Here is a 56,969-nt window from a genome sequence, read left to right as displayed (position 1 = left end):
GGCGGGAAGCTGCGGGAGGCGCTGGGCTTGTGGCGCGGGCCGGTTCTGGCGGACGTGGACCCTGACGCGAGGCGCTGGGCCGAGACCGGGCGGCTGCGCGAGGAGCTCGAAGAGCTTCGCCTGCTCGCCCTGGAGCGCCGGATCGAGCTCGATTTGGACGCGGGCCGGCACCGCGAGCTGCTGTCCGAGGTGCGGAGGCTGGTCGCGCAGCACCCGCTCTGGCAGGGTTTCCGCGGCCAGTTCATGCTGGCGCTCTATCGCAGCGGGCGGCGCGTGGAGGCGCTGGCCGCGTACACGGCGCTGCGCGACGAGCTCGACGGTGGGCACGCCATCGAGCCCGACCCCGAGCTGCAGCTGCTCTATCACCGCATGCTGCACGACGACGTCATGCTGCACGTCTCCGCGGGCCCGCCGGTGCTGTTGCCGCGGGACGTCACCCACTTCACCGGCCGCGCCGACCTGCTCGACCAGGTGTTCTCCGGCTTGGTCGTCGTGCACGGCCCGGCCGGGGTGGGCAAGTCGGCGCTCGCCGTACGCGCCGCCTGGCGGCACAGGGAGCGCTTCCCCGACGGGATCCTGTACGCGGACCTGCGCGAGTCCACCCGGCCCGGCGCGATCCTGGAGGATTTCCTGCGCTGGCTCGGCTGCCCGGCCCAAGCGGTACCGGCATCGGAGGGCCAGCGACAGCGGCTGCTGCGCACTTACACCGCCAACCGCCGCATGCTCGTCGTGCTGGACGACGTCGCCGACGAGTCCCAGGTACGGCCGCTGCTCACCTCGTGCCCCACCGTGATCACCAGCCGGTCGGCGCTCGGCGGGCTGACCGGCGCCGTACGGCTGCCGCTGGGCGTCCTGGACGACGACGAGGCCCGTGACCTGCTCGTCAAGCTCATCGGCGAGGAACGGGCGGACGACGGCGGGGTGCGGGAGCTGATGCGGTTCTGCGGCGGGCTGCCCATCGCGCTGCGCATCGCCGGGTCCCGCCTGGCCACCAGACCAGGTTGGACCCCTGGCTATCTCGCGGGCCTGCTGGAGGACGAGTTCGGGCGTCTGGACCGCCTTCACTCGGGCGACCAGACGGTCCGCAGCGTGTACGCGGTCGGCTACGAAGGCCTGCCCACGCCGGCGCGCCGCATGGTGCGCCTGCTGGGCGCGCTGTCGGCCCCCGACGTCGCCGACTGGGCCGCCCAGATCTTCGGCGACCAGGCCGACACGCTCGTGGACGCCGGCCTGCTGGAAGCGCACACCGTGGACGTGGCGGGCCAGGTCCGCTACCGAATGCACGACCTGACCCGGCTCTACGCCCGCGAGCGACTGGTGGAGGAGGAGGGCGTACATGCGGTACGGGGCGCGCTCGCGCGGCTCCAGGCCGTCGTGATCGCCCGGGTGCAGGCATCCCGGTTCCCGCTGGTCTCTGGTGAGCCGACCATGCGCAGCTTCGTGACCAGGGACATCAAGGAGTCGGTCGAGTGGCTCGTCGCCGAGCGCGCGTTCCTCGCCGCCCTGGTCGGCGACCTGTACGGGGCCGGGCTCGACGAGGGCGCGTGGCGGCTCGCGCATCTGCTGGGCCCGTTCCTGGAACGGCGGCGCTTCCTGGACGACTGGCGGCCGGTCGCCGAGACCGGCCTCGCGGCGGCGCGACGCACGGGTGACGCTCGTGCCGAGGCCCTGCTCCTGCGCGACCAGGGCGACCTGTGCCGGGCCGAGGGCCGGTGGGCGGAGGCGCTGGATCTGCTCACCCGGGCGCTTGGGGCGTTCACCAGCCCCGGTACGTCCAGCGGCAAGGAGGCCGCGCAGGTCCGGCGCAGGATCGGCCAGGTGTATCTGGAACAGGGCCGTCTGGACGAAGCAGAACGCCAGCTGACCTCCTCTCTGCACGCCTTCAGCGGCGGGAGGGCCGACGCCGAGGCGCAGCAGGCGCTTGGCGCGGTGTTGCGGCGGGCCGACCGTCCCGACGAGGCGGCCGACCGGCTCGCCGCCGCCGCAGGCTTCTTCGATGCTCTGGGCGACCGGCACCGGCACGCCGACACCCTGCTGGAGCTGGCCGCGACACGGCTGGCGCAGCGGCGGGTGCCCGACGCCAGGGACTGCGCGCAGCGGGCCAGGTCCATCGCGGTACGGCTCGGCGACCGGCTGCTGGACGCGCACGCGCTGCTGGCGCTGGCCCAGGTCAACCGGGCTGAGGGCGACCGCGACTCGGCGCGCAAGCTGGCCGAGGACGCTTTCAAGATCTTCGACGCCATCGCCGACAAACCCGGCAGGACGACCGCGCTGGACCTACTCGCCGCCCTGGTGTGACGACCTGGTGTGACGCCGTCGCCCGCCCCGTACGGGCCCGGCCCGATGATCGTCGCGGTCTCGTCCGATGGCGTGGTGGTGGCGAATCCCGGCAGCGGGTCGTACCGAGGCTACTTCTCGCGCGGGGAGCTGCGCTGGACGGGCCGGGAAACGTACCGCCAGGACGCGGACGCCGTCTGCGCGGCGGGCTGCCCTGACGCCGTGCTGTCCGCGCCCGCGGGCGACGTGCCAACCTGGCGTCACGGCTCGGCGGGGCGGTGGCCGCCGCGTTCGCGGGGAAGGGCGAGCTCGTCACATTGGACGCAGGAGCACGGCCTGGACGTCTCACACTTGGTTGAGCGGATCAGTACCGTATGGGGCATGGTTGCCCCTCTGGCCCCTGAGGATCCTCCGCGTCTGGGTGAGTTCGAGCTGCTGGGCCGGCTCGGTGAGGGCGGCCAGGGGATCGTCTACCTGGCCCGCGATCCAGTTGGGCAGCGGGTGGCGGTGAAGGTGCTGATCAGAGCCGACGCCGAGGCCCGTGCCCGTCTGGCCCGCGAGCTGGCCGCGGTGGAGAGCGTGGCGCCCTTCTGCACCGCCCGTGTGCTCACGGCCGTGCCGGACGGACCGCGTCCGTACGTGGTGAGCGAGTTCGTGGACGGGCCGACGCTGGCGGAACGGGTGCACGAGCATGGCCCCCTGCACGGCGGCGAGCTGGAACGGCTGGCCGTCGGCACCACGACGGCCCTGGCCGCCATCCACGCGGCCGGCGTCGTGCACCGCGACTTCAAACCGAGCAACGTGCTGCTCGGCCCGGACGGTCCCCGGGTGGTCGACTTCGGCATCGCCCGCGCGGACGGTGTCACGACCATGACCAGCGGACTCATCGGCACCCCTGCCTACCTGGCGCCCGAACAGCTGAGCGGCGCCCCCGCCTCACCCGCCTCGGACGTCTTCGCCTGGGCGGGCACCATGGTCTTCGCCGCCACCGGCACCTCCCCGTTCGCCGCCGCGGGCATCGCGGACGTGCTGACCCGCATCGTCACCCACGAACCGGATCTGTCAGCGGTCCCACCACCGCTGCGCGACTCGATCGCCGCCGCCTTGGAGAAGGACCCTTCGCACCGGCCGGCGGCGGGCGAGCTGCTGTCCCGCCTGATCGACCCAGTGTCCGGTGGCCACGGCCGGTCGATCGTGGAGCTCACCAGCCTGGGCAGCCGCCTCGCCGCCGAACCGGCCGACGATCGGGGAACGTCGGACGCGGCCGGCGGTCGGGATCTTGCCGGGGCGGCCGGTCGTGGGGACACCGCGGAACCCATCGGTCGTGGGGGCACAGCGGGACCGGCCGGGGAGCCGACGACCCCGCCCTCCTCGCGGGCCCCGGCGCTCATGGGGTGGACCGCTGGGCGGAGCCGCCGTGCCGCGCTCGCCGTGGCGGCGGCGCTGGTCGCGGTCGTGGTGGGGGCGCTCGCCTGGTTGCGGCCGTTCGGCGGGACGGGGTCCCATGCGTCTTCAGGTACCGGTGAGCCGGACTCCTCGGCCGCCTCACGTCCCGACTCTTCCGCCCCCACCTCCGCCGAGCCCCCATCGGGCTCACCGTCGGGCTCACGGGAGGTCTCGCCCAGCGGGTCGGCGAGTCCGGGTGAGTCGGCGGTCCCGGGAGGGGGGCTGCGGGTGTCCGACACGTTCGGGCGCACGGTCAGCACCGGATTCGGTACGACGGACGACGGGGAGCATCACTGGTCGGTCGGCGTTCCGGCGAGCGGCTACTCGGTGGACGGCAAGAAGGGCCGGATCACGATGCCCCCCGGAGCCGGCTCCAGCGCGTACCTGGACGGGGTGAAGGAGACCAGAACCGACCTCGGCTTCACCTTCGTCAGCGACAAGCCCCCCACCGGCAGCGGCATCTACGTGTCCGCCGTCGGACGCAGGGCCCCGACGGTGGGGGGTTACCGGGCGCACGTGAGCCTGCGGCCCAACGGCAAGGTCCTGTTCCAGCTGATCCGCTCCGAGGCGGGCCGCAGCGAGATCGACCTCGCGCAGCCACTGCGGGTCCCCGGGCTGACCGCGGGCGCGGGCATCGCGCTGCGGGTACGCGTCCAGGTCACCGGCACGTCGCCGACCACGATCCGCGGCAAGGTCTGGGCCATCGGCGCGCCCGAGCCGGACTGGCTGCTCTCCGTCACGGACGCGACCTCCGGACTCCAGGTCCCGGGTGGGGCCGGCGTCCTGACCTTCTTGTCCCGTACGGCCACCGACACCCCCGTCACGGTGACCGTGGACGACCTCGCCCTGACCGCAACCCCGGGGTGAAGTGCCTGGTGACCTCGTGGAACGTGACCGACTCACCGCAAGCCGACAATCCGTTCGGCCCAGAGCAGGCGATCCCGGCGATGCCGAGCCCCCGCGCCAGATGGTGGAGCACCTATCGCTCGCGGGCGGTGAGCAGGTCGAACTCCGAGGTGACCGGTTTGGGGCTGAGGGCGGATGACGAAGCCGGGCCGATGCCGGTGCACCGCTGCTACCGCGAGAGCTGATGTTCCTCGATCGCGGCGGCCAGCTGTCGTACGACAGCCTTGATGTGGGCGGGCTGCAGATGGGTGTAGCCGAGAATGATCGCATTGTCCGGTGTGCCGGTCATTCCGTATCCGAGCACTTGAGGATTGGCGGCTGGGTCATGGCTTTGCGTCCTGGACGGGTGGGGATGTAGCACTGATGCTGTTGGACAGTACTGTCATGATCATCGGCCGACTGGGAGAGCCGTATGAAGACCCGTACCTGGACTCGCCGTGCCGCCGCTTTGGCCGCCAGCCTGGCCGCCGTGCTGGCGCTGGGCATCACTCCTGTGCATGCGGATACCGTGATCCGCAAGCCGCAACAACCATCACCGCAAGGGTCCATGGCGCGGTAAGGCGCGGCGGTACATTGTCCCCCCGTCCGGCAGGACGGGGGGATGCTCCGCCTTCATGGTCACTCGTCCGGCGGCAATTTGACCTGCCGGTATGGCTGCCGCGTCTTGCGGTACTGACCGATGGTCCGCCGCTCGATGTCCACGAGGGTGGTCAGATACTTGTTCGCAACCTGGGCGAAGGTGAGGACTTCAGTCGGCTGGGCCAGTACGGGGCCGCCCTACGACGCCGCGAGTAAACGCCGTCTGCGTCAGGCGGAAGAGATCCTCTAGCTCTCCCCTGAGCTGTTCTGAGTCTCTCGAAGCTTTGCCACAGCCTTTGCGGCAGCGACCCTCGTGAGACCGGATTTGAACTGGCCATAGAAGTTATCGTGCTCCAGCAAAACCATGGTGTTCTTGTCCCGGATGACCACGATGTCGATCGCCATCGTCGGGCCTATGCTCGCGGACGGATCCGTAGAGCGGAGCTTCGATCAGGGGTCGCGGCCCCGGCGCGACTGGAAGCAACCTCTGAGGCTTCGCGCGATGCGTCCACACACACACGAAAACCGCCCCAGCCTGCCGATATTTCGGCAGGCCAGAGGCGGTCTGGTGGAACAGTGGAGGTGGCGGGAATCGAACCCGCGTCCTTCAACGATGACCGACCCGAGCCAGCCTGGCGAGCCGATCTGCCCGTACAGGGCGGGTGTCACCGCCGGTAAGCCGCTTTGTTGCCGACGAACGCCTCGAAGTCTCCGCGGTCGGCCATCGTGGCCACCCCCTCCGGATACGGCACGGTGCACCATGACGGCTCGAAAGGGAGCAGGTCAGCCCCTGCGGATCCAGAAGGCCTCAATGCGGTCGTTCATGAACGAGCCAACCCAGCCTTGGAGGAGGCAGCTGCAAACGCTGTAATTCGACCAGGTCTGCTCATCGCCGCTCCAGTCGACGGTCGATGGCCAGTTGAAGCCGGTGACGACGTTGCAGTGGCTGTAGGAGTTGAAGCCGGAGATGTTGTTCGCCCAGTCGTCCTTGACGATGATGCGGTAGCCGGCGGAGTCGCAGTCTCCGTAGTCGCCATGGATGTGGGTCAGGTTCGGGGGCGAGTTGTTGGCGTTCCAGAACCACTCCATGAGCAGCACAGTCGCAGTCGCGCCGGCCTCGCGCTGGGCTGTGGCGTAGTCGGCGGAGCACGCGGAGGAGCGGATGGGGGACGGCTGGCCTGGAGGTGCCTTGCCGACGACGATCACGCAGTGCTTGGCGGGTGCCGCCGCTTTGAGCGACGAGATCGCCTGGGTCGGCGTGGCGAGGGCGGTCAGTAAGAGGGCCGCAGTGGCGAGCATGGTGAGCAAGCGGCGGGTTCTGGTCATGCTGACTCCGTTCGGGGATCCGAGAATGGCGGAGTCGCGGCTTGTCGGTCGCGACACCCGTTCCAGGGCGGAACAGCCGCTGATCGTCAGAGCTGACTGCCCTCGCGGGCGATCGGGTGGCTCCATCTGAGTGGTGGATCGCCGTGGTCGCATGCCGGCCTCCGACGCCCTGATCGCATGCCTTTCAAGGCTTCTACAGCCCAGGAGGTTCAGGCCAGGCCATCAGCCGGGCATTTGCCGGACATATCGAGACATGGAAGCTCCGTGGCCCCGTCCGACCGAGGTGAGCGTGCGCCGGTTCGTTCCTACGGCTGAGGCTCAGGCCGCCTTCGCTACCGGCCCGGCCATCGGCTGGGGCGAGGTACGGGCTGATCTGGGTGCGATGATCGATGACGAGCTATGCGATCCATTCGACGGGATCGGCTTGTGATCGGGCATGAGCGAGGCGGTCTCGGTCTCCCCTCACCTCACGGTTCGCTGAGACGAGCCCGCCATCGCACCAGGTGAACCACGGAGGCCTCTGTTGATCGCGACGATCTTCGGTTCGGTCAGCTGGTCGATGACGGACTCGATGCCTTCGCGACCGATGCCGGATCGCTTGAAGCCGCCGAAAGGCATGGCGTCGATCCGGAAGTCCGAGCTGGAGTTGATCAGCACGGCGCCGACGGTGAGCGCGTCCGCGATGGCCAAGGCCCGGTCCATGTCGTGGGTGAACACCCCGGCTTGCAGACCGGTGTCGACGGCGTTCGCCGAGACGATGGCCTCTCGCAGATCGGAGAACGGGTCGAGCAGCACCGCCGGGCCGAATACCTCGTCGACGCGGATCCGTGCGTCGTCCGGCACGTCGGTGAGCACCGCGGGTGTCACGAAGCTCCCCTTGCGGGCGCCGCCGGTGTGGAGGGTCGCACCGGCGGCGACGGCCTCGTCGATCCAGGCGGCGACGCGCTGGGCTTCGGCCTCGGTGACCAGCGGGCCGACGTCGGTGGCCGGGTCATGCTTGGTGCCGACGACGAGGGCGGCGGTGGCGCGTACGACCCTCTCCAGCACTTCGGGGTAGAGCTCCGCTTCGACGAAGACGCGCTGCACCGAAAGGCAGTTCTGGCCCGCGACCCCGAACGCGCCGTCGACGACCGCGGCGGCGACGGCGGCCGGGTCGGCGTCGGCGCAGGCGATCAGGGCGTTGTTGCCGCCGAGTTCCATGATGAGTTTGCGGGCCGGCCCCCCTTGTGCGATGCGGTCGGCGGTGCGCGGGCCGCCTGTGAAGGAGACCACGTCCACCCGCGGGTCGGCCACCAGCGCCTGCCCGGCGCGGACACCGGGTACGGCGGCCAGGTATTCGCCGGGTACGCCGTTGTCCAGGAACAGTTCGACGAGTGCCAGCGCGGTCAGCGGTGTCGCCGGGGCGGGCTTGAGCACCACGGCGTTGCCGGCGAGAAGCGCCGGTCCGAGCTTGTGCGCGACCAGGTTGAGCGGGTCGTTGAACGGGGTGATCGTGGCGACGACGCCGACCGGTTCACGGGTGTACCAGCCGGTCCATCCCAGGCCGCGTGGGGTGTTGTCGAACGGGACGGTGCGACCGGTGAGCGCAGTCGCGGCCTGGGCGGTGAGCCGCAGTGTTTCGATCGCGCGCCCGACTTCGGCGCGGGCTTCGGTGATGGTCTTGCAGCCCTCGGTGGCGATGATCGTGGCGAACCGGTCCGCCGACGCGGCGAGGGCGGCCGCCGTACCTTCGACGGCGGCACGTCGTTCCCATAGCGGCCAGGTCAGACGGCGCTGTCCCTGGGACACGTAGGCGACGGCGCGCCGGACCTCGGCATCCGTGGCGTCCATCACGGTCCCCACGTACGCCCCGTCTTCCGGGTCGTGCACGGACATCCGCTGGTCACCGTCGCGCCAGGCGCCTTCCCAGAAGCCGCCGGCCGGTGGCTGCCACACCTGTCTGCTGTGCGAAAGGCTGCCGTGCGAAAGGGTGCTGTGCGAAACGCTGTCGTGCGAAACGCTGCTGTGCGAAACCTGCGGGCTCATCGGTTGGGGGACTCCTCGCTCGCCAGTGTCGTTCGCGCTGTTTCCCAGCGGTGGCACCGCACCTGGTGTCCCGGGGCGATCTCCCGCAGTTCTGGTGCCGCCGACCGGCATTCGGGTGTCGCCAGGGGGCATCGAGGGTGGAAGCGGCATCCGCTGGGCGGGTGGATGGGTGAGGGCGGCTCGCCGGTGACGGTGGCCGGGGGCTGCTTTCCGGTGGTCGTCGCGGCTCCGGCGGCGAGCAGCGCGAGGGTGTAGGGGTGGCACGATCGCTCGTAGATGTCGTCGCGATCGGCGATCTCCACGATCTGCCCCAGGTACATCACCGCGACACGGTCGCCGAGGTAACGCACCACCCGTAGGTCGTGCGAGATCACGATCATGGCGAGCCCGTGTTCGCCCTGGAGCCTGCGCAGCAGGTTGAGGATCCGCGCCTGTACGGAGGCGTCGAGCGCGGAGGTCGGTTCGTCGCAGATCAGCAGTTTCGGTCTGAGCAGCAGCGCGCGGGCGATGACCACCCGTTGCAGCTGTCCGCCGGAGCATTCGCCCGGATAGCGGTGAAGGTAGCTGTCGTCGAGCCCGACCTCCGCGAGCGCGTCGGAGACCGCTTGCGCGCGTTCTTTCTTGCCGCCGATGCGATGCTGCGCGAGTACGGCCGTCAGGCTGACACCCAGGGTCATGCGGGGGTCCATCGCGGCATGCGGATCCTGGAAGATCAGTTGGGCGGTGCGGGCGAGCTGCTTGCGTGGCGGTCGCGGGCCGAGGCCGTCGATCGACACCTGCCCGGAGGTCGTGGGGGTCAGGCCGAGGATGACCCTGGCCAGGGTGCTCTTGCCGGAGCCCGACTCGCCCACCAGCCCGAACACCTCGCCGGAGTCGATGCGGAGGTTGATCCCGTCGAGGGAGTGCACGTGCTCGCGGCGGCGCAGGCCCTGGCGGGGGAGGGGGAAGTGTTTGACCGCGTCGTCGACGACCAGCAGCTGGCTGCTCATGCGGGCTCCTTGACCTGGGTGGGCATGCCGATCCAGCACCTCGTGGCGTGACTCTGTGTCGCCAGGGCCGGCTCGGCGGCGGCGCACTGGTGCTCGATGTGGGCGTCGTGGGTGGCGGTGCAGCGGGGGCGGAACCGGCAGCCGGAGGTGATCCGCAGGGCCGAGTCGGCATGACCGGGGATGGAGCACAGCTCACCCGAGGGGCCGGGCCGCAGCAGGGAACACTCGATCAGCGCGCGGGTGTAGGGGTGCCGCGGTGCGGTGAGAACCTCGCCGGCCGGTCCCTGCTCGACGATCCGGCCGGCGTACATGACCGCGATCCGGTCGGCGATCGAGGAGACGACCCCGAGGTCGTGCGAGATGAACAGGATCGACATGCCGAGTTCGGCCTTCTTGGCGGCGAGCAGCCGCAGGATCTGTGCCTCCACGGTGACGTCAAGCGCGGTGGTCGGCTCGTCGGCGATGAGCAGGCGGGGCTGCCCGGCCAGAGCGGCGGCGATCATCACCCGCTGTGCGAGGCCACCGGAGAGCTGGTGGGCGTAGGAGCGGGCGCGCCGCTCCGGCTCGGGGACACCGACGTCCCGCAGCAGTTCGACGGTCGCCTGGCGGGCCGCGGCCCGGTTCATGCCACGGAATCGGCGCAGCGGTTCGGCGACCTGGGCGCCCACCGTCGAGGTCGGGTCGAGCATGTGCTTGGGCTGCTGGAACAGCATGCCGATGTGCCCGCCGCGGATCTGGTCCATCCTCCGATCGGTCGCGCCCAGGAGGTCGACGCCGTCGAGGGTCATCAGGTCGGCGCCGGCGGTGAGCGGCCGGGGCAGCAGGCGTACCAGTGACATCGCGGTCAGGCTCTTGCCGGAGCCCGATTCGCCGACGAGGGCGAGGACCTCGCCTTCGCCCATGGACAGTGATACGCCATCGACGATCGTCTCCGCCGGACGGGAGCCGGCGTGGACGGCGAGGTTCTCGACGGTGAGCAGTTCCGCCACGAGGTTCTCCTTCGCGTGGTGGGGTCAGACCGGGGGAACCGGGCTGTTGTCGCGATGGTCCCGCAGCGTGATCATCGCGTCGCCGAAATGCCGGTTGAGCGCGTCGAACAGGGCGGCGTGGTCGCCGGAGGTGAGCAGCTTGAGCAACTGCTCGTGCTCCTCGACGAGATCCGTGCGGCCCTTGTAGGTGGCCACGAGCAGGTTGAGCCCGAGCCGGGTCTGGTCGGCCAGTGAGGCGTACATCGCCGACAGCCGCTCACTCCGGGCGGCGTCCACGATGGCCTGGTGGAAGCCGAGGTCGGCCGCGGAGACCCGCTGCCAGTCCTGGCGCGCCACGGCCAGCGCCAGCAGCCGCACCGCCTGTTCGAGGGTGGCGATCAGCGCCGCCGGCGTGCCCCGGGCGGTCAGCCGCTCCATCGCCGCGCGTTCGATGGCGGCCCGCGCGAAGTAGAGGTCCTCCAGGTCGTCGTCGGTCAGGACCCGGACCGTGATGCCCTTGTGCGGCGAGGCGACCAGCAATCCCTCCTGCGCCAGTCGTTGCAGCGCCTCGCGGACCGGGCCACGGCTGGTGGCGAACCCCGCGGCGATCTCCACTTCGTTCATCTGACTGCCGGGAGGGTACCCGCCGCTGATGATCCGTTCCCTGATCTGGGACGTCACCACGGCGGAGAGGGTGCGCTTGGGAACGTGCGGTTCGGCCCTGCGCCTGGGTTCGCTCACGATCCCCCCTTCCGTGGCGCCGCGAGCGCAACGCTGTCGTGCCTGTCGGTTGGCTGGCTCACGATTGCTCCTTCGCGATCTTTGGTGTACCGGCCTGTTCACCCACGCTGGTTCCTCCTGGCGTTGAGGCCTTGGCCGATGAGTGTGACGCTCAATGCCGTCACGAAGATGGCCAGGCCAGGGTAAATGATCAAGCCAGGCGTTTTCGTGAGGTACGGCTGCGCGTTCGCGAGCATGGATCCCCAGTCCGCGTCCGGTGGCTGAATGCCGAGACCGAGGTAGGACAGGGCGCCCACGGTGATCAGTTTGTGCCCGAACCGGACCGCGGCGTGCGCCAGCAGCGGGCTCAGCGCGTTCGGCAGGATGTGCCGGAACATGATGAACGACGAGGAGCAGCCCAGCGCCCGCGCGGCCTCGATGTAGTCGTGGGAGCCGATCTCGAGGGCGACGCTGCGGGCCAGCCGGGCGAACGGGGTCCAGCCGCCGATGACCAGGGCCAGGATCAGGGTGCCGTAGTTCGTGCCCAGGACGGCCACGAGGAACAGCGCGACGATGATCTCGGGAAAGGCCAGCAGCACATCGGTGAGCCGCATGACGAACTCGTCGAACTTACCGCCCCGCCGCGCGCAGACGATGCCGACCAGGGTGCCGCTCACCGCGCAGATCAGCAGAGTGATGGCGGCGATCGACACCGAGAACCGGCCACCGTCCATCAGCCGGCTCAGCACGTCCCTTCCGAGGTGGTCGCTGCCGAGCAGGTGCGTGGCGCCGCTCGGCGCCAGCCGGTCGGCCAGGTTCTGGGCCGCCGGGTCGTGCGGCATGATCCACGGCGTCAGGATGAGCGTGATCAGGATGAGCCCGAAGAGCGCGGCTCCGACAAGGAGACTGGGTGGCCAGGCCCGCAGGCCGGTCCGGCCACGCCCGCGCTCCGCACCGGTCGCCGGGGCGTCGTTCGGCGCCTCGCTGGTGAGATGATCGTCAAGCAGAGACATGCGCGGCCCTCACCGTGGGATTGATGAGTGTGTACCCCAGATCGGTCAGCGTCGTGATGAGGACGGCCAACCCGACCAGGCTGATGACTCCGGCCTGGATGGTGGGGACATCGTTGTTGATGACCGACTCATAGAGCAGGCGGCCCATGCCGGGGATCGAGAAGATCACCTCGACCACCACCGAGCCGCCGAGCAGGCCGGCCAGCCACACCGAGAACAAGGTGATCACCGGCAGCAGCGCGTTGCGTACGCCATGCCGGATCATCGTCGCGCCGAACGTCAGTCCGCGCGCTCGCGCGGCGGTGATGTGGGGCGATTCCAACACGTCGATCATCGAGGCCCTGGTCACCTGAGTGAAGTAGCTCATCGGGCGCAGCGCGAGAGTGAGGCAGGGCAGGACCATCGACGCAGGACCCCGCCACCCCGCCGACGGCAGCGCGCCGAGCTGGAGCGCGAAGATCAGGATCAGCACCGGCGCCAGCCAGTACTCCGGGATCGCGACGAACCCCTGGGTGATCGAGGTGATGGCGGTGTCGGTGGGTCTGCCACGCTTGACCGCGGCCAGCGAGCCGAACAACAGCGCGGCCACCAGCGCGATCAGGAGTGAGGTGATGGCGAGAGCGGTCGTCACCGCCAGCGCGCTGCCGATCATCTCGGTGACCGGGGAACGGCTGGTGTAGGACAGGCCGAGATCTCCACGCAGCGCCTTGACGAGCCAGTCCCAGAACTGCGTCAGCAGCGGCCGGTCGAGGCCGTACGAGCGACGCAGGTTCGCCAGCGTGACCGGGTCGACGTTGAGGTCGCGCACCCGGCCGCGCAGGATCTTCCGTACGGGATCGCCCGGCGTGAGATAGGGGATCAGGAAGACCACGAACGACGCGATCACCAGCGTGCCGACGAGTACGGCCAGCCGTCTGATCAAGAAGAACATCGTATGCCTGCCCTTTCCATAGCCGTCCCCGATGGAGGTTGGTCAGCGGACGAGGTCGAGGAACTTGTAGTAGGCGCCGACCGGCGGCAGGAACCACGGCGGGCCGAAGTGCCCGGGAACGGCGCGGAACGGGAGGTCCTGCCACGGGTTGGCGGCCGGTTCCCCGCCCAGCACCTGGGCCAGCACTTTGCCCATGTGCGTGGCCATCTGCACGCCGTGGCCGCTGTAGCCGACGGAGTAGAACAGGCCGTCACGTTCCCCGGCGTGCACCATCTGGTCCAGCGACATGTCCACGAGGCCGCCCCAGCAGTAGTCGACCCGCGCGCCGGCCAGTTGCGGGAAGACGGTCGTCATCGCACGTCGCAGGATTCGCCCGCTCTTGATGTCGGAAGCGGGAGCCGACAGCGCGAACCGGGCGCGACCGCCGAAGAGCAGCCGGTTGTCGGGAGTGATCCGGAAATAGTAGAGCAGGTTCTTGCTGTCGGAGGCGACGCGCCGGTGCGGCAGCAGTTCGTCCACGACGCTCTGGTCGAGCGGTTCGGTGACGATGATGAAGCTGCCGATCGGCACGATCCGCCGGCGTAGCCACGGGGTCAGGCCGCTGGTGTAGCCGCTGGTGGCGATCACCACCTGGTCGCCGCGTACGGTGCCGAGTTCGGTGTGCACGTCGTGCTGGTGGCCGGAGCGCCGGGTCAGTCCGGTGACCTGGCACTCCTCGTGGATGGACACGCCGTTCGTCGACACGGCCGCCGCCAGTCCGGCCGTCAGCCGTCCCACGTGGACGCCCGCGCCGAGGGGATCGACCATCGCGCCGTGGTAGTGGTCGCTGCCGATCTCCTCACGGATGCGCGCGGGCGGTACGAGCCGCACATCCTGCCCGGCCAGCTCGCGCATCAGCGCGGCCGAGGCCTGGAAGCTCTGGTAGTGCGCGGGTTTGCTGGCCAGTGTCAGCCGCCCGGTCCGGCTGAAGGAGCAGTCGATCCCCTCACTTGTCACGACGTCTTCGAGGGTGTCGATCGCGTCGTTGTAGCTGCGGAACATCGCGGTGGCGCGGGCCGTTCCGTACCGTTTCACCCCGGCGCCGAAGGAGATCGCCAGTCCCGGGGTGGCCATTCCGCCGTTGCGGCCGGAGGCGCCCCAGCCGACGGTGTGCGCCTCCAGCAGCGCGACCTGCGCGCCCTGGCGGGACAGGTGCAAGGCGGTCGACAGGCCGGTGAGACCTGCGCCCACGATGACGACGTCCGCGCGTGCCGGTAGTTCGGTGCGGCGGAAGTCGCCGGCCGGCTTGGCGGTGTCCAGCCAGTAGGAAACGAGCTTCACGTGTCCTCCCAGTCGTTGGACTACAGGCCGAGCAGCGGCGGGACGCCGGTGAGATCGGAGGTCTCGGCGTATTCGTAGAAGGGGACGGACGGGTCGTAGCCGCGATTGACGTAGACCTTGTGCTTGATCCGCAGCTCGTGCGCCGGGATGAGGTCGTACCAGATGTGTGAGGACACGTGCAGGATCTCCTGCGGCTCCACGTCCAGTTGGTCGAGCATGTAGTCGAAAGCCGCGAACCGCGGTTTGTACGCGCGGGCCTGCTCGGCGGTGAACACCCGGTGGAACGGCGCGCCGAGCTGCCTGACGTTGTTCTCCAGCATGCCGTCGGTGGCGTTGGACAGGATGACCAGCGGGTAGGCCGACGCGAGCTTGGCCAGTGCTTCCGGCACATCGGGGTGCGGCCCCCACGAGCCGGCTGCGGCGATGATCGTGTCCGCGTCCGACTGCCGGAACTGGATGCGCCACCGGTTGCAGGCCCGCTGCCAGGAGTCCCGCAGGACCTCGGGGTAGAGCTTGAACGGCCCGAGCACCTCGTCCATCCGGTAGGCGCGGAAGTCCTTCAGGAAGGTGGGGACATCTTCAGGTGCGACGCGGTCCTCGATCAGCGGCAGCACGGTCGGCGTCATCTGGAAGTGGGTCAGCGTTCCGTAGCAGTCGAAAGTGATGTATTTCGGGGTAAAGCCCAGCAAGTCCATGTAATTCCCTCCGTTACTGCTTGGCGACGGTCACAGCGGTGGTGATCGCGTATCGAGCGAGTGGGTCGTCGGTGAAACCCTTCACATCGGAGCGGTACGCGGCATGTGTCTGCTCGTGCACCTGGAAGACGGTGACCGCGTTCTCTTCGAGGTAGCGCGCGACCTCGGCGTAGACGGCGTTGCGCTCGGTGGCGTCGGCCATGGCGTTCGCCGAGGCGATCTTCTTGTCGATGGCCGGGTCGCAGAAGCGGCTGATGTTGAAGCCGCCGTCGCAGGTGTAGTCCGAGGACAGGAAGCCATTGGGGTCGGCGATGTCGACCAGATGGTTGCGCGACAGCAACGTGAGGTCGTAGTCGCCGGACATGAGCTGGGGCTCGATCCCGGCGTAGTCGCTGCTCTTCACCTTGACCTCGATGCCGATCGCCTTGAGGTTGGCCTGGATCACGGTGGCGAGGTCGGCGAACTCGGGCCGTTCGGTGTAGGCCAGCAGCGTCAGCTTGAGTTTGCCGGGGGCGTACCCGGCCTCGGCGAGCAGGGCCTTGGCCTGGTCGAGGTTCTGCGCCACGGGCTGCACGCCCTTGGGCGCCCACGGCTCGGTGGGCGAGAACGGGCCGATCGCGGGCTCCGCGCCGTTGTTGTAGACGCTCTTGGCGATGGCGTTGAGATCGAGGGCGGCCTGTACGGCCTTGCGCAGCGCGGCCTTGTTGAACGGGGCACGTGAGTTGTTGAAGTACAGCCCGGTCGTGCGCGGCGTGAACGTCTCGCTGACCACGAGATCCTTGTCGTTCTTCAGCGCGGCCACGCTGGTGGCCGGGATGCCCAGCGCGATCTGGGATTCTCCGGTCTGGACCTGGGTCGCCCGGGTCGCGCCTTCGGCGATGAACCTGGCCTCGACCTTGGCCAGCGGGACCTGCCCACCCCAGTAGGTCGTGTTGCGCTCCATCGAGATCGACTGACCGGTGGCCTCGGAAATCGGCTTGTAGGGCCCCGTGCAGTGCCCGATCGGCTTGATGCCCGAGGCGGTGTAGGCGGCCGGCGCCAGAATGCCGGTGTTGGCGCTGGCCAGCCGGAACGGCAGCAGGGCGCTCGGTTTGGGGGTGGTGATCCGGACGGTCGAGGCATTGAGCGCGGTGACCGACGAGACGACCGTCTTGTTGAACGCCCGCGGCGGCGCCTCGACCGTGAGCACATGCTGCAGCCCCTTGACGACGGCATCGGCCGTCAGAGCGGTGCCGTCCTGGAACTTGACGTTCTCGCGCAGGGTGAAGTCCCACGTGGTGGGGTTGCTCTGCGTCCACTTGGTGGCCAGCAGCGGCTTGAGCTCGCCGGCCTTGTTGTCATAGGTGAGCAGGGTTTCCAGGCAACCGATCTGGCTGAGCACCAGGGCGTCGTCGGTTTCGAGGGCGTAGTTGGCGCGTGGGGAGAACTGGAGGCTGATCACCACGTTCTGGTCCGCGCCGGCCGGGGAGTCGTTGTTCGCGAAAGTGCCGCACGCGGTCAGCGTGAGCAGGGCCGAGCAGATCAGGGCGGGGGGGCGAAGGGGGAGTGATCTTTTCATGGCATCCGCCTGGAGAAGGTAAGGGCGGGTAACGAGTTCGGAGCCGCAATGCTCCGGTGGGGCTGTACGAGCCTGAACGATGCCGCACATCATGTGCCTGCCCTTCCAGCGTTGTCAACAACCCCCCCTTTCGCATTGATTGTTGACAACGCACTCGGCAGGTGATCTGGTTCTAGCAATGAATCCCCAGGTCCCTGCTGGGAGAAGCTCGATGCGTGACAGCGGTAGACACCTCCCGACACATTCACGAGCCATCGTTAACAATGTTTTTACGTGCCATCCCCAGCCCTCAGCAGACCGTTGACGAGAGGAGGGGCGCATCGTAATGTTTCACGTGAAATATCACGAGGACGACGGGAAAGCTTGATCACGATGAGCGACGAACATTCGGCCCCGGAAAACGATCACGAGGAACAGCGGCATCACGGGCATGGCCATGGACACGGACATGGGCATGGACACGGACACGGACACGATGACGGGCACCGCGGCGGAGGCCTGCTGGCCAAGCTGAAGCACTTCGTGGTGCCTCATTCTCACGACGCCAACGAAGCCATCCAGTCGGCCGAAGAGACGAGCGGTGAGGGCATTCGCACCGCGTGGATCGGCCTGGCCGGGATGATGGCCACCGCGATCCTGCAGATGGCCATCGTGGCGATCTCCGGCTCGATCGCCCTCCTGGCCGACACGCTGCACAACCTCGGGCATGCGGTCACCACGATTCCGCTGGTCATCGCCTTCCGGATCGGGCGCCGAGTCGCGACCAGCCGCTACAGCTACGGCTACCGGCGCGCCGAGGACCTGGCCGGGGTGCTGATCTCCCTGGTGATCGCCGCCTCGGTGGCGTTGATCATCTGGGAGTCGATCGACGCGCTGATCAACCCGCATCCCTTGACCAACCTGGGCTGGGTGTTCGCCGCCGGAATCGTCGGGGCGGCCGGCAACGAGATCGTGGCCGTCTATCGAATCCGCACCGGTCGCAAGATCGGGTCCGCCGCCCTGATCGCCGAGGGGCAGCATGCTCGGGCGGACGGGCTCACCTCGATCGCCGTGGTGGTCGGCGTGGTCGGCGTGTGGTTCGGCCTCGAACGGGCGGACGCGATCGTCGGACTGATCATCGGAGTGGTGATCATGGGAATTCTGATCAGCTCGATGCGAACGGTGTTCCGCCGGCTGATGGACGGCATCGAACCCGGCGTCATCGAGGCGATGACCACGACCGCCGCCTCGGTCGAGGGCGTCGTGGCGGTGGACCGGATCCGGGCCCGCTGGAGCGGGCACCGCATGGAAGCCGACGCCGACATCGCCGTCGCGGTCACCCTCACCGTCGTCGAAGGACACCGCGTCGCCGACCAGGTCGAGCACGCCCTGCTGCACGCCCATCCACACCTGGAATCGGTCGTGGTGCACCTCCACCCGGTCGTCGACGGCAAGAGACCGGAGGACCTGCACGAGCTCTCCGGCCACCACGCCAGCGCCGAAGCGCGCGCGGCCTACCGGGCGAAGCAGGCCGCGAGTCTGTAGTGCTTCGCCGGCTCACTCTCCCACCGCCAGAACCGGAGCCCCGCCATGGCCGATGCCGGATTCCACGTCCGGGAGCTGACCGCAGAGGACATCCCCAGCGCGCGCACCCTCATGCTGCGCATCGTCGCCGAGGACTTCGGCGATCCCTACGACCCCACTGTCCATGCCGACATCGATGACATGACGGCCTGGTATCTCGCACCGGACGGGCCGTTCATGCTGGTCGCGCGGGATGCGGAGACTGGTGTCCTGCTCGGGACCGCCGGCATCCGCGGGGGCGAGCTCAAGGAAGGTCTCAGCCCGCCGCACCTCGTCGAAAGGTACCGAGACGGCCGGACCGGCCAACTCGTCCGCGTCTACGTCCCACGGGAGCACCGCCGCCGCGGTGTCGCACGTGTGCTGATCCATCAGGTGCTCGACCGGGCGCGGTGCGAAGGGCATTACCAGACCATCGCGCTGCACACCTTCCCGCACTCGCCCGGCGCGCTGCCGTTCTGGCTGTCCATGGGCGCGGTGGTGGTCGAGGACGACACGGCCGGCGTGTCCCGAGCACTGTTCATGGAGATTCCCCTGACCACCTACGACATCGAACCCACGCGTACTGAGAGGAACACGCGATCATGACCAAGCGACGCGACGTCTTCATCTTCGTTTCGGAGCCGGGAAAGACCGAGCAGGCACAGGACTACCTCGGCGAGTTCCTGCGCTCCCTGGACGGCCACCCCGGTTATCTGGGCGGGTCGGTGCTCAAGGAGTGCGCCGGTGAGCTGCTGCCGGGCACGTTGGTGCTGCTGCTCGACTTCGAATCCACCGAGGCCGCCCGCGCCCTGTGGCCCAAGATCGAGAACACCGTCAACCCGCTGTACCCCGATGACAAGACCGACAAGTCGCCGGATCAAGGGGCGGCCTTCTTCAACGGCACCGGCGGTGCTTCGCCGTTGACGTTCTCTCGCGGTAACGGGATGCTCGCCCGGATGCTGCACGTCCACGCGGCCGCTGTGGACGAGTTCGCCACCGTCTGAGGAGCCGAGGATGAGTACACGTAGCCCGCTGTGGCATCCGCAGACCCACATGCCCACTGCCGGCCGCGAACGTCTGGTGATCGCCTCCGGCGACGGCGCCTGGGTGACCACCGAGGACGGACAGCGGCTGCTCGACCTGCCGGCCGGGCTCTGGCACGCCAACATCGGACACGGGCGCACCCGGATCGCCGATGCGGCCGCGGCGCAGATCCGTACCCTGGAGACCTACCATCTGTTCGGCGCGCACGCCAACCGCCCTGCCCTGGACCTGGCGGAACGGCTGGCGGGCCTGCTGCCCATCGAGGATCCCAGGATCTTTCTCACCTCCGGGGGCTCGGACTCCATCGACACCGCCTGCAAACTGGCCCGGCGCTACTGGCAGGTGGCCGGGAGGCCGGACAAGAAGGTGATCCTCAGCCGTGACGGGGCCTATCACGGACTGCACGGATTCGGGACCTCGATCGCCGGACTGGATTTCAACCGCGACGGCTACGGCACCGAGTCGCTCATCCCGGAGACGGCCCGCGTACCACGGAGCGATCTGGCGGAGACGGCCGCCGTGATCGAGCGGATCGGCGCCGGCGCCATCGCCGCGATCGTCGCCGAACCGGTCATCGGCACCGGCGGGGTGTACGCGCCGCCGGACGGTTACCTGTCCGGACTGCGCGAACTGGCCCGCCAGAACGACATCCTCTTCATCGCCGACGAAGTGATCACCGGTTTCGGCCGTACCGGCGAGTGGTTCGCGTGTCAGCGCTGGGACATCGAACCCGACATGATCGTCATGGCCAAGGGAATCACCTCCGGCTACCTCCCGCTCGGCGCCGTCGGCATCGCGCCGCACGTGGCCGAACCGTTCTTCACCGGTGCCGAGGCCCCGATCTTCCGGCACGGGCTCACCTACTCGGGCCACGCCACCGCCTGCGCCGTTGCCCTCGAGAACCTGGACATCCTTGACGAGGAGCAGCTCGTGGCCAGGGCCGCCAAGCTGGAACCCGTGCTGGTTCAAGCCCTGGCGCCGCTCATGGACTCGCCCTTCGTCCAAGAGGTACGCACGGCCGGGCTGATGGCCGGTGTCCAGCTGAAGCCCGAGGTGGACGCCACCAAGGTCGTGCTCGGCGCTCGGGAGAACGGGGTGCTGACCCGCCTGATCTCCGGCAACACCCTGCACATCTGCCCGCCGTTCGTGATCACCGCCGAGGAGATCGAGTACGCGGCCGGCGTGCTCGCCGGGCAACTCCGAGTCTCCGCGACGGTGAGCGCGTGAGCGGCTACGACGCCGACGTGGCGGTGGTCGGCCTGGGCGCCATCGGGGCGATGGCCGCCTGGCGGCTGGCCGAGCGCGGACATTCGGTCACCGGTTACGAACGGTTCGGCATCGGCCACGACCGCGGGGCCTCCTCAGGGCAGACGCGGCGGTTCTCGGTGCAGAGCCAGCGCGAACCGCGCATGACCCCGCTCGCCCTGGAAGCACTCGGCCTCTGGCGAGCTCTGGAGCGGGCGACCGGCCGCCATCTCCTGCACAGCGTCGGCGGCGTCATCCTCGGCCCGTCGGACACACCCGCGCTCCTGGCCGCACACAAGTCGGCGCTGTCGGCCGGACTCGACCACGAATGGCTGGACAGCGCGGAACTCAGCACCCGATATCCGCAGCACCGCGTGTGCCCAGCCGACGCCGGCATCACCGACCCGCACGCGGGATTCCTCCGACCGGAGCTGTCGGTGGTCACGGCGACACGACAAGCCAGGACACTCGGCGCGACCCTGTTCGACCACACGCGCGTCCTGGCCATCGAACCGGACGGCGACGGCGTTTCCGTGCGTACGGAGCACGGGACGCGGCGCTACGGGCACGTCGTCCTCGCCCCGGGGGCACGAGCCCGCGACCTGGTCCCCTTGGCGGGAGCGACCGTGCTTCCGCGGCGGGTGGTGCAGGCCTGGTACGTGCCCGCGGACATCGACCAGTATCGGCCGGAGGTCTGCGGCGTCTTCGAACGTGTCGGAGACGTCAACGCCTACGGATTTCCGACTGTCGACGGCGCCACTGTGAAGATCGGCGTCTACACCGCCGGCCACCCCATCGTGTACGACACCGAGAACACACCGCTGACCGTCGGCCCCGCGCTGCTCCGCCGCCTCCGAGACACCGTCGCCGAGTTCTTCCCCGGCCTGCATCCCGACCCGGTGACCACCACGGTCGGCCTGGAGGGTTACACCACGGACGGCCACCCCCTGCTCGGGCCCGCACCCGACTCGTCCAGGATCATCCTGGCCTGCGGATTCTCCGGCTCCGGCTTCAAGTTCGCCCCGGTGTTCGGAGACATCATCGCGGACCTGGTGATGGAAGGGCGGACCGAGCGTGATGTCGGTTTCCTCGCACCGAGCCGCTCGCTGGCAGCATGGCCACCGGACGCTCTGACCCCGGCATGATCGGTGCCGGTTGGTGATGTATCCCTGGACGTATCATCGTCATGTGGCAGGCACGACAACGGCTAAGGCGCGCAGCGCGACCGACAATGCGTACGAGCATGTCAAAGACCTCATCCTCACCGGCCGGCTCGCGCCGGGCGCCGACCTGCACGAGGCCGCCCTCAGCGAGAGCACCGGTTTCGGCCGCTCGCCGGTGCGCGAGGCGCTGCGCCGGCTCGTACAGCAAGGATTCGTCGAGGTACTTCCACGACAGGGCTACCGCGTCGCGGTCGTGACGCTGGCCAGCGTCCAGGATCTGTTCGAAATGCGGCTGCTGCTGGAACCGGCCGCGGTCGAACTGGCCGCCGTGCGCGCCCCGCAGGCGGAACTCGAAGCCCTGCACGAACTCGCGCACGAGACCTACACACACGACGACACCCGCAGCTACCAGCAGTTTCTTCAGGACAACCGGGAGTTTCACGTACGCATCGCCCGCGCCAGCGGTAATGAACGGCTGGCCAACACCCTGCAGGTGTTGCTGGAGGAAATGCAGCGCCTGTTCTTCATCAGCCTCGGCGACCGCGACCACGCCTCGGAGATGATGCACGAGCACCACGATCTCCACGACGCCCTCCTGGCGCGTGACGCGTCGCGCGCCCGCCAGATCGTGGTCGATCAGATCGAGGCGAGCCGCAAGCGGGTGCTGGAGGGCCTCATGGCCGCCGGCGGCCGGTCGACCCGGGCGGCGAGCGGCGTTGTCCTGGCCGACGCCTCCTCACGCACCTCTCGCTGACATCCTCCTGCCCGGCGAATCTTTCTGCGAGGTCGTCTAAGGCACCTGCGGTCTCACGGATGCCGCGTTCGGTTCGAGGTCGAGAATCGCGCTCGCGCCGCGAAGAAGTTCGGCACGCAGGTCGTCCACCGGTACGTCCGCGAGGTGGCTGACGGGGTCGGTGGCCGCGGCGAACGCCTGGGCCGCGCGTACGCGCCGGCGCCAGTCGGGATCGGGGCCGGCGAGCAGCTCGATGGCCCGGTTCACCACGGTCACCATCCTCGACATGACCTCGGTCGTCTCGTCGCCGTAGACCGAGGCGTCGCGCAGGAGCAGGGTCATCGTTTCGCGATGGGCGAGTATGACGTCGAGGCAGCCGCCGAGTACGTGCTGCCTGATCTCCGACTGAGACGAGCGGGAAGCCGCGTCGGCGATCGTCGCCTCGAGCTGGTCGATCGGCGGGCTCACCAGGCTCGCCAGGATCTCGCTCTTGCTCCGGAAATGGTGATAAAGCGAGGGCTTGGTGATGCCGACCCGTTCTGCGATGTCGCGCATGGAGGCCGCGCGGTAGGTCTGCGTGGTGAACAGCTCCCGAGCCGTCTCGATGATGCGACTTCGGGTGTCGCCCGACTCGATACGAGGCAACTGTGGTCCTCCGGGTTCGGTGATTCGATCCGTGACAACCTATCAGCCTACCTATCGGTCGGTTGACAAATCAGGCTCGGCCACGGCGGTCACCAGCGGCGATTTCCCGCCTACGCCTACGGAAGGGCGCCGTACACTGCCGCCGCCAGCCGTCTGGCGTTGGCGTCGGCGCCTTCGATGTAGCCGGACATGCGGTTGGGCACGTACGCGAAAGCCAGGTCGTGGGCGGGATCGGCGAAGGCGAGGGCGCCGCTGGTGCCACCGTGCCCGAACTGGGTGGCGGTCTCGCCCGGCCACAGCGGCCCACCTGGCAACATGAACCCCAGCCCGAACCGGGTGTCCATGAGCATGACCCGGTCGTGGCCTTGGGACTCGGTCTGCACGGCGGCCCTGAGCAGGCCGGGATCGATCAGCCGGTGTCCATCGACCTCGCCGATCAGGGACGCGTACAGCCAGGCCAGGGCGGAGGCGCTCGCCACGCCGCTCATCGACGGTTCGCCGAGGGCCAGGAAGGCGGGGTCGTTGAACTGGTCGGGCCGCGACATGGCCAGCGTGTTGAGCGATCTGGCCAGCAAGGTCCTGGAGGCGAAGACCGCCTTGCCGAACTCGGCGAACTCCGGTTCCTTGGGCCGTGCCCGCATCAGCTCCATGATCGGGAAGATCAGCGGCGCCAGCCGTCCGGTCTCGCGTTCGGGCAGCCCGATGAACACGTTCTTGCCCATCACGGTCGCGACCCGGCTGGACAGGACGTCGCCGACGGTGCGCCCGCTGACGCGGCGTACCACCTCGTCGAGGATCCAGGCGCCGGTGCTCGGGTGGTATCCGTGCGCGGTGCCTGGCGGCCACGCCGGAGCCTGCGCGGCGAGCGCCGCGGCCGGCCCGTCTCCCGCGATCATGGCGCGCGAGGAGATCGGCCGGTCGAGAGCGGGAACCCCGGCCCGGTGTGACAGCAGCCATCGCAGGGTGATGCCCTGCTTGCCGTCGACGGCGAATTCGGGCCAGCAGTCGGCCACGGGGGTGTCCAGCTCGAGCGTGCCGTCCTGGACCAGGAGCAGCACCGCGACCGTCAGCAGCCCCTTGGTGGCGCCGGTGATCGGGGTGATCGTGTCGGCGCCCCACGGCCGGCGCGTTCTGACATCGGCGGTGCCCGCCCAGATGTCCACGACGGGGGTGCCGCGGTGGTAGACGCACAGCGCCGCGCCACGGTCAGCGCCCTTGCCGATGATCTGCCCGAACGTCTCGGCGACGGCGGCGAAACGCGGTTCCAGCATGGTCAGGGCCTTCCTTCGTACAGCGCCTCGATCAGGCCGCGGACCCGGAAATCGCCGCCTTCCAGCAGCTCGGAGCCGCGGTTGGGGACGTAGGCGAAGGCCAGGCCACGCTCGGGGTCGGCGAAGGCGAACGAGCCGCTGGCGCCGCTGTGCCCGAACAGCCCGGCGATCTTCTCCGGCACGGGCCACATCGGGCCGCCGGGCAGCGCGAACCCGAGCCCCCACGACGTCCGCACCCGCAGGATCTCGTCGATGCCGTCGCCGTAGGAGTGCCGGACCTGGTCCACAAGCTGGGGGCTGAGGAGCCGGACACCGTCCACCTCGCCGATCAACGCGGCGTAGTAGCGCGCCAGCGATGGGGCGGAGGCGACACCGTCCATGGACGGGCTCTCCACCTGGTAGGTGCTCGGGTCGTTCGTGGCGTCCCATCCGATGGCGACGCTGCCGAACATCGAGCGGTACGTCAGCGTGGTGGGGTCGTTCAGAGCGTGGACCATGTCGGCCAGCTCAGGCATCTCCATGCCCAGCATGACCTGTTCGGTGTCGGGGACCACCATGGTGGCCATCCGGGGTAGCTCACTGTCGGGCACGCGGATGTAGCAGTCGAGGCCGCCGAGCGGTGCGCCGATCTCGCGGGCGAAGAACTCGCTCAACCTCATCCCGGACACCCGCCGGACGATCTCACCGGTCAGGTGGCCGAAGGTCACACCGTGATAGCCGTGCGCGGTGCCGGGCGGCCATTCGGGTGCGGCGGCGGCCAGGGTGTCCGTGATCGGCGTCCAGTCCCGAAGGTCTTCCCAGCTGACCGGTCTGGCCTCCATCGAGGTCAGTCCCGCGCGGTGGCTGAGCAGCACGCGAACGGTGATCTCGCCCTTGCCGTTCTGGGCGAACTCCGGCCAGTACGCTGCCACTGGAGCGTCCAGGTCCACCTGGCCGCGCTCGACCAGGAGCAGTAAGGCTCCCGCTGCGAAGGTCTTGGTGGTCGAGGCCAGGGCCGCGATCGTGTCGCGCTCCCATGGCCGCCGGGTGTCGAGGTCGGCTGAGCCGCCCCACAGGTCCACGACCCGCGCTCCGTGGTGGTAGACGGTCAGCCCGGCACCCACCTCGGCGCCTTGGGCGAAATTGCGGTGAAAGGCGGCTCTCACCGGCTCGAAGCCGTTGGCGACTGTCCCGTGAACCTCGGTGACGTCCATGATGCTCCTCCTCATCCCACTCGACCGACCGGTAGGTCGGTTCACGAGGCGGCAGCCTATCTACCGGTCGGTCGGGTGGCAACCGGAACGCCGAACGCACATGACGAGGCGTTGGGCGGCCTTCGCGTCGGCGACGACCGGCGGGGCTTCGCTACGCGGTCGCGACGGGAGAGGTCTGGCGGTTGAGGTCCGCGGTACGGGCCACCTCGGCGTCGATGACGGCGGGTCGCGGCCAGGTTCGTACGGCGACAGCCATCAGGGCCAGGCCACAGACGCCCCACGCTAACCCCGCGCCCACGGTGGGCGCGGGGGGACTTGCGGCTTCTCGGCCGCGGGTCAGACCCGGAACGGCACGTCGGCCACGTCTACGCCGAGCGTCACCGCGATGACGATCACGATCATGATCACGACATGTCTGCCCCATTCACCAGGGACCTGCACGGACAGGGAGAAGTTGCTCACCAGCGCCTCCACAATTCGATCGAATGGATGACGCCGGAGCCTGGGGGTACGCTGGAACCTGAGGAAACAGGTATCTAGTGATGGGCCCAGGCCCGGCTAGGCATCGAGGGCCCGGCCCCCTTCGCGAGAGGGGGCCGGGCCCTTTTTTCATGCCCACTCTTAACGTTAGTAGCTCGTTCCGTTCGCTCACCCTGGATGGCAAAGAATTGACCAAGAGCTGGCGTCGCAGAGGGCAGCAGGGCAACAAAACTGCAGGTCAAAGCGTTGTTTCCCGTTTAAAAAATTTGACCATAACTTTACCTGAGGCTTAAATGGATGAAAGCCCGCTATATACGATTTTCAGAGCCTGGCGGTGATGATCGGCGCCAGGCGATCGGCGATAACCGTATGACCGCTGTCGTTCGGGTGGACATTGTCGGACATATTCGCGCTGGTCAACCAGCCCTCGGTGGGGACGTAGTAGACATTCGCGTCGCCCGCGGAATTGCGAGTGGCGACCGCGGTCCGCGTCTGCGCGGCGTACCGCCTGGTGAAGGTCTCCAGCGCGAAGATCGCCGCCGCGGGGTACGCCGCCCGCACCTCCTGCAGCAGATGGGTGTAGGACGCCTGGAAGGTGGTGGTGCTCACGCCGTGCCCCACGTCGTTGGTGCCCAGGTTGATCACGACCGCGTTGGCCTGGTAGCGGGAGAAGTCCCAGTTGGGGGTGCCGGCGTTGGGGTTGAGCTTGGGAAAGCTCGCCTCCAGGCCGACGCAGCCGTCCGCGGTCGCCACCAGGCAGGCGCCGCCTTGGGCGATCTGCGTGTGCCTGACCCCGAGCCGCTCGCCGATGAGCCAGCCATAGGCGGTCAAGGCGTTCTTGGAGGTGGTCGTGCCGACGGTGATGGAATCCCCGACGAACTCGATCAGCTTGGGCGGGGCCGCGGTCGCGTACGTCGTGGCGCCTGGGTCGAGTAGGAGACCCTGGAAGACGGCGTCACCGTGATAGGACCCGGCGACGACCCGATAGGAGACGCGTAAGGTGTGGTTCCCCGTGGCCAGCGGCGTCGGGGTGAGGCTGACCGTGCCACGTACGTTCTGGATGTAGACCCACGCGCCGCCGTCGATGCTGTAGTACAGGTCGATGGTGTTGCGCTGGCTCAGCTTGACCGTCCTGCCGGTGAAACCGGTGGTGAGATAGGCGCCCGCCCAGAACGGCACGTACGCGGTGGGGACGGAGGCGTCCCACCGCCCGGTGAAGGAGATGTTGGCGTCGGTGGGGGAGCCGTCGCCCCTCGCCGCTTCGGCCCGCGGCGTGATCGCCATGACCAGGGCGACGATGAGCGCGCTCAGCAGCAGCCGCGTCCTCATGAGAGTCCGATCTTGGGTGCGACGATGGGGGCGAGCCGGTTGGCGACCTTGACGTGCCCGGCGTCGTTGGGATGGCCGTTGCCGTCGGCGTAGTCGACGTTGTCGGTCAGCCAGCCCTCGGTGGAGATGTAGGAGACGTTGGCGTCGCCGGAGCCGTTGAGCGCCGCGACCGCCGCCTTGGTCTCGGCCACGTAGCGCCTCTTGAACGTCTCCATGGCGAACAGCGCGGCGTTCGGATACTTCGCGCGGATGCCGCGCAGGAAATTGGTGTACGCCGACTGGAACGCCGGTCCGGTGACGCCGTGCCCGATGTCGTTGGTCCCCAGATTGATCACTACGGCGCTCGCCTGGTAGCGGGTGAAGTCCCATGGCGTCGTGCCGGTGCTGCCGAGGTTGAAGAACTGGCCGCTCTGGCCGACGCATCCCGACTGTGCGACCAGGCAGTATCCCGCGCGGGCTATCTGCGTGTGCCGTACGCCGAGCCGCTCACCGAGCACCCAGCCGTACGCCGTCACGGCGAGCTTCGAGGACAGGGAGCCCGCGGTGATCGAGTCGCCGACGAACTCGACGAGCCTGGTGGACGTCCCGGCATCCACCGTGCGCGCGCCGGGGTCGAGGAGCAGGCCCTGGAAGACGCAGTCGCCCGACCGGTAGTTCACGCGCAGCGTATGGGTGCCGGCGGCCAGCGGGGCAGGCGTCAGGTCGACCGTGCCGGAGACGCCCGCGTAGAAGACGTCCGGGCGACCGTCGATGCTGACGTACATGTTCACCGCGTTACGCTGCTTGAGCTTGACCGTGGTCCCGGTGAACTTGGTGACCAGGTAGCCGCCGGTCCACTGGGGGACGTGCGCGCCGTCCCAGCGGCCCACGTAGGTGATGTTGGGGTCCGCGGGGCTCCCATTGCCCGGGCTCGCCGCCGTCGCCGGGTGCGCGGCCGCGGTGAGTGTGACGGCGGCGAGTATCACTGCCAGGATCTTCTTCATCTGAATGGTGGCGCGGAGACCCGGTCCTTGCAGGGGCGGGAGGAAGCGTGCCACCCCTCCTTTCGAAAACAGTATGGAAAGTCTTGGTCACGTTCGGTAATGTGTGCGATGGGTGAGGGCGCTGTGACAGGAGGTGCGCGATGGCGCTCCGCCACCAAACGCCACGGCCTGCCCACGATCGTGCAACTCCGGCTCACACCCGCCCCGGCTCAGGGCGAGGCGCTGGCCGCAGCCGTGCTGCTGTGCAATCAGGCGGCCACCGTCGTGTCCCGGCTGGCCTGGCACCACCGCACGTTCACCGTGGTGGAGTTGCACCGGCTGGCCTACTACCAGGTGCGGGCGCAGGTAGCCGGGCTCGGTGCGCAAGCGGCCGTGCGGGCGATCGCCCGGGTCGCCGGCGCCTACGCCAACCGGCGCGCCAGCAAGAAACGCGCCCACATCTTCCGGCCGCACGGGGCTGTCCCCTACGACGCCCGGCTGATGAGCTTCAACCGTGACGCCCGCACCGTGTCGCTGTGGACTCCCACCGGCCGCGTCACCGTCCCCTACACCGGCCGGCCGGAAGACCTTAAAGCCGTCGATACGCTGCCGAGAGGCGAGGCCGATCTGATCTGCCGGCGCGGCGTGTGGCTGCTGCAGGTTGGCCTCACCCTGCCCGCACCGGCGGTGCGTGAGCCCGTCGGCGGTTTTGTGGGGGTGGATCAGGGGGTGGCGAACCTGGCGGTCACCAGCGACGGTGCGGTGCTGCCCGGCCCCGCCCTGCCCGGGCCGATCGGCGGCAACAGCCACGTCCGCACCCTGCGGGAGCGGCGGCATCGCCAGCGCCGACGCCTGCAGAAGAAGGGCACTTCTGCGGCGCGGCGGGTGCTGCGCCGTCTGTCGGGGCGTGAACATCGGATGATGACCGACCTCAACCACCAAATCTCGACGTTTGTGGTGCGTGAAGCCGAACGCACCGGCCGTGGTGTCGCCCTGGAGGATCTGCAGGGTATCCGCGGTCGGGTCAGGGCTCACCGGCTCCAGCGGCGCACCCTGCACGCCTGGGCCTTCGCCCAGCAGATCGCCTTCACCCGCTACAAGGCCGCCCGCGCCGGGCTCGCCTTCGTGCTGGTCGACCCCGCCTACACCTCGCAGGCGTGTCCGGAGTGCGGGAACGTGGCCAGGGCGAATCGGCCGGCACGGGGCCGGTTCGTCTGCACCGGGTGTGGCCTCGCTGGGCACGCCGACCACATCGCAGCCCGCAACATCGCCACACGCGGCGCCGCGGGCTGGGGTGCCATCAACCAGCCACACGCTACCGGCCTCCCTTCACCCAGACGGGACCGTGAGAGCAAACCACCAGCTTCATCCGGTGGTAGTTGATGCCTTGCCTCCTGAGGGAAGGGCATGGCAGGGGCGCGGTCTCATGCGCACCCGGGCCGGAGCACGTCCAGTCGAGGTAGCTGGCGGGGCTGGGGCGGGGCGGACATGTCATCGCGGAGGAAGCGGGCCTTGGGCGCTTCTGTCAGTGGAGTCGAAGTCAGGAACGAACGTCAATGAGACCGCCTGCGCGGCGCCCCGATGGTTCGCCTCCGGGCAGGTCGGCGGCGCGTTCCCGGTGAAAGTTTCAGACTGCCCGGAGTGGTCTCGGGCAGGTGTTCACGTCAGATCTTGAAGAGGTATGTCCCGGAAACGTGGACGGTGCGCCCGCCGGAAATTCAATCGCCGTTCCGGCCCACCGCACGATGTGCGACGGAACAGGCCTCCCGACAATGCTCTCCCACAACTCGCCCACCTTCTCCGGCGCGTCACGGTAAGCCGTCACGAGAAGTCGCTGGCGGCGACTTGTTCGGCGTGGTGAGCCCGGGCCAGCGCAAAGCCGGCGACGACGGTATCGATCGCCATCCTCCGGCGGCCTCCGGCGATGAGGGCCTGGGCGAAGCACAGCATGCCGGCAGCCAGATGCCGGCTCCATACAGTGGGCTGGAGCTCCTACACCCCCTCTGGGTGGCCAGCGGGTCGTCGTCAGGCGGGTGGTTCGTCGAGGAGCCGGAGGTCTGACGGGCCGATCGTGGCGGTGGTCAGCAGCGCTGTGATCAGGTTGTGGTTGAGCGTGTTGCCCAGCGGCGCCGGGATCTCCTCCTCCAGAAGCCCGGGCACCTCGGAGCTGAGTCGCTTGCGCGTCTGGGAGACGATGTGGGCGGCTCGTTTCCCGGTCCACCCCTCTCCGGGCCTGAGGCGGCTGAGCTCGTCGGCGATCTGCGCCCAGGTCAGCGGCTGCGGCCAGGGCTCAGGCCGCAGGTACCGCTGGCCCAGGCAGGTCAGGACCAGGCGTTCGACGGCGCTCAGGCGCCACTTGGGTGGGTTGCGGGTGTCGGTCTCATGACGCGTGACCGGGCTCGGTGGGGTCATGACGATCCGTACTTCGAGCAGGTGTTCCTGCTCGGGGGCGACGATGAACAGCGGCGTGTGCGCCACCGGCAACGTCGCCCGGTGCCCGGTGAGCACCAGCCGTGCTCCTGGCAGGCGGATGGGTAGGTTGCCGAGGTTGTACAGGACCCATTGCGCATGCTGGTAGGCGATGTACCCGTGCTGTCGGCTGACGTACGGGTCGTTCGGGCCGACGCAGACATGGACATCCGGCTCGCAACGCCCGAACACCACATCGAGTCCGGCGTCCGGCGCGACGCGTATCCCGCCGTTGGTTCCTTGGACGTACAGGGTGCCGGGCACGGCAGGAGGAAGGCTGAGGGTGTCGGACTCCTTCGGCAAGATGTCCACCTTGCTCAGGGGTCTGCGCATCGCTGATCCTCTCCACACGCCTCCGGAGTCACGGTAGTCGCCTCCCCTCGGGAGGGGTCCCGGGGGGCTTGACAGAAGGATATTCCGGAAGAGTTACTGCTTAGTAAGCTTGTGGTAGATCCATTCTGTAGCATCACAATTACCGCATGCCAAACTTCACGCCGCTCATACCCGGGGATCCACAGAAGCTGGGCGGCCTGGAACTCCTCGGCAAGCTGGGCGAAGGCGGGCAGGGCGTCGTCTACCTTGCCGGAACCCCCATGGGTGCGCGCGTGGCGATCAAGTGGCTGCGCCATGACCAGTCCGACGACGAGGACAGCGTCGAGCGTTTCCTGCGCGAGGCGGAGGTCGCCCGGCGGGTGGCGCCGTTCTGCACCGCCACCGTGCTCAGCACGGGCGTCGAGCAGGGCCGGCCGTACATCATGAGCGAGTACGTCGAGGGCCGCTCCCTGGAGCGGATCGTCAGGGACGACGGCCCGCTCACCGGCGGCGACCTGGAGCGGCTCGCCATCGGCACCGCCACCGCGCTTGCCGCGATCCACGAGGCCAACGTGGTGCACCGGGATTTCAAACCCGGCAACGTCATCATGGGCGCCGGCGGGCCGCGTGTGATCGACTTCGGGATCGCGCGCACGCTGAGCCCGACCACGATGACGAGCAGCACGCAGATCGGGACGCCTGCCTACATGTCGCCCGAGCAGATCTTGGGGCAGGGGCTCGGACCCGCGACCGACCTGTTCTCCTGGGCGGCCACGATGGTCTTCGCGTCGTGCGGGCGGGCGCCGTTCGGCAGCGACGGGACGCACGCCGTGATGAGCAGGGTGCTCAGGAACCCGCCTGATCTGGGCTCGCTCGATGGACGGCTACGTGACCTGGTGCGGCAGTGCCTCGACAAGGACCCGGCTCAGCGGCCGACGGCCAAGCAGGTGATCCTGGGCCTGCTACGGAACGCGGAGCCCGACGCCGACCCCCTCGTGGAGGGGACCAGACAGGCCGCTCCGCATGCGGACCGCACCAGGCCGTCGCGCAAGCCGATCCTCATCGGCGCGGGGGCGCTGATCGCGGCGGTCGTCGTGGTGGCCGGGGTGGTCCTCGTGCCCGGGTGGCTGCGGAAGCCCACGGCCTCGCCGGAACTCGTGGCCACATCGTCTCGTCCGCCGTCTTCGGCTCCGGCCACCCCCGTCAAGACCAGGCTGCCCGGCGGCTCGATCACGCTCTACGAGCAGTCGTCCGACCCGGTCACGCTGACGGCGTACGAGGTCGATGACCAGAAAAATGATGATGACATCGACTATGCCCGGCAACCGCTGCGGGGCACGTTCGACAAGTATCCGGGCAATGTGGAGTCGCTGGTCTCCCCCAACGGCCGTTATCTCGCGGGAAGGCCGTACGGATATACCTCGGACGGCTACGACTCGATCCTGATCACCGACAGGTCGGCGGGCTCCAGTTTCCGGGTGAAGACCGTACGCAAGCCGCTGGACGCCGCGCTCCGTTCCTGGTCGAAGGACGGCTCGAAGATCCTGCTCAACGTCAACAAGAAGATCAAGAAGGACTGGGTCACCGTGGGTTTCGCGATCATCGACGTGGCCGAGGGCAAGGTCAAGGTGATCAATGTCGCCGACGACTCGATCGGGGGCAGCGACTTCGGCTGGGACGGCGATGAAGAGGGCGTGGTCATCGTCTACGGCAAGGACGAGGGATTGCGCTTCTTCGACGCTTCCGGCAAGCCCACACGGGACATACCGGGTGTCGGGCGGCTGGCGTCCGGGACCCGCGACATCTTCTCGCCGTCAGGTAAGACGTTCGTGACTGACTGCCCGGGCGGCGGCGACGGCGACCACTGTCTCTGGGACGCCGGCACCGGCAAGCAGGTCCGCAGGTTCTCCTCCGACTGCGACAAGGTGCTCGGCTGGTACGACGAGTCGCGGCTCTACTGCTGGGAGCAGGACAACGCGGCCAATGACGAGGTCCGCGTCATGGGGTTCGACGGCAAGCTGACGCGCAGGCTGCTGGAGGTGCCGGACAAGCTGGATGTCTCCCCTTATTTCACGGCGACTCCCAGCAGTTCTTGACGTCAGTACTCCACCCACAGGTAGTAAAGGCCGGGGGCGTTCCAGTTGGTCGGGATGACGGTCTCGCAGTAATAGAAACGCCAGGTGCCGTTGGTCTGGCCGTAGTAGCCGATCCCGTTGCACTGGTCGGGCCAGCCGTAGGTGCCCTGCTTCACGTAGCCGGGTATTTCGGCTTGTGCGGGCGAGCTGAGACTGATGGTGGCGACGAGGGTGGCCGCAGCCATCGTGAGCGCGGCGAGGATACGCTTCATATAGGAAAGTTAACTAAGGATTTGGCAATAGGCAACGGCGTTCGCCACGGCTTTCAGCCGGTGGGCGGGTTGCGGAGAAAGGTCTGCGCCAGGTCGCAGGGGCGGTCGGGTGGAGTGTTCTTGGGGCAGAAGTTGGCGACGATCGACTTGGCCCAGGTCCCGTCCTTGATCATGTCTCTGATCGCGTTGTTGATCTCGGTGGCGTCCGTGGGGGACTTGGCGATCATGCCGATGCCGTATTGCTCGGGCCTGTCCCAGACCTTGGTGTTCACCAGGTACAGGCCGGAATTGGCGGCCTCGTGACCGTAGAGGATCGCGTTGTCGGTGACGACGGCGTCGGTGGCGCCGGCGAGCAGCCTGTCGACGCACAGGGCGATGCTGGCCTGGGGGTCGAGGATCATCTTGGGGCTGAACTTCTTGTTGAGCGCATCGAGATGCTGGTACGGCGTGCTGGCCGGGGACGTGGTGCAGACGTCGTGGGCGCGCAGATCATTGACGGACTTGATCTTGTTCTTGTCGCTTTCCCGGATCAGGATGTCCTGGAAACTGAGCAGGTAGGGGACCGAGAAGGTGATCCCCTTGTTGATCCGGCCGTCGGTGATGGAGTAGCTGGCGATGATCAGATTGTCGATGCCCTTGAGCAGGTGGTCGTCCCGGTCCGCCGTCTGCACGGGGTGGAGGTGGTTGTTGTCGCGGGTGAACGTGATGCCCAGCTTGCCCATCACGTAGTAGGCGACGTCGACGTCGAGGCCCGACCAGGCGTTGGTCTTGAAGTCGTAGAGACCGATGCCGGGCTGGTCGCCGTGTGAGCCGATGCGCAGGCTGGAGTCCTGGTAGAAGCGGCTGTGCGCGGGCGGCTTGGAGCCGGAGGAGGGTGCCTGCCCGCAGGAGATCAGGACAATCGCTAACGTGGCGGAGCTGACGATCGACCACCATGGGCGCACGATGGGTCTCCTTGCTGGGCTCAGCGCACCCGGTGCGCCGTGGTGTCCGATGGGTCGAGAGTGAACTTGCAGCTCTTGCCGAACTCTCCTGCCACCACGACGACGTGGAGTTGCAGGTCGGATATCGTGCCGAGGTTGCCGACCGGGATGGGCGGAGTGGCGATCTTCGCCTGCCCGGCGGACAGCGGGCCGTGGGCGATCTGGTTGCCGTCGCCGATCAGCGTGTACGTGAGCCGGGAGTCGTGAACGCAGGCGTCCGCCAGGGACTCCGAGGCCAGGCCGAGGTGCAGGGTGATCGTCCATTCGCCCTCGTCCGCGGTGTCCGGGGATCTGGCGGGAGAGACCAGGCCGAGGGGGATCCGCACGCCTTCGCGGCCGGGGGTGAGCTCGTACCGGTCGTTGAACCGCAGGACCACGTCCGGGGTGTGCGTCCCGCCGGCGGGGGTCGCCTGGACGACGATGGCTGTGGCGAGACAGGTGATCGCCGCTGTGGTGATGATGGCGAGCGGCAGGGTGATCGACTTGAACCGCGCGGTGGCGGCACGGTGGCGTTCGACTTCCCGCTCCAGCTCCACTTCGGCGGGGTTTTCGGCGTCGTCCGCGGGTCTGGTGGCGAGGTCCCGCTCGGCCAGCGTCCGGGCCAGGTCAGACTTGGTCTGGGCGAGTTCGGCCCTGGTCCGGGCGAGTTCGTCTCCGTACTCCTGCGCGGGCCCGAGCCGCACGTCGGCGTTCGCGAGAGGCGCGGTGGCTCCGGCCCCCGTTCCCGCTCCGGCGACGGACACGGGCAGGGGGTGGGGGTGGGGCGCGGTCGCCTGGTCCACCGGCGCGGGGTCCGTCGCCGCAGTGGCCGAGGCCGCAGGGGCTGAGGCCGTCAGCTGCTGCCGGGCCATGTCCACGTAGCCGCTCACGGTCCTCGCCCGCCGGCCGAGGTTCGGCATGTTCCCCTGGTCGGCGTCGCGCCAGAGCTCCAGCCACATCTCCAGCGTGCCGTAGCGGCCGGCGGCGTAGCCGGTGGGATCCTTGTCCTCCAGGACCTCCAGGAACACGTCCACGCATACCTCGACGCGCGGCTTGGGAGGCATCGCGCCTCGCGGGGACTTCCCGGCGAGCAATTCACCGATGCGCTGCCCTCCCGCTTTGTCCCGGCGGGCGTCGAGGCGGGCCAGCCGGCTCTCCTCCACGGCCCGCTTGCGCGCCACCTGTTGCCGCAGGCCCTCGGCCACCCCGGCGGGCGGCTGCTCGTGAAGTGCCCTCTCGGCGTCGCGACCTGCGGTGATGCGCAGGCAGAGCAGCCGCTCCACCTGCGCGTGGGACACCCCGTGAGACTCGACCGCCATCCCGAGTGCCCGGAGCAGGACGATGAACTCCACGGTGGAAGGTCGTGGCTCCCGGTGCGCCCTCGCCACTGCCTGCTGCACCTCCCACCGTCTCCCGGGCTCCCGGGATCGGGGAGACATCGGGAAGAGCTCTCTATAAGAAGGAGGATAACTGGAATTAGTCGGGTAGCACGGGCGAAGAGTGGAGTCGCAGGGAAGCCCGAGAATATCGCCACGGAGCAAGCTGCTCCGAACTTCGCGGGCAGGCTCCGAGAATGGGCGAAACTTCCGGATTGTCGATGAAAGCTCCGTACGGACGTCCCCCAATAGGTGGATGAAGGCGTCCAGAAACGGAGGAATCCGTGAGTATCCAGCCGCCGCGCAGGGGTGACGCAGAGGAGACCTCGCACCATACTCGAGAATGCAAGGTCACATAGCGTCAATGATGATGTTGGCGGTCAGGAGCGAAATCAACCCCGTGAGCTCGTGACCGGGTGACCGGAACCCCGCCCCTCTCTGCCGACCTGTGGAAATAGGTGCATACCAGCAGATCGGTCCCGATGAGAAAGGAAAATCCATGTTACACCCCTGAGCGGGGAGCGCCCAATGGCTGATGTCGTGCCGCCTGTGTCCCCAGGCTGCCAGCCGAATCGGGCACCCCTCCGCTCAGTGGCCAACCTCCGTCAGATCAAAGCTTCTGGAGGTCGATTCCAATGAAGCACAATGTCAGCGGACAGACCACGGCCAATCCACATCCCGCTCATTCGCTCAAATTCCGAAAGATCCTCTGGAGGGCGTCCGCCCTTCTCGCGTCCGCCCGGCGTGCGGTGGTGTTCCTCCTGCCGGGTGCGCTCACTGCTCTCCTGACGGCCGTGCCCGTCGTCGCCCTGATGGCCGTCGGCTATCAGATCGGCGGGGTACCGGTCATGTGGGGCACGCTCATCGGCACCGTTTTCCCCCTTCTTCGCGGGATCGGAGACTGGCGCCGGGATCGGCGGGCCCGGGATCGACGGGACGAATCAGCGTGATGAGATCAGCGTGACGAAGTCCGGCCGGCCGTTCCCGATCGGGGAGCGAGCCGGCCGAACTGTTCGTCGACGAAGGCCAGGACGGCGGGGTCCATCTCACCGTCGGGCACCGGATCGGGGGAGAACATCCCCCATTCGCGCCCCCGCACCAGCAGCCCATGAGTACGACGGGCATGATGACGGACCTTGGCCGGATTCAGATAGGTGATGGAGTAGCCCATCCGCCGCCCGGCCGAGTGATTGGCCGCCGACCCGTGCACGATCGCCATGTGGTGCAGGGAGAACCGGCCGGCACTCAGCGTCAGCTCGACCGCCTGGGCCTCGTCCACCTCCCCGGAGATCTCCTCGTACGAGAAGAGCATGTTGGCGCTGCCCGACGGCGAGGCGGCGTGCCGGCGAGGGGGCAGCAGGTGACTGCCGGGGATCACCCGCATGGCGCCGTTGAGGGACGTACTCGGGATCAGCGCCACCCAGGCGGTGCAGACGGCGTCGCCCTCGATGTCCCAGTAGTAGGAATCCTGGTGCCAGGCCACCTGCTCAGGCCCGCCCGGCTCCTTGATGAACAGCGAGGACCCCCAGCACAGGACGTCCGGCCCGAGCACCGCCTCGACGGCGTCCACGATGCGCGGATCCGCGACGACCGGCGCCAGCGCCGGCAGCTTCAGATGCGCCTTGTTGCGCAGCACCAACTGCTCCTGGACGCCGTGCCGCCGGCCGAACGCCGCGATCCGCGCGCCCAGCTCCGCGCATTCCCCTGCGGTCAGGCCGGGCAGGTCGGTGAGGTAGCCGAGACTCCGGTACCGGGCGAGGTCGGACGGTGAAAGGGCCATGTCAGCGCTCCTCGGCGAAGACCTCGGCGTCGAGGTCGAGCAGGTTCATGAACGCCGGGAAGGAGTCGGCGGTGTCGGCCGCGTCGCCGATCCGGCATGGCCGCCTGCCGGCCAGGCCGAGCAGGACCGTCGCCATCAGGATGCGGTGGTCGCCGTGGTCGGAGAAGTCGGCGTCGCCCTCGTGGGACACGCGGCCCCGGATGTCGAGCCCGTCGACCGTTCCCTCCCGGTCCGTCACCAGCGCCACAGGGATGCCGACCCTGTGGAGTTCGGTGGCCATCGCAGCGATGCGGGGGGATTTGTGGTGCTGGGTGAGCCTGCCTCCCGTGATCCGGATCCGGCCCGGCACGGTCGCCGCGACGGCCGCCACGGTGGGCAGGATGTTGGGGCAGTCGCGCAGGTCGAAGTCGGCGTCGGCGGCCCCGGTCAGATCGCCGCAGTCGATCGTGACGCTCCCGTCCCCGTCGAGCCGGTGGACCCGGGCGCCGAGTTCGGTGAGGATGCCGACGATCGTGCGTTCGCCCTGCGCGCTGTGCGGGTCCAGGTTGGTGACGGTGACGCGGCCCCGCGTCACGGCGGCGGCGCCCATGAGGTAGGAGGCCGAGGTGTAGTCGCCGGTCAGCCGTAAGGTCCGCGCCTGGTATCGCTTCCCGCCGGGGACGGTGAGTTCCCGCATGCCGGGTGCCTCCTGGACCGGCACCCCGAAGCGGCTCATCATCTCGACGGTCTGCCTGATGTAGGACATCGAGTACAGCGGGCCGCGCAGCCGCAGCCGCAGTGGGTCCGCGGCCAGCGGGGCGGCGATCAGCAGGGCGGTGGCGAACTGCGAGGAGACGGTGGTGTCCAGGTCGTACCGGCCGCCGGGCAGGCTGTCCGACAGCGTCGCGAACGGCGGCCGGCCAGGTGCCCCCGGGAACAGGAAGCCGACGCCCTTGCCGGCCAGGACCTCGAAGAGCGGCCCGAACGGGCGCTCGCGCAGCGAGCAGGTGCCGTCGACGATCAGCCGGCCGGGCAGGGCCGATCCGATCACGGCGCACACCCGCGCGATGAGCGCCGAACCGCCCGCCCAGACGTAGCCGGTGCCGTTCGCCGTGCGCCACGGGTCCGCGCCCACGATGTCGATCCGGTCGCCGGTACGGGTGATCTCGGCGCCGAGGGCCCGGCACGCGTCGGCCATGAGCTCGGTCTCCCGGGACACGAGCGGGGAATGTAGGGAGGTCCGGCCGTCGGCCAGCGTGCCCATGATGAGGGCGCGCTGGGTTTCGGGTTTGGAGCCGGGAGCGCGGAATACTCCCTGTAGCGGCGGTCGCTTGGCAATCGATCGCGGCATTCAAGACCCTCCGACCACCACAAAGATGATGGATTTCCGAATTGATCGGGGATGGGGGAGCTTGCGACCCTAAGTGTGCGTTCTGTGGTGGTCTCTGTCCATACGCGGGGTTATGTGAAGTCGCGACGTGGACACCGCGCGCCTGAGCTCCGCTATGTGATCTTCGTGCTGGGTCGCGTGCTGGCCGGAATGAAGGCTCCCGCTTTTTCCCGAAGCCCGCTCGGCCCCCCGAAGATACCGGCATTTTCCCAATCGAGAAACACTCAGCCGATTAGCCGGCACGCTGACGTATCGTTTCCGGATGACCGGCCTTTGGCACGCGTGGACGTGTCCGCCGAACCGATTTCGACCTCACCTTCCCTTCGCGCGGAAACTCAGGGAGACGTCATGCGCGCAAGTCCCACCTGTCTCGTGTTCACCATCACCTTGCTCGCGGCCTCGCTCACCGCCTGTGGCGGCAATGACGATTCCATCGTCGGCAAAAAGTCCCTCGTTATCGGGATAAAGACGGATTTGCCGGGCTTGGGGCTTCAAACGGCGAACGGATTCACCGGGCTGGACGTCGACATCGCCAGGTACGTCGCCCGCCACCTCGGCGTCGCCGACGGGGACGTCACCCTGAAGAAGACCACCTCCGACGTACGCGAGCAGTTCATCGAGCAGGGGCAGGTCGACCTGGTGGTGGCGACATACTCCATCAGCGACGACCGGAAGCGGAAGGTGTCCTTCGCCGGCCCCTACCTGGTCACCGGCCAGGACATTCTGGTGCTCGCCGGCAACAACGGCATCACCGGCGTGGACAGCCTGCGGGACAAGGTGGTCTGCGGCGCGTCCGGCTCCAACTCGCCCAAGCGCCTCGCCGAGCGGTTCGGCGGCGTCGCGGACGTCGCCAACGCCTGGGGGCGCGGTCATCTGAAGATCCTCAACGGCTACGGCGCCTGCCTGCCGTTGTTGCAGAACTCCACGGTCGACGCGATCTCCACCGACGCGACCGTGCTGGCGGGCTTCGCCGCCCAGACGCCTGGCCGGTTCCGGCTGGTGGGCAAGCCGTTCTCGACCGAGAAGTACGGCATCGGGCTGCGGCGGGACGACAAGCGGGGGCGCGAGGCCGTCAACGACGCGCTCGCCCAGATGTTCAAGGACGGCAGTTGGAAGCGGTTCATCGACGCCGATCTAGGCGAGTTCGGCACGTACTTCACCACCCCGCCGGCTCTTGAGCGCTACTGATCTCGCATGCGGGTCCTGCTGGACGAACACGGAAGGATCATCGCCGCGTTCCTGCTCACCCTGAAGCTGACGGGGGCGTCCGCGGTCGTCGCGTTCATGGTCGGCATCGTGCTGGCCGCCGCGCGGATCAGCCCGCTGCCGGTGCTGCGCCGGGCCGGGGCGGTGTACGTCGGGGCGGTGCGCAACGTCCCGCTGACGCTCGTCGTGCTGTTCTGCGGACTCGGCCTGGGCAGTGTGCTGAACCTGCGGTTCTCGGCCGACGAGTCGGTGCAGAGCTACTGGCTCACCGTGATCGGGCTGGGCGGCTACACCGCGGCCTTCGTGTGTGAGGTGCTGCGCGCCGGGATGGCCACGGTGCCGGTCGGGCAGGCCGAGGCGGCGCGCGCGCTCGGGCTGACGTTCCCGCAGACCGTGCGCCTGGTGGTGCTGCCGCAGGCGGTCCGCAACGTCGTGGGGCCGCTCGGGGGCCTGCTGATCGCGCTCACCAAGAACACCACCGTGGCCGCCGCGATCGGCGTGCTGGAATCCGCCACGATCATGAAAGAGCTGTTCAACGACCACGGCGACGCGGTGATCCCGATCTTCCTCGCCTTCGCCGCCGCGTTCCTCGCCGTGACCCTGCCGACCGGCCTGCTGTTCAGCCGGTTGGCCGGACAGCTGACCGTGCGGCAACTCGGCGCGGCCGGAGCGCCGATCGCCATGTACGACGTACCCGGGCCGCGCGCGCGGCTGCGCGGCAACGCGCTGAGCGTGGCCTTCACCGCCGTCCTGCTCGGCGCCGGTTGGCTGCTGTGGCGGAGGCTGGCGGACACGGGGCAGTTCGACGCCCGGCTGTGGGCGCCGTTCGGGGCGGGCCAGGTATGGGGCAATCTCATCCTGCCTGGATTGGGCAACACGCTGGCGGCCACGGTGACGGCCGTCGTGCTCGCGTTGCCGTTCGGGGTGCTGTTCGGGGCGGCGCGGCTGTCGGCGTACCGGCTGGTCCGGGTGCCCGCGGCGGCGGTCGTCGAGTTCTTCCGCGCGGTGCCGCTGCTGATACTGATCTTCTTCAGCCAGTTCGCCGGCTACCAGCTCGGCTTTACGGTGTCCGCGTTCGTCGCGCTGACCACCGGGCTCGTCCTCTACAACGGCTCCGTGCTCGCCGAGATCTTCCGGGCCGGCATCAGGGCGGTGCCGATCGGCCAGGCGGAGGCCGGCTACGCTCTCGGGCTGTCCACGTCCGGGGTGATGCGGCTGATCCTGCTGCCGCAGGCCGTCACGGCGATGATGCCCGCCATCGTCGGTCAGCTGGTGGTGCTGCTCAAGGACACCGCGCTCGGCTTCATCATTTCCTACAACGACCTGCTTTATCAGGGCTTGGACGTGGTGGCGGCGAACTACCAGAACTTCATTCCCGCGGCCATCGTCGTGGCGCTGATCTACATCGCGGTCAACCTGGCCCTCGGCCGGGTGGTGACCTGGCTGGAACGCCGTGGCCGCACCCGTCGCGCCGGCCCGGTCCGCGACACGGTGACCATCCCTGTCGATCAACCGCGTTGGGACGCGTCCAGCGCGTGAGCCGGTGTTCGGCCCAGGCGTTCTCGGGTAGCGTCGTCGGCGTTCTGGACGCGATTCCCGGCTACCGGCAGGAGCGAACGGTGTCTGACTCCTGCAGCTCAGCTGTACGGGTCGTGGTCCCGGCGCTCGTATCCGCCGCGCTGCTCGTATCCACGCTGCTCGTACTCACGCGGGCGCTCGTACCTGCGCTGCTCGTATTCCCGCTGCTCATATCCGCGAGGCTGCTCGTACCCGCGGGGCTGCTCGTACGGGTACGGCTCAGGATCCGGCATCTCCTCGATGGCCGTGCGACCGATCGAGGTCAGCAGCGAGGCGATGGCGATGCCGATGACGAGGTTGATGATGGCCGTGGCGACCTGCTTGATGATGTCGGCGGTGTACATGAACGGCAGGATCGTGATGATCACCGCGAAAAGCCCGGCGATCCAGGCGAAGAACTTGGTCGGCTCCGGCGTCGACAGCATGAGAAGGTACAGCAGCAGTGTGGCGACAAGTGCGGCAGCGGCGGCCGTGATCGCGTATCCCGTGGTCGCCGCGCTGCCGTACGCGGAGGTCCCGGCGGGAGTGAGCACGCGGATGCCCAGGAGCCGGCCGCTGATCATGACTCCGACCACCACGATCAGTGCGGCCACCACGGCGGCGGCCACGCCACCTCCCCACACTCGCGCCGGGTTGACCCTGAAGCGGGCCGACCCGGAGTGGCGATCATGGCGGTCATGGGAGGGATATGACATGCGAATCACCTTTGTCGCGAATCGTGATCAAGCGCTTACGGAACCCTACACGCGCTGTCAAGAGAGAGGCATGGCCTGATGCGCCTGCTCTGGTTACCGATCCTGCTCGTCCTGGCCGGGTGCTCGAGTGCGGTGCCCTGGGCGCTGCCCTTCCTCAACCCGGCGCCCACCGGTGAGGTCGTGAGCCCGGCGAAGTTCGCCAGTGAGAAGCAGAGCGTGGTGCGCCTCTCGGGACGCGCGACGTCGTGCGACAAGCAGATCGAGGGTACGGGTTTCGTCTTCACCCTCCATCGGGTGGTGACGCCTGCGCACGTGGTGGCCGGCGTCACCGAGTCCCTCACCGTGACCGCCCACGACGGCAAGGCATATGAGGCCCGTGTCGTCGCCTTCGATCCGGAGGTCGATGTCGCGGTCCTGTACGTACCAGATCTGCCCGCGCATCCGCTGCTCATCGACGGAGCGACGCGCGGCGCGGCCCATCTGATCGGCTATCCGAAGGACGCGAAGCAGGCGGTGGGACTGCCGGCCGCGATAGAACAGACCGTCGAGGCAGAGGGCCCGGACATCTACCGCGAACACGATGTGACCCGGACGGTCCTCAGCATCTCCGCCGACGTGAGCCCCGGATTGAGCGGCGCGCCACTGATCGTTCCGGAGGGTACGGTCGCCGGGATGGTCTTCGCCGGGGCGATCAGTGACCCGAACCGCGGGTTCGCGCTGCCCACCGAGGAACTCCTGCCCATCACCAACGCCGCGAGTGAAACCACGAAGCGGGTCTCGACCCGCCAGTGCGATTAGGGCCGCCTGACGCGCCGGATCCTAGTCACTTGTCCGGTACCGGCGGCGACCTGGCGTCCCTAGCGTTCTGCTCGTGAAACTCATGGAAGCCCTGGACTCCGCGGTCGAGCTGACGGCGGTCACGAAGCACTACGCGCACGGTGTCACCGCGCTCGACGACGTGACCATCGGGTTCGGCAGGGGCACGTTCACCGCCGTGATGGGGCCGTCCGGATCGGGCAAGTCCACGTTGTTGCAGTGTGCGGCCGGCCTGGACAAGCCCACGTCGGGCCGGATCACGGTGGACGGCAGGGACCTGACCCAGTTGACGGAGCGGAAGCTGACCCTGCTGCGCCGCGACCGCATCGGATTCGTGTTCCAGTCGTTCAACCTGCTGCCCTCACTGACCGCGGCACAGAACGTGGCGCTGCCACTGAAGCTGGCGGGCCGCAGGGTGGACCGGGAGCTGGTACGACAAAGCCTGGACGCGGTCGGCCTGGCGGAGCGGGCCGGCCACCGTCCCGCCGAACTCTCCGGCGGCCAGCAGCAGCGCGTGGCCATCGCCAGGGCGCTGGCCGCCAGGCCCGCCGTGCTCTTCGCCGACGAGCCGACCGGCGCGCTGGACACCAACACCAGCCGGGACGTGCTGCGGCTGCTGCGTTCGCTGGTGGACCGGCACGCGCAGACGATCGTGATGGTGACCCACGACCCGGCCGCGGCGGCGTACGCCGACCGGGTGCTGTTCCTGGCGGACGGCCGGATCTGCGGTCAGCTGCTCGACCCCACGGCCGAGGCCGTCTCGGGCCGCATGCTGATGCTGGAGGAGTCGTGCTGAGCATCGCGTGGAGCACCCTGCGCACCCGCCTGGTCTCCTTCCTCGGCACCTTCCTCGCGCTCGCGCTCGGCACCGCGCTGATCGCCGCGATGGGCCAGGTGCTGGCCACCACCGTGAACTCTCCCGACCGTGCCCCGCAGCGTTACGCCGCCGCGCCGTACGTGGTCGTGCCCGACGAGCGACTGCACGTGGACACCTGGCAGGGCGGGCAGAGCCAGCCGCTGGCGGAGCGGCACGGCCTGACCGCCGAGCTGGCCGCCCGCTTCCCCGGCGCGGTCGTCGACCGGATCTTCCCCGCCCAGGTCGCGGGCGGCCAGGACGCGGTGGGCCGGCCCTGGTCGGCGTCCCGTACCGCGCCACAGCGGCTGACCGAGGGCCGGGTGCCGCGGACCTCGCGGGAGATCGCGGTGAGCGCGGCGGCCCTGGCGGGTGAGAAGGTGCGTGCGGAAACCCGGGTGGGTGACAAGGTGAGCGTGATCACGCGGTCGGGGGCGAAGCCGTACACCGTGGTGGGTGTGACGGACGGGCCGCCCACGGTGTTCTTCACCGACGAGCAGGCCGCCCGGCTGTCCCCGCGCATCGACGCGCTCGCCCTGTGGACGAAGCCGAGCGGTGTACCGGTGCTCACCGGGCAGGCTCGGGCGCTGATCGACCCCAACCGCGAGGGTGACGAGCGGGCCCGCAACAACGCCAACACGATCGTCGGCATCGCCGCCGGGTTCGCCGTGTTCATCGCCGTCTTCGTGGTGTCGTCGACGTTCGCGTTCGCGGTGGCGCAGCGGCGACGCGAGTTCGCGCTGCTGCGGACCGTCGGCGCGACCCGCCGGCAGGTGCGGCGCATGGTGTACGGCGAGGCGGGGTTCGTCGCCCTGGCCGCCTCCGCGCTGGGTGCGCTGGCCGGGCCCTACGCCGCGGGGCCGATTCTGGATTGGCTGGTCGGCCTCGGGATGGCACCCGCCTGGCTGGTGCCGAGCACGCAGACCTGGCCGGCGGTCACGGCCTTCGCCACGAGTGTGGTGGTCGCGCTGGCCGGCGTGAGCGTCGCGGCCAGGCGGGCCGGCCGGGTGCACCCGGCGGAGGCCATGCGCGAGGCCGCGATCGAGCCTCGGGTGATGACCTGGGGGCGGCTGCTCGTCGGCGGCGGGTTGTTCGGCGCCGCGCTGGTCAGCATGGCGGTGAACGCCGTGACCGATCCGCAGGGCGCCGCCAACAACAAGTCGTTCATGCCGGTCCTGATGCTGCTCGTGGCGGGCGTCGGTCTGCTCGCCCCGGCAGTAGTGCGACCGGTCGCCAGGCTGTTCGCCGTACCGCTGAGCCGCCTTCGCGGTGCGGGCGCCACCTTGGTGCCCGCCGCTGCGGCCACCTCCGTCAGGCAGACCGCGGCGACGGCGGCACCGGTCCTGGTGGCGGTGGGACTCGCCGCCGCGCTGCTCGGCGCGGCCGCGATGACCGACGCGGCGAAGACCGCGACGCAGGCGGCGCCGGTGCTGGCCGACTACCTGGTGCTCCCCGAAGGATCAGGGGGACTGGATCGGCAACTCGTCGAGCGCCTGCGGGCCATCCACGGCGTGGAGGTCGCGACCACGGCCCCGACCAGCCTGTACACCCTTGAGGGCAAGACCGCGCTGATCAAGCGGCCGACCGAGGCCGTGGACCCGGCCAAGCTCCGGAGCGTGCTCGATGTCCGGGTGATCAAGGGGTCTCTGGCCCAGCTGAACGACGGCACCATCGCGGTCTCGCAGACGTGGGAACTCGAACTCGGCCAGACCGCGAACCTGTGGCGGGCCGACGGCAGCGAGGTCTCGCTCAAGGTGGTCGCGCTGCTCGCCCCGAACGCGCCGTCCGACTCCTACGTCACCACGGCACACGCCTTCTCCGCGCCGGTGACCACGGCCTACGTGAAGCTGCGGCCGGGAACCCCGGCACCGGACGTGGAGTCCGCGCTGCGGCGGTCCACGCAAGGCCACAACGCGCGGGCGCTCACCAAGGACGCCTGGGTGAGCGAGACGGGCGACCGGCGCGGCTCCGCCAGCCGGCTCGGGCTCCTGGTGGTGCTCGGCATCATCCTCGCCTACACCGCGATCGCGCTGGTCAACATCCTGCTGATGGCAGCCTCGGATCGGACGGCGGAACGGGCGTCGCTGCGGCTGCTCGGCGCGACCCGCGGCCAGGTGGTGAGGTACGTCGCGGGCGAGGCGCTCCTGGTCGTGGCCATCGGCGTGGTGCTGGCCGCCGCCGTCGCGGCGATCAGTCTGGCCGGGCTCTGGAGCTCGCTGGTGCGGATCGCCGGGCCGATCGCGATCAGCGTGCCCTGGCCGGCGATCGGCGCGGTGACGGCCGGGTGCGTGGTGCTCGCGCTCGTCGCCGCCGTGGCGCCCGCGCTACGCCGCGCCTAGGTCCAGCCGGGCCAGCTCCACCCGGGAGGAGACGCCGAGCTTGGGAAAGGCCCGGTAGAGGTGGTAACTGACCGTCTTGGGGCTGACGAAGAGCCTGGCGCCGATCTCCCGGTTCGTCAGGCCCGTCACGGCCAGCCGGACGATCTGCAGCTCCTGTGGCGACAGCTCGGTCAGCTTGCCGGAGACGGCGGGAGCGGCGACGATCTCTCCGGCGGCGCGGAGCTCAGCGGCGGCCCGCTCGGCCCACGGGACGGCGCCGAGCCGTTGGAACGTCTCCAGCGCGGCACGCAGCCGGGTGCGCGCCTCACGCTTGCGTCGCTCGCGGCGGAGCCACTCGCCGTACACCAGGTCGGTCCTGGCGCGCTCCATCGGCCGGCCGTGTGGCCGCGATGCGGCGGCGAAGAGCTCGTCGCCCGGATCGACGAGCGCGCGGCAGCGGGCCAGCACCGCGTCGGCCCAGTCGAGCCGCGCGGCTCCCGCCCATTCCGCCAACCGGTCGAGCGGCTCCTTCGCCCGATCCGGCAGCCCCGCTCGTACGGCCGCCTCGACCTGGTCGGGAGCGAAGTAGACGGCCTGGATCTGGTGGCGCACCGGCCCCGCGAGAGCGGACTCCAGCCGGTCCAGCGCCTGCGTGTGGCGGCCGCGACTCAGATCGAGCATCGCCTGGGCCCACTCCGACCAGGCCACACCGTTGGCGATCCCGGTCACGGCGAAATGCTCGGCACAGCGCCCGGCCAGCTCCGCGCACCGGGCGTCGTCGCCCTCTACGGCGGCGATCCAGGCCAGCATGCCCTCCAGGTAGCCGGTCCGGTGCGGCTGGCCGAAATCCCTGGCGATCCGCAGCCCTTCGGTGGCATCGGCTTCGGCGTCGGCGAACCGGCCGAGATAGACCGCGGACGCGGCCAGTGTCACGTGCGCGATCGGCAGCCAGCCGGTCATGCCGAGCGCGCCGCACTCCTCGACCAGCGCCGCCGAGATCTCCCGCTGCCACTCGAACTCGCCCACCAGTCCGGCCACGAACGCGCCGTTGACCCGCAGACCGTAGGAGCCGCGCTCGATACCGCGCGCGTCGAGCACCAGCGGGCGCATGCCGGGCAACGCTCTGGCCGGGCCGTGGTTGAGCGATTCGGCGGCCGCCGCGACCGCGTCCACGGCGGTGTCCAGACCGTCCTCCTCGCGCAGGGGCAGGCGGCGGAGCCGTACGGCTGCCTCCTCGACCCGCTGTGGGTCGCTGAGCTGCCAGGCGTTGCGCCCCGCGTCGACGAGCATGAGACCGGCGGCGACCGGGTCCAGCTCGGCGACCCGGTCCGCACCGGAGAGCAGGATGTCGTGGGCGGTGTGGACGGAGCCGCGTTCGAAGGCGACCCTGGCGCGGAGCCCGGCGAGCCTGGCGATGGAGCGCGGGTCTTCGACGAGGCGGGCGGCCCTTTCCGCGAGCGCCTGGGCTCGGTCGGGCAGCCCCGCGTCCGCGGCGGCCACGGCCGCCTCCGTCAGCCGTCTGGCCAGCGCCCCCTGGTCGGTGGTGAGTTCGGCGGCGCGTTCGAGCGCGGCCGCCGCCGCCGCGTGGCCGTGCCGTGTCCGGGCCCGGTCCGCGGCCCGTTCCAGCGCGACGGCGACCTGCTCGTCGGGTCCCAGCGCGACCGCGGCCAGGTGCCAGGCCCGCCTGTCGTCCTGGTCGTCCAGTACGTCGGCCAGCGCCCGGTGCGCGACCAGCCGCTGGTCGAAGGCGGCCGAGTGGACGGCGGCGGCCCGCATGAGCGGGTGTACGAAGGTGACGCCGCCACCGCTGGGCGCGAGGAAGCCGGCCCGCTCGGCCGTACCGAGTGACTCGGCGCCGAGCCCGAGCCGCTGGGCCGCGCGCAGCACCGTGCCCAGGTCGCCGGTGTCCTCGACGGCGGCGAGCAGGATCATCAGCTGGGCTCCGGCCGGCAGCTCCGCGATGCGGGTCGCGTACGCCTCCTGGATCCGGCGCGGCAGCGGCATCAGGGTGTACGGGTCGGCGGTGCGCGGCAGCTCGATCAGCGCGAGCGGGTTGCCGCGGCTCTCGGCCAGGATCCGGCTTCTCACTCCTTCCGCCAGGTGCGGGTCACGTTCGGTCAGCAGCTCGGCCGCCGACTCGGCGTCGAGCGGGCCCAGCCGGCGCTCCGGCAGGCTCGGCGCGCTGAACCCGTCACGTGCGGCGAAGAGCAGTGCGACGCCCTCGGCGTCGAGCCGCCTGGCCGCGAACAGCAGCGCGTCCGCGGAGGCCCGGTCCAGCCACTGCGCGTCGTCCACCAGGCAGAGCAGCGGGCCGTCCTCGGCGATCTCGGACAGCAGGGACAGCGTCGCGAGCCCGATGAGGAAACGGTCCTCGCCCGCGGCCCCGCCCAGGCCGAGCGCGCTTTTCAGCGCGAGTGCCTGCCGCTCGGGCAGCGCCTCCGCGCGAGCCAGCTCCGGCCGCAGCAACTGGTGCAGCGCCGCGAACGGGAGCTCGGCCTCGGTCTCCACCCCGACGCTGCGGAGCACCCGCAGATCGGCGGCCCGCTCGGCGGTGCTGCGCAGCAGGGCGCTCTTGCCGATGCCCGGATCGCCGTAGATCACAAGAGCGCCGCTGCGCCCCGCACGCGCGCTCTCCAACAGGCCGTCAATGACCTCCTGGTCTCCGCGTCTGCCCTTAATCACCCGGAAAGAGTACGGGGTCCGATCAGCCGGTGAGGTACTTCGTGAGGCCCGCGGCCAGGGAAGTGGCGATGCGTTCGCGGAAAGCGGGGTCCGACATCTTGGCGGCGTCGCCGCGGTTGCGCATGTTGCCGCACTCGACGAACACCGCCGGGCGGGTCGACAGGTTCAGTCCGCCCAGGTCGGTGCGGGTCTCCAGCGCGTTCCTGCCTCGGTACGTGGAGTAGGGGAGGCCGGTGCCGCTCCGATAGGCGTTCCTGATGATGACGCCGAGCCGCCGGGACGGCTGGATGATCGCGTCGTTGTGCCCTTTCACCAGGCCGGGCAGGATCACATGGAACCCGTGCCCGCTCGCGGTCGCGCCGTCCCCGTGGATGGACAGGACCGCGTCCGCTTTCGCGTGGTTGCCGATGGCGGCCCGCTCGGTGACGCACGGCCCGACGCCGGTGTCGTTGGGCCGGGTCAGCACCACCTTCGCCCCCATCTTCTCCAGCAGCGGCCGGAGCTTGCCCGCCACGTCCCAGGTGAACGCGTGCTCGGGGTATCCGGCGTCGGTCTCGGTCCCCGTCGTGTTGCACGGCTTCCGCTGCGTGATGATGTCGACCTGCCGGTTGATCACTTCTGGGTGCGCCGCGTTGCCACCGTTGTGGCCGGGGTCGATCACCACCGTCTTCCCGGCCAGCGCGGGCGTCGGTGTGACCCGTCCGGTCGCCGGGACGGCGAGCCTCGGGGTGGTGGGGTGCGGTGCGGACGGAGTCGCGCCGCCGCACGCGGTGGACAGCGTCACCAGTGCGGCGAGGATCACCGATGCCGCTTCATCGGCACGCATGACTCGTACCGTACCGGCCGGCCTCTCGGCGGCCGGTCGGGAATCGGCCTGCTGACGTCCTTGATTGTGGAGATCAACGCGGTCACGTGACGTCCAGTTGCCGGCGGAGCAGGCAGAACTCGTTGTCCTCGGGGTCGGCCAGCACGTGCCAGGACTCCTCACCCGTCTGCCCGACGTCGGCGAACCTGGCGCCGATGGCCAGCAGCCGGTCGAGCTCGGCGGCCTGGTCCCGGTCAGTGGGGTTCACGTCGATATGCAGCGGAAGCCGGCCCGTCTTCGGGTTGTCGCTCGGGCTGAGGATGATGGTCGGCTGTAGCCCGCCGAATCCCTCCTTCGGGCCGATCTCGATGCTGCCCTCTTCACGGTCGAGCACCACGTAGCCGAGCACCTCGCACCAGAACGCGGCGAGGCGCTCAGGGTCGCGGCAGTTGAGGACGAGTTCACTGATGCGGCATGCCATGAGGCCCTTTATACCCAGTCACAGCACTGGGGCTTGGTAGTCTTTGTGGTGGTTTGTCACGATAGTTCTCGGAGTTCGTTTTCGCGATGAACGGCCGCGCCAAGCTGCTGGCGATCAACGTGGGCCTGCCACAGGACGTCTCCTGGCATGGCAGGACCGTACACACCGGTGTGTGGAAGCGGCCTGTCACCGGGCCCCGGATGGTACGCCGGCTCAACATCGACGGGGACGGCCAGGGAGACCTCGACGGGCACGGCGGTGAGCAGCGCGCGGTGCTCGTCTACCAGATCGACTCCTACCGCTACTGGCAGGAACAGTTCGGGCGCGACGACTTCACCTTCGGGCAGTTCGGGGAGAACTTCACCGTTGACGGCCTGCCCGACGACGAGGTGTGCGTCGGCGACCGCTACCGGATCGGCGAGGCGGTGTTCGAGGTCACCCAGCCGCGCGTCACCTGCTACCGGGTGGGCCTGCGGATGGGCGAGCCCCGACTGCCCGCCCTGCTCGTCTCCCACCGGCGTCCCGGCTTCTACCTCCGGGTCATCACCGAGGGCCGGGTGGCGGCGGGGCAGGAGATCGTCAAGATCGCCTCCGGCCCGGAAGGCATGACCGTCGCCGAGATCGACGCCCTGCTGTACCTGCCCGGCCACTCCCGCGAGCGAGTGGCCCGCGCGCTGCGCATCCCCGCTCTCAGCCCCGGCTGGCAGGCCTCCTTCCGGGCCCTGCTCGACCAGCCCGACGGCGAACCGGCCGGCAACGCGGGGCTGGTGCCTGTCTCCGCCGGTGGGCCGCCGCCTGCCTGGGAGGGGTTCCGGCCGCTGCGGGTCACCCGTATCGACGCGGAGAGCAGGAGCGTGTTCTCCCTGACACTGGCCGGCATCGACGGCACGCCACTGCCGTTGGCGCTGCCCGGCCAGTTCCTCACCGTACGGCTGCGCCCGGACGGCGGCGGCCCTCCCCTCATCCGCAGCTATTCGCTGTCCGGTCCCCCGGACGCCGCCGCGTACCGCATCAGCGTCAAGCAGGATCCGCACGGGGTCGCCAGCGGCTATCTCCGCGCTCACGTGCGCGTGGGCGACGTCTTCGAATTCGCGGCGCCGCGTGGCGCCTTCACCCTGGACGCCGGCGACGCGCCGGTCCTGCTGGTCTCCGCGGGCATCGGCGTCACCCCCGTCCTGGCCATGCTGTACGCGCTGGTCGCCGCGCGTTCCCCCCGTGAGGTCTGGTGGTTGTACGGAACGCGCGACGGCACCGAGCACCCCTTCGCCCAGGAGAGCCGCGACCTGCTGGCCCGGCTCCCCAACGCGCACCGGCACATCTGCTACAGCCGTCCGGCGCCCGGCGACCGCCAGGGCGTCGACTACCAGACCGTGGGCCGGCTGTCCCTCGACCTGCTCAGCGCCGTCGGCGCTCCACGAGCCGCCCAGGTCTACCTGTGCGGCCCCGCCGCGTTCATGAACGAACTCCCCGCCGCCCTGGCCTCGTCCGACCTCGCCCCCGCCGGCGTACACACCGAGATCTTCGGTACGGGACCTGCCCTGAACCCCGGCCTGACCAGCGTCCCCGCACGGCCGGTGCACCCGCCGGCGGGTCCGCCCGGCACGGGCCCGCGGATCTCGTTCGCGCGCAGCGGCCTGACCGTGGGCTGGGATCCCGCCTACGCGAGCCTGCTCGAACTCGCGGAGGCCTGCGACGTGCCCACCCGCTGGTCCTGCCGTACGGGCGTCTGCCACAGCTGCGAGAGCGGCCTGCTGTCCGGAAGCGTCGACTACTCACCAGAACCGGTCGACGTGCCGGCCCGGGACAACGTCCTGATCTGCTGCTCTCAGCCCCGCGACGAGCTCGTCCTGGACCTGTGATCAACCGTGATGGTCGATCGCCAGCTTGGCCCCGCCGAACATGACGTGGCGCGGCATCGGCCGGGTCAGGAACTCGTGGGGGAAGCCGAGTTCGACGGCGCTGGCCTCGTCGAGGGCGGTCAGTTCGTCCTCGGTGAAGCGCACGTCCAGGGCACCCAGGTTGTCCTCCAGCTGCGCCAGGGTTCTCGCCCCGATGATCGGCGCGGTGACCGCCGAATCGAGCAGCGTCCAGGCGAGCGCGACCTGCGCGGGTGTCGTCCCCTTCTGTGAGGCGATGTCCTTCACCACGTCGGCGATGGCGAGAGCGCGTTCGGTCAAGGCGCCGTTGGCCGCCGCGACATTCTTGCGCGTCCCCTCGGGCGCGGCCGAGGCGCCCGCGTGGTCGAGGTCCGCGGTGGTGTACTTGCCGGTCAGTACGCCGCTGGCCAGCGGTGACCAGGGGATCACGCCGAGCCCCATCTCACGCGCCATCGGGATGAGATCGCGCTCCACGGTCCGTTCGACCAGGCTGTACTCGATCTGCAGCGCGATCAGCGGGGCCCAGCCGCGTAGCTCGGCGATCGCCTGCATCCGCGAGATCTGCCACGCCGGCGTGTCGGAGATGCCGACATAGAGCACCTTGCCCGCGCGGACGAGGTCGTCCAGGGCGCGCAGCACCTCCTCGACCGGCGTGGTGCCGTCCCAGGCGTGCAGGTAGAGCAGGTCTATGTAGTCGGTGTTCAACCGGCGCAGGCTCGTCTCCACCGACTGGACCATGCTCTTGCGGTGGTTGCCGCCCGAGTTCGGGTCGCCGGGGCGGGTGGCCAGGGTGTATTTGGTGGCGAGCACCAAGCGCTCGCGGCGCCCGTGCGCGAACTCGCCGAGCAACTGTTCGGCCGTGCCGTTGGTGTACTGGTTGGCCGTATCAAGGAAGTTGCCGCCTCGATCGACGTACGTGTCGAAGATCTGGCGTGCTTCGTCCTTGTCGGCGCCCCAGCCCCAGTCCGACCCGAACGTCATGGTCCCCAGCGCCAGCGGGGAGACCCGCAGGCCGGAGCGGCCCAATAGTCGGTAGACGTCGAGAGCGACAGATCCAGCCACGATGGCCTCCAGACAGGTGGCGGCGGCGTATGTCATCGGCGGGCTCGGCCGCCGCCGCGTTCCGAGCCGCTCACCACAGGTTGTCGCGGCCGCAGGCGGCGAACCAGTGAAGGCCCATCCTGGGACTGCCGTTCCCAGGCAGCCCGACGGTAAGATCGAGGTGGTGAGCAGCGAAGTGGACGTGACTCATGAGCTGGCGGCGTTCTTGCGGACCCGCCGCGAGCGGCTGACTCCGGACGAGTTGGCACTCCCGGCGAGCGGACGTACGCGCCGCACCCCGGGCCTTCGCCGGGAAGAGGTCGCGGAGCTGGCCGGAGTCAGCGTCGACTACGTGGTCCGGCTGGAGCAGGGGCGCGGCCTGCACCCCTCGCCAGAGGTGCTCGAGGCGCTCGCCCGGGCCCTGCGGCTGACCGACGACGAGCGGGCCTACCTGTTCGACCTGGCCCAGCAACGACCCGTGACCCGGCCCCGCCCGGTCGATCAGGACCCCGGTCTGCTGGCCCGGCTGGTTCACGACCTGTCACCGCTGCCGTGCATGCTGCTCAACCACCGGTTCGACATCCTCGCCTGGAACGCCGAGATGGCCGGGCTGCTGCTGGACTTCGCCGCTCTGCCGGACGAGCAGCGCAACTCGCTCTGGCTCTGCTTCCTCCACCCGGACTTCCGCGACCTCTTCCGCGACCGCGAGCAAGTGCTGCGCGAAGGCATCGCCGACCTGCGCGCGGCCTGGGCCGCGCACTCCAGCGACGCCGCCCTCGACGGCCTGGTCACCGAGTTGACGGCACGAAGCGAGGACTTCGTTCGCTTGTGGGGGATGCGCGACGTCAAAGTGAACGGGCGAGGCCACAAACGTCTGCGCCACCCCCGGGTGGGGCCGCTCACCATCGACTTCGAAGTGCTCAATCCGCTGCAGGACCCCGATCAGCGGCTCGTCATCTACCGCGCCGCCGACGCCGCCTCGCAGGCCGCCCTGGACGCCATCGCCCGCGAGAGCACGAACGGGCTGCGCACGCTGCGCGCACTGTGAGCCCTCTGTGGCGGGATCGTCCCGAAACCGGGCCGATCGGTTGCCTGCGCGACCTGCGTATACGGATGATGATTTTTTTCTGCTACTCAGCCGCCGCCGTGCCAGCTCTCGCCTTGTCGTAGGCGGTCCAGGCCGAGCCACAGGGCGTTCATCGCGGCGGTGACGACCTGGTGGCGGGGGATGTCGCGGTGGTCGTACCACCACAGAGCCAGCCCTTGGATGGCGGCGCGCCAGGCTTCCCAGGCGAGCTCCAGCTCGACGCCGTCCGCGTCGTACTCGCGGGCGAACATCGGCAGGATCAGCGCCCGGCTCTCGGCCTCGACCTGGCGGCGGAGGTCTTCGATCTCGTCTTGGCCGGTGGTGTCGCGAAAGAGCATCCGCCAGGCGTACGGGTGCTGCTCGATATAGCCGAGCCAGTCGTCGATGGTGAGTGAGATGCGCTGGTCGGCCGGGCCCGCGCCGGGCAGGTGGCGGTGCCAGATCGCCCGTAGGTCGGCGAAATGCCGCTGCAGCAGGTGCCGGTGCAGCTCCAGTTTGCCGGGGAAGTGGTCGTACAGGACCGGCACCGAGATGCCCGAGCGCTTGGCGATCTCCTCGACCGAGGCGCCGTGGTAGCCGCGCTCGGCGAACACCTCTGTGGCGGCGCGCTCGATCACCTCGCGCCGGGCCTGGGGTGTCAGCCTCTTCCTGGTCAAGGAGCCTCCCGTTGACAACCTAGTAGAGACTAGGTAACGCTGTACCTAGTTTCCACTAGGTAAGGGAATGGGGCTGGTCATGGATCTTCGGCTACATGGCAGGAGCGCGCTCGTCACCGGCGGCTCGAAGGGGATCGGCGCGGCGGCCGCCGAGGTGCTGGCCGAGGAGGGCTGTCACCTGCACCTGGCCGCGCGGGACAAGGCCGCTCTGGACGAGGTGGCCGAGCGGCTACGGGCGGCGCACGGTGTCGAGGTCACCGTGCATCCGGTCGACCTGCGGCGGCCCGAGGGCGTCAGCTCCCTGGCCGAGGCCGTCCCGGACATCGACATCTTGATCAACAACGCGGGTGACATCCCGGCCGGTTCGCTGGACGAGGTGGACGAGCGGACCTGGCGGGAGGGGTGGGAGCTGAAGGTGTTCGGCTACATCAACCTCACGCGGCTCGTCTACGCCCAGATGAAGGCCCGCGGGCACGGGGTGATCATCAATGACATCGGCGCCGCGGGGGAGCGGGTCGACTCCGCGTACATCGCCGGAAGTGCCGGTAACGCCGCGCTCATGGCGTTCACCCGGGCGCTCGGCGGGCGCAGCCTGCGTGACAACATCCGCGTGGTGGGGATCAACCCGGGGCCGGTCGAGACCGAGCGGATCGCCAAGCTCATCGCCACCAGCGACCGCTTCCGGGAGGCGGCGACGCGGTTCCCGCTCGGCCGGCCGGCCAAGCCGCGGGAGATCGCCGACATGATGGCGTTCCTCGCCTCCGACCGCTCCGCCTACACCAGCGGCGTCATCGTCACCATCGATGGCGGACTGTGCGCGGGCGGCGCCTGAGCGGGCAGGCAGGTCAGCCGCCCGGTCGTGAACGGGGTTCTCCTCGGCTCCTCCAGCGTCGATCATCTGAAGAGCAACATCGGCCCCGCAACCGATAGGAGCTCGTCATGAGATTCGCCCAACGCCTGCGTGAACGGGAGCGGCTGGCCGGATTCTGGCAGGTGACCGCTAACCCCATCGCGACCGAGCGCCTCGCCGGGCTCGGCTACGACTATCTGTGCCTGGACCTGCAGCACGGGCTGATCGACTACGCCGGGTACCTGGCCTGCGCCGTCGCCGCCGACGCGGGCGGGGGCGTGATGGTGGCCAGGGTCGCCACGAACGACCTCACCCATATCGGTCGCGCGCTCGACGCGGGGGCACAGGGGGTGATCGTCCCGCTGGTCGACTCGGCGGAGGAGGCCGCCGCGGCCGTACACGCCTGCCGCTACGCGCCGACCGGCGGGCGCAGCTTCGGGCCGTTCAGGTCGAGTCTGCGCATCGGGCCCGATCCCAGGGAGGCCGACGAGGCGATCGCCTGCATCGTCATGATCGAGACTCTCGGCGGCCTGGAGGCGATCGAGGAGATCTGCCGTACCCCCGGCCTCGACGGCGTCTACGTCGGGCCGGCCGATCTCGCGCTGGCTCTCGGCGCACCCCGGCCGGGAGCCGAGGTCGAGGGCTTCGCCGAGGCGCTGGACCGGATCACCGCGGCGGCGAAGGCCGCTGGGATGGCCTGCGGCATCCAATGCCATTCCGGGCCGGAGGCGGCCATGCGCCTGGCGAGCGGCTTCACCTTCGCCTCCGTCGCCAGTGACCTCACCCTCCTGGAGGAGGCGGCCCGCGCTTCCCTCCACGCCTGCAGAGCGGAGAGCTAGCAGTTCTTGTCGTGGAGCGGCAGACGCCCGGTGGTCAGGAAGTCGGTCACGGACCGGTCGCCGCAGGCGTTGCCGTTGGCCAGGTAGACGCCGTGGCCGCCGGAGTCGACGCTGACCATGCGGGCCCGCTGCCCGAACGCCTGGCGCATCTTCAGCGCGCCGCTGTACGGCGTCGACGGGTCACGCAGGTTCTGGATGAGCAGCACGTTG

51 protein-coding genes (2 of these 51 cut by a window edge) are annotated in these 56,969 nt (G+C 69.4%); 21 read left to right on the top strand and 30 right to left on the bottom strand.

The genetic code is table 11. The features are described 5' to 3' along the window. The 4 genes from ACGFNP_RS22255 to ACGFNP_RS22240 all read left to right on the top strand — a co-directional run. Window positions 1-2,298, top strand: the 3' portion of a protein-coding gene (locus ACGFNP_RS22255; protein ID WP_358339985.1) for a BTAD domain-containing putative transcriptional regulator. The gene continues 333 nt to the left of window position 1, outside the view; only the last 2,298 of its 2,631 coding nucleotides appear in the window; the start codon falls outside the window, past its left edge; it ends in the stop codon at window positions 2,296-2,298. A 360-nt stretch (window positions 2,299-2,658) separates the two neighbouring features. Further along, window positions 2,659-4,590, top strand: a complete 1,932-nt coding sequence (locus ACGFNP_RS22250; RefSeq protein WP_358339984.1) for a protein kinase — start codon at window positions 2,659-2,661, stop codon at window positions 4,588-4,590. A gap of 8 nt (window positions 4,591-4,598) precedes the next feature. Beyond that, entirely contained in the window at window positions 4,599-4,814 is a 216-nt protein-coding gene (locus ACGFNP_RS22245; protein ID WP_358339982.1) for a hypothetical protein, read from the top strand. Window positions 4,815-5,041: 227 nt separating this feature from the next. After that, complete coding sequence (locus tag ACGFNP_RS22240) at window positions 5,042-5,188, top strand: hypothetical protein (protein ID WP_358335969.1); 147 nt, start codon at window positions 5,042-5,044, stop codon at window positions 5,186-5,188. Window positions 5,189-5,454: 266 nt separating this feature from the next. On the opposite strand, the gene ACGFNP_RS22235 is transcribed toward ACGFNP_RS22240, so the two are convergent. The 11 genes from ACGFNP_RS22235 to ACGFNP_RS22185 all read right to left on the bottom strand — a co-directional run bounded on the left by ACGFNP_RS22235 (window position 5,455) and on the right by ACGFNP_RS22185 (window position 16,753). Beyond that, the gene (locus tag ACGFNP_RS22235; protein WP_358339980.1) at window positions 5,455-5,613 is read right to left on the bottom strand and encodes a hypothetical protein; all 159 of its coding nucleotides are present in this window, start codon (window positions 5,611-5,613) and stop codon (window positions 5,455-5,457) included. Window positions 5,614-5,991: 378 nt separating this feature from the next. Then, a complete protein-coding gene (locus tag ACGFNP_RS22230; RefSeq protein WP_393321412.1) occupies window positions 5,992-6,534 on the bottom strand; it encodes a hypothetical protein in 543 nt (180 codons plus the stop codon). 462 nt (window positions 6,535-6,996) lie between these two features. Next, window positions 6,997-8,469: an aldehyde dehydrogenase family protein gene (locus ACGFNP_RS22225; RefSeq protein WP_393321409.1), complete on the bottom strand. Its 1,473-nt coding sequence runs from the start codon at window positions 8,467-8,469 to the stop codon at window positions 6,997-6,999. 86 nt (window positions 8,470-8,555) lie between these two features. Further along, window positions 8,556-9,548: an ABC transporter ATP-binding protein gene (locus ACGFNP_RS22220; protein WP_358339975.1), complete on the bottom strand. Its 993-nt coding sequence runs from the start codon at window positions 9,546-9,548 to the stop codon at window positions 8,556-8,558. After that, window positions 9,545-10,537 carry an ABC transporter ATP-binding protein gene (locus tag ACGFNP_RS22215; RefSeq protein ID WP_393321406.1) on the bottom strand — a complete coding sequence of 331 codons (993 nt, stop codon included), beginning with the start codon at window positions 10,535-10,537 and terminating at the stop codon, window positions 9,545-9,547. The genes ACGFNP_RS22220 and ACGFNP_RS22215 overlap by 4 nt, the downstream gene beginning before the upstream one ends. Before the next feature lie 24 nt (window positions 10,538-10,561). Beyond that, window positions 10,562-11,257 (bottom strand): GntR family transcriptional regulator, encoded by a 696-nt coding sequence (locus tag ACGFNP_RS22210; protein WP_219538204.1) that lies wholly within the window; start codon window positions 11,255-11,257, stop codon window positions 10,562-10,564. Between the two features lie 98 nt (window positions 11,258-11,355). Then, window positions 11,356-12,249 (bottom strand): ABC transporter permease, encoded by an 894-nt coding sequence (locus tag ACGFNP_RS22205; protein ID WP_358339971.1) that lies wholly within the window; start codon window positions 12,247-12,249, stop codon window positions 11,356-11,358. After that, window positions 12,236-13,171: an ABC transporter permease gene (locus ACGFNP_RS22200; RefSeq protein WP_393321402.1), complete on the bottom strand. Its 936-nt coding sequence runs from the start codon at window positions 13,169-13,171 to the stop codon at window positions 12,236-12,238. Before ACGFNP_RS22200 ends, ACGFNP_RS22205 begins: the two co-directional genes overlap by 14 nt. Window positions 13,172-13,222: 51 nt before the next feature. Continuing rightward, a complete protein-coding gene (locus ACGFNP_RS22195) occupies window positions 13,223-14,500 on the bottom strand; it encodes an FAD-binding oxidoreductase (RefSeq protein ID WP_358339967.1) in 1,278 nt (425 codons plus the stop codon). 20 nt (window positions 14,501-14,520) lie between these two features. Further along, window positions 14,521-15,195, bottom strand: coding sequence for a haloacid dehalogenase type II (locus ACGFNP_RS22190; RefSeq protein WP_358339965.1), 675 nt, complete (start codon window positions 15,193-15,195; stop codon window positions 14,521-14,523). Between the two features lie 13 nt (window positions 15,196-15,208). After that, window positions 15,209-16,753, bottom strand: coding sequence for an ABC transporter substrate-binding protein (locus ACGFNP_RS22185; protein ID WP_393321398.1), 1,545 nt, complete (start codon window positions 16,751-16,753; stop codon window positions 15,209-15,211). A 522-nt stretch (window positions 16,754-17,275) separates the two neighbouring features. Here ACGFNP_RS22185 and ACGFNP_RS22180 point away from each other — a divergent pair. From ACGFNP_RS22180 to ACGFNP_RS22155, 6 genes are read left to right on the top strand one after another with little or no spacing between them, the layout of a single operon-like run. Further along, window positions 17,276-18,277, top strand: coding sequence for a cation diffusion facilitator family transporter (locus ACGFNP_RS22180; protein WP_393321395.1), 1,002 nt, complete (start codon window positions 17,276-17,278; stop codon window positions 18,275-18,277). A 45-nt stretch (window positions 18,278-18,322) separates the two neighbouring features. Further along, window positions 18,323-18,901, top strand: a complete 579-nt coding sequence (locus ACGFNP_RS22175; protein ID WP_393321392.1) for a GNAT family N-acetyltransferase — start codon at window positions 18,323-18,325, stop codon at window positions 18,899-18,901. After that, on the top strand, window positions 18,898-19,299 hold the full coding sequence (locus tag ACGFNP_RS22170; RefSeq protein WP_358339960.1) for a hypothetical protein: 402 nt from the start codon (window positions 18,898-18,900) through the stop codon (window positions 19,297-19,299). Before ACGFNP_RS22175 ends, ACGFNP_RS22170 begins: the two co-directional genes overlap by 4 nt. 10 nt (window positions 19,300-19,309) lie before the next feature. Beyond that, a complete protein-coding gene (locus ACGFNP_RS22165) occupies window positions 19,310-20,566 on the top strand; it encodes an aspartate aminotransferase family protein (protein WP_393321389.1) in 1,257 nt (418 codons plus the stop codon). After that, complete coding sequence (gene solA, locus ACGFNP_RS22160; RefSeq protein WP_393321386.1) at window positions 20,563-21,729, top strand: N-methyl-L-tryptophan oxidase; 1,167 nt, start codon at window positions 20,563-20,565, stop codon at window positions 21,727-21,729. The genes ACGFNP_RS22165 and solA overlap by 4 nt, the downstream gene beginning before the upstream one ends. Before the next feature lie 16 nt (window positions 21,730-21,745). Beyond that, the gene (locus ACGFNP_RS22155) at window positions 21,746-22,501 is read left to right on the top strand and encodes a GntR family transcriptional regulator (RefSeq protein ID WP_358340003.1); all 756 of its coding nucleotides are present in this window, start codon (window positions 21,746-21,748) and stop codon (window positions 22,499-22,501) included. Between the two features lie 36 nt (window positions 22,502-22,537). On the opposite strand, the gene ACGFNP_RS22150 is transcribed toward ACGFNP_RS22155, so the two are convergent. The 6 genes from ACGFNP_RS22150 to ACGFNP_RS22125 form a co-directional block, all read right to left on the bottom strand. Further along, a complete protein-coding gene (locus ACGFNP_RS22150; protein WP_393321383.1) occupies window positions 22,538-23,125 on the bottom strand; it encodes a TetR/AcrR family transcriptional regulator in 588 nt (195 codons plus the stop codon). A gap of 116 nt (window positions 23,126-23,241) precedes the next feature. After that, on the bottom strand, window positions 23,242-24,396 hold the full coding sequence (locus tag ACGFNP_RS22145) for a serine hydrolase domain-containing protein (RefSeq protein WP_393321380.1): 1,155 nt from the start codon (window positions 24,394-24,396) through the stop codon (window positions 23,242-23,244). A gap of 2 nt (window positions 24,397-24,398) precedes the next feature. After that, window positions 24,399-25,589, bottom strand: coding sequence for a serine hydrolase domain-containing protein (locus tag ACGFNP_RS22140; protein WP_358339955.1), 1,191 nt, complete (start codon window positions 25,587-25,589; stop codon window positions 24,399-24,401). A gap of 336 nt (window positions 25,590-25,925) precedes the next feature. Then, window positions 25,926-26,051 carry a hypothetical protein gene (locus ACGFNP_RS22135; protein ID WP_393321376.1) on the bottom strand — a complete coding sequence of 42 codons (126 nt, stop codon included), beginning with the start codon at window positions 26,049-26,051 and terminating at the stop codon, window positions 25,926-25,928. 339 nt (window positions 26,052-26,390) lie between these two features. Then, a complete protein-coding gene (locus ACGFNP_RS22130) occupies window positions 26,391-27,398 on the bottom strand; it encodes a GDSL-type esterase/lipase family protein (protein ID WP_393321373.1) in 1,008 nt (335 codons plus the stop codon). Continuing rightward, complete coding sequence (locus ACGFNP_RS22125; RefSeq protein ID WP_393321370.1) at window positions 27,395-28,381, bottom strand: GDSL-type esterase/lipase family protein; 987 nt, start codon at window positions 28,379-28,381, stop codon at window positions 27,395-27,397. Before ACGFNP_RS22125 ends, ACGFNP_RS22130 begins: the two co-directional genes overlap by 4 nt. A 108-nt stretch (window positions 28,382-28,489) precedes the next feature. On the opposite strand from ACGFNP_RS22125, the gene ACGFNP_RS22120 reads away from it, so the two are divergent. Next, the gene (locus tag ACGFNP_RS22120; protein ID WP_393321367.1) at window positions 28,490-29,743 is read left to right on the top strand and encodes an RNA-guided endonuclease InsQ/TnpB family protein; all 1,254 of its coding nucleotides are present in this window, start codon (window positions 28,490-28,492) and stop codon (window positions 29,741-29,743) included. Between the two features lie 642 nt (window positions 29,744-30,385). Here the strand turns inward: ACGFNP_RS22120 and ACGFNP_RS22115 are convergent. Next, window positions 30,386-31,162, bottom strand: coding sequence for a hypothetical protein (locus ACGFNP_RS22115; protein ID WP_393321364.1), 777 nt, complete (start codon window positions 31,160-31,162; stop codon window positions 30,386-30,388). A 146-nt stretch (window positions 31,163-31,308) separates the two neighbouring features. Between ACGFNP_RS22115 and ACGFNP_RS22110 the strand changes: the two genes are divergently transcribed. Then, window positions 31,309-33,237 (top strand): protein kinase, encoded by a 1,929-nt coding sequence (locus ACGFNP_RS22110; RefSeq protein WP_393321361.1) that lies wholly within the window; start codon window positions 31,309-31,311, stop codon window positions 33,235-33,237. Window positions 33,238-33,239: 2 nt separating this feature from the next. Here the strand turns inward: ACGFNP_RS22110 and ACGFNP_RS22105 are convergent, their stop codons facing one another. The 5 genes from ACGFNP_RS22105 to ACGFNP_RS22085 all read right to left on the bottom strand — a co-directional run bounded on the left by ACGFNP_RS22105 (window position 33,240) and on the right by ACGFNP_RS22085 (window position 38,936). Further along, the gene (locus ACGFNP_RS22105; protein ID WP_358339947.1) at window positions 33,240-33,488 is read right to left on the bottom strand and encodes a hypothetical protein; all 249 of its coding nucleotides are present in this window, start codon (window positions 33,486-33,488) and stop codon (window positions 33,240-33,242) included. A gap of 53 nt (window positions 33,489-33,541) precedes the next feature. Next, window positions 33,542-34,432, bottom strand: coding sequence for a transporter substrate-binding domain-containing protein (locus ACGFNP_RS22100; RefSeq protein ID WP_393321357.1), 891 nt, complete (start codon window positions 34,430-34,432; stop codon window positions 33,542-33,544). Window positions 34,433-34,452: 20 nt separating this feature from the next. After that, entirely contained in the window at window positions 34,453-35,802 is a 1,350-nt protein-coding gene (locus tag ACGFNP_RS22095; RefSeq protein ID WP_393321354.1) for a hypothetical protein, read from the bottom strand. 979 nt (window positions 35,803-36,781) lie between these two features. After that, window positions 36,782-37,606, bottom strand: coding sequence for a phytanoyl-CoA dioxygenase family protein (locus ACGFNP_RS22090; RefSeq protein WP_393321351.1), 825 nt, complete (start codon window positions 37,604-37,606; stop codon window positions 36,782-36,784). 1 nt (window position 37,607) lies between these two features. Continuing rightward, window positions 37,608-38,936, bottom strand: a complete 1,329-nt coding sequence (locus ACGFNP_RS22085; protein WP_358339943.1) for a hypothetical protein — start codon at window positions 38,934-38,936, stop codon at window positions 37,608-37,610. A 387-nt stretch (window positions 38,937-39,323) separates the two neighbouring features. On the opposite strand from ACGFNP_RS22085, the gene ACGFNP_RS22080 reads away from it, so the two are divergent. Further along, window positions 39,324-40,163, top strand: a complete 840-nt coding sequence (locus ACGFNP_RS22080) for a glutamate ABC transporter substrate-binding protein (RefSeq protein WP_358339942.1) — start codon at window positions 39,324-39,326, stop codon at window positions 40,161-40,163. Window positions 40,164-40,169: 6 nt separating this feature from the next. Continuing rightward, window positions 40,170-41,720 carry an amino acid ABC transporter permease gene (locus ACGFNP_RS22075; RefSeq protein WP_393321347.1) on the top strand — a complete coding sequence of 517 codons (1,551 nt, stop codon included), beginning with the start codon at window positions 40,170-40,172 and terminating at the stop codon, window positions 41,718-41,720. A 98-nt stretch (window positions 41,721-41,818) separates the two neighbouring features. Here the strand turns inward: ACGFNP_RS22075 and ACGFNP_RS22070 are convergent, their stop codons facing one another. Further along, on the bottom strand, window positions 41,819-42,454 hold the full coding sequence (locus ACGFNP_RS22070) for a DUF6069 family protein (protein ID WP_358339940.1): 636 nt from the start codon (window positions 42,452-42,454) through the stop codon (window positions 41,819-41,821). 78 nt (window positions 42,455-42,532) lie between these two features. On the opposite strand from ACGFNP_RS22070, the gene ACGFNP_RS22065 reads away from it, so the two are divergent. From ACGFNP_RS22065 to ACGFNP_RS22055, 3 genes are all read left to right on the top strand, one after another. After that, a complete protein-coding gene (locus ACGFNP_RS22065) occupies window positions 42,533-43,252 on the top strand; it encodes a trypsin-like peptidase domain-containing protein (protein WP_393321343.1) in 720 nt (239 codons plus the stop codon). 82 nt (window positions 43,253-43,334) lie between these two features. Further along, entirely contained in the window at window positions 43,335-44,066 is a 732-nt protein-coding gene (locus ACGFNP_RS22060) for an ABC transporter ATP-binding protein (protein ID WP_358340001.1), read from the top strand. Beyond that, window positions 44,060-46,462, top strand: a complete 2,403-nt coding sequence (locus tag ACGFNP_RS22055; protein WP_393321340.1) for an FtsX-like permease family protein — start codon at window positions 44,060-44,062, stop codon at window positions 46,460-46,462. Before ACGFNP_RS22060 ends, ACGFNP_RS22055 begins: the two co-directional genes overlap by 7 nt. Here the strand turns inward: ACGFNP_RS22055 and ACGFNP_RS22050 are convergent. The 3 genes from ACGFNP_RS22050 to ACGFNP_RS22040 all read right to left on the bottom strand — a co-directional run bounded on the left by ACGFNP_RS22050 (window position 46,448) and on the right by ACGFNP_RS22040 (window position 50,409). After that, a complete protein-coding gene (locus ACGFNP_RS22050) occupies window positions 46,448-49,123 on the bottom strand; it encodes an AAA family ATPase (RefSeq protein ID WP_393321337.1) in 2,676 nt (891 codons plus the stop codon). The two genes, ACGFNP_RS22055 and ACGFNP_RS22050, sit on opposite strands and share 15 nt — an antisense overlap. 22 nt (window positions 49,124-49,145) lie before the next feature. Then, entirely contained in the window at window positions 49,146-49,949 is an 804-nt protein-coding gene (locus ACGFNP_RS22045) for an N-acetylmuramoyl-L-alanine amidase (RefSeq protein WP_393321334.1), read from the bottom strand. An 82-nt stretch (window positions 49,950-50,031) separates the two neighbouring features. After that, complete coding sequence (locus tag ACGFNP_RS22040) at window positions 50,032-50,409, bottom strand: VOC family protein (RefSeq protein ID WP_358339935.1); 378 nt, start codon at window positions 50,407-50,409, stop codon at window positions 50,032-50,034. 86 nt (window positions 50,410-50,495) lie between these two features. Here ACGFNP_RS22040 and ACGFNP_RS22035 point away from each other — a divergent pair, with 86 nt between their 5' ends. After that, window positions 50,496-52,268: an MOSC domain-containing protein gene (locus tag ACGFNP_RS22035; protein ID WP_393321330.1), complete on the top strand. Its 1,773-nt coding sequence runs from the start codon at window positions 50,496-50,498 to the stop codon at window positions 52,266-52,268. On the opposite strand, the gene ACGFNP_RS22030 is transcribed toward ACGFNP_RS22035, so the two are convergent. After that, window positions 52,269-53,348: an aldo/keto reductase gene (locus ACGFNP_RS22030; RefSeq protein WP_358339934.1), complete on the bottom strand. Its 1,080-nt coding sequence runs from the start codon at window positions 53,346-53,348 to the stop codon at window positions 52,269-52,271. Between the two features lie 163 nt (window positions 53,349-53,511). Between ACGFNP_RS22030 and ACGFNP_RS22025 the strand changes: the two genes are divergently transcribed. Further along, window positions 53,512-54,375: a helix-turn-helix transcriptional regulator gene (locus tag ACGFNP_RS22025; protein ID WP_393321327.1), complete on the top strand. Its 864-nt coding sequence runs from the start codon at window positions 53,512-53,514 to the stop codon at window positions 54,373-54,375. A gap of 86 nt (window positions 54,376-54,461) precedes the next feature. Here ACGFNP_RS22025 and ACGFNP_RS22020 read toward each other — a convergent pair whose 3' ends face one another. Next, window positions 54,462-55,070, bottom strand: a complete 609-nt coding sequence (locus ACGFNP_RS22020; protein WP_393321324.1) for a TetR/AcrR family transcriptional regulator — start codon at window positions 55,068-55,070, stop codon at window positions 54,462-54,464. A gap of 79 nt (window positions 55,071-55,149) precedes the next feature. On the opposite strand from ACGFNP_RS22020, the gene ACGFNP_RS22015 reads away from it, so the two are divergent. After that, a complete protein-coding gene (locus ACGFNP_RS22015) occupies window positions 55,150-55,902 on the top strand; it encodes an SDR family oxidoreductase (protein WP_393321321.1) in 753 nt (250 codons plus the stop codon). Between the two features lie 107 nt (window positions 55,903-56,009). Beyond that, the gene (locus tag ACGFNP_RS22010) at window positions 56,010-56,759 is read left to right on the top strand and encodes an HpcH/HpaI aldolase/citrate lyase family protein (protein ID WP_393321318.1); all 750 of its coding nucleotides are present in this window, start codon (window positions 56,010-56,012) and stop codon (window positions 56,757-56,759) included. Here ACGFNP_RS22010 and ACGFNP_RS22005 read toward each other — a convergent pair. After that, window positions 56,756-56,969, bottom strand: partial view of an alpha/beta hydrolase gene (locus ACGFNP_RS22005; protein WP_393321315.1) — the end only. 1,250 nt of this gene lie beyond the right edge of the window; the window shows 214 of its 1,464 coding nt (coding positions 1,251-1,464); its start codon lies beyond the right edge, outside the window; its stop codon occupies window positions 56,756-56,758. The two genes, ACGFNP_RS22010 and ACGFNP_RS22005, sit on opposite strands and share 4 nt — an antisense overlap.

This window comes from Nonomuraea sp. NPDC049269, from assembly GCF_043197155.1.
Lineage (GTDB): Bacteria > Actinomycetota > Actinomycetes > Streptosporangiales > Streptosporangiaceae > Nonomuraea.
The sequence above is the reverse complement of the archived record's forward strand: the minus strand, read 5'-3'. Positions and strand labels throughout refer to the sequence as shown.

What these genes read in the sequence shown, in the direction of transcription:
- ACGFNP_RS22250 (WP_358339984.1), top strand. Translation starts at nt 2,659, where the DNA reads ATGGTTGCCCCTCTGGCCCCTGAGGATCCTCCGCGTCTGGGTGAGTTC.
- ACGFNP_RS22240 (WP_358335969.1), top strand. Translation starts at nt 5,042, where the DNA reads ATGAAGACCCGTACCTGGACTCGCCGTGCCGCCGCTTTGGCCGCCAGC.
- ACGFNP_RS22235 (WP_358339980.1), bottom strand. Translation starts at nt 5,613, where the DNA reads ATGGCGATCGACATCGTGGTCATCCGGGACAAGAACACCATGGTTTTG.
- ACGFNP_RS22230 (WP_393321412.1), bottom strand. Translation starts at nt 6,534, where the DNA reads ATGACCAGAACCCGCCGCTTGCTCACCATGCTCGCCACTGCGGCCCTC.
- ACGFNP_RS22220 (WP_358339975.1), bottom strand. Translation starts at nt 9,548, where the DNA reads ATGAGCAGCCAGCTGCTGGTCGTCGACGACGCGGTCAAACACTTCCCC.
- ACGFNP_RS22205 (WP_358339971.1), bottom strand. Translation starts at nt 12,249, where the DNA reads ATGTCTCTGCTTGACGATCATCTCACCAGCGAGGCGCCGAACGACGCC.
- ACGFNP_RS22190 (WP_358339965.1), bottom strand. Translation starts at nt 15,195, where the DNA reads ATGGACTTGCTGGGCTTTACCCCGAAATACATCACTTTCGACTGCTAC.
- ACGFNP_RS22185 (WP_393321398.1), bottom strand. Translation starts at nt 16,753, where the DNA reads ATGAAAAGATCACTCCCCCTTCGCCCCCCCGCCCTGATCTGCTCGGCC.
- ACGFNP_RS22175 (WP_393321392.1), top strand. Translation starts at nt 18,323, where the DNA reads ATGGCCGATGCCGGATTCCACGTCCGGGAGCTGACCGCAGAGGACATC.
- ACGFNP_RS22170 (WP_358339960.1), top strand. Translation starts at nt 18,898, where the DNA reads ATGACCAAGCGACGCGACGTCTTCATCTTCGTTTCGGAGCCGGGAAAG.
- ACGFNP_RS22165 (WP_393321389.1), top strand. Translation starts at nt 19,310, where the DNA reads ATGAGTACACGTAGCCCGCTGTGGCATCCGCAGACCCACATGCCCACT.
- ACGFNP_RS22155 (WP_358340003.1), top strand. Translation starts at nt 21,746, where the DNA reads ATGTATCCCTGGACGTATCATCGTCATGTGGCAGGCACGACAACGGCT.
- ACGFNP_RS22145 (WP_393321380.1), bottom strand. Translation starts at nt 24,396, where the DNA reads ATGCTGGAACCGCGTTTCGCCGCCGTCGCCGAGACGTTCGGGCAGATC.
- ACGFNP_RS22140 (WP_358339955.1), bottom strand. Translation starts at nt 25,589, where the DNA reads ATGGACGTCACCGAGGTTCACGGGACAGTCGCCAACGGCTTCGAGCCG.
- ACGFNP_RS22130 (WP_393321373.1), bottom strand. Translation starts at nt 27,398, where the DNA reads ATGAGGACGCGGCTGCTGCTGAGCGCGCTCATCGTCGCCCTGGTCATG.
- ACGFNP_RS22125 (WP_393321370.1), bottom strand. Translation starts at nt 28,381, where the DNA reads ATGAAGAAGATCCTGGCAGTGATACTCGCCGCCGTCACACTCACCGCG.
- ACGFNP_RS22120 (WP_393321367.1), top strand. Translation starts at nt 28,490, where the DNA reads ATGGGTGAGGGCGCTGTGACAGGAGGTGCGCGATGGCGCTCCGCCACC.
- ACGFNP_RS22115 (WP_393321364.1), bottom strand. Translation starts at nt 31,162, where the DNA reads ATGCGCAGACCCCTGAGCAAGGTGGACATCTTGCCGAAGGAGTCCGAC.
- ACGFNP_RS22110 (WP_393321361.1), top strand. Translation starts at nt 31,309, where the DNA reads ATGCCAAACTTCACGCCGCTCATACCCGGGGATCCACAGAAGCTGGGC.
- ACGFNP_RS22105 (WP_358339947.1), bottom strand. Translation starts at nt 33,488, where the DNA reads ATGAAGCGTATCCTCGCCGCGCTCACGATGGCTGCGGCCACCCTCGTC.
- ACGFNP_RS22090 (WP_393321351.1), bottom strand. Translation starts at nt 37,606, where the DNA reads ATGGCCCTTTCACCGTCCGACCTCGCCCGGTACCGGAGTCTCGGCTAC.
- ACGFNP_RS22085 (WP_358339943.1), bottom strand. Translation starts at nt 38,936, where the DNA reads ATGCCGCGATCGATTGCCAAGCGACCGCCGCTACAGGGAGTATTCCGC.
- ACGFNP_RS22080 (WP_358339942.1), top strand. Translation starts at nt 39,324, where the DNA reads ATGCGCGCAAGTCCCACCTGTCTCGTGTTCACCATCACCTTGCTCGCG.
- ACGFNP_RS22075 (WP_393321347.1), top strand. Translation starts at nt 40,170, where the DNA reads ATGCGGGTCCTGCTGGACGAACACGGAAGGATCATCGCCGCGTTCCTG.
- ACGFNP_RS22070 (WP_358339940.1), bottom strand. Translation starts at nt 42,454, where the DNA reads ATGTCATATCCCTCCCATGACCGCCATGATCGCCACTCCGGGTCGGCC.
- ACGFNP_RS22065 (WP_393321343.1), top strand. Translation starts at nt 42,533, where the DNA reads ATGCGCCTGCTCTGGTTACCGATCCTGCTCGTCCTGGCCGGGTGCTCG.
- ACGFNP_RS22060 (WP_358340001.1), top strand. Translation starts at nt 43,335, where the DNA reads ATGGAAGCCCTGGACTCCGCGGTCGAGCTGACGGCGGTCACGAAGCAC.
- ACGFNP_RS22045 (WP_393321334.1), bottom strand. Translation starts at nt 49,949, where the DNA reads ATGCGTGCCGATGAAGCGGCATCGGTGATCCTCGCCGCACTGGTGACG.
- ACGFNP_RS22040 (WP_358339935.1), bottom strand. Translation starts at nt 50,409, where the DNA reads ATGGCATGCCGCATCAGTGAACTCGTCCTCAACTGCCGCGACCCTGAG.
- ACGFNP_RS22035 (WP_393321330.1), top strand. Translation starts at nt 50,496, where the DNA reads ATGAACGGCCGCGCCAAGCTGCTGGCGATCAACGTGGGCCTGCCACAG.
- ACGFNP_RS22015 (WP_393321321.1), top strand. Translation starts at nt 55,150, where the DNA reads ATGGATCTTCGGCTACATGGCAGGAGCGCGCTCGTCACCGGCGGCTCG.
- ACGFNP_RS22010 (WP_393321318.1), top strand. Translation starts at nt 56,010, where the DNA reads ATGAGATTCGCCCAACGCCTGCGTGAACGGGAGCGGCTGGCCGGATTC.